Source organism: Bilophila wadsworthia ATCC 49260 (assembly GCF_000701705.1).
In the GTDB taxonomy this organism is placed as follows: Bacteria; Desulfobacterota; Desulfovibrionia; order Desulfovibrionales; family Desulfovibrionaceae; genus Bilophila; species Bilophila wadsworthia.
The window spans coordinates 1-57,671 of sequence record NZ_JNJP01000001.1; the positions used below are offsets into that span (position 1 = coordinate 1).

Consider the following 57,671-nt stretch of genomic DNA (forward strand, 5'->3'; position numbering starts at 1 on the left):
GAAACAACGCCTACACGGGCGGCACCACCATCAGCGAAGGAACCCTGAAGGGCAACATCGCCAGCGGCACGGATTTGAGCATCGCCGACAGCGCCACCTATGACGGTGCCAACAAGGCTCGCTCCGTGGGTGGCCTCAACGGCGGCGGCAAGATCCTCAACACCAACGGCCTCACCGTCCAGAGCGGCGACTTCGCCGGGATCATCGACAACAGCAACACCAGCCTGCTCAAGACCGGCGCGGGCACACTGACCCTTTCGGGAACCAATACCTACACCGGCATGACCACGGTACGGAGCGGGACGTTGGCCCTGGGCAGCGATCTGACATCCAATCAACTCACTCTGTACGGCGGCACGGTATTCGACCGGGGAAGCCACAACCACAGCCTGGACAACGGTATCCTGAGTGTCAATGGGGCCAACGGCCAGAGCGCCATGTACAAAGGCGATCTTTCCGCTAGGAACGCGACCCTCAATTTCATCTCTCCGGTACATCCTACGCAGCCCCTGCTGCGCGTCACCGGCGATGCGGACGTCTCGGGCAGTGCCTGCAATGTGGGACTGGCGGGCGGTACGTCCCTGGCCTCCGGGTCTACCCTGACCCTGCTGGAGGTCGATCCGGACAAAACGCTCACGGCCAACAACTTGCAGCGCGGCAACGGGATTGTGCAGATCGGTTCCACCGTGGCGCACGACATCACTGCGGATGTGAATCTTGACCCGACAACAAGACGGCTGAATGCCGTCACCGCTCAAGTCAGCCCCGGCAGAGCCACGGATCAGTCCAAGGCCCTGTCCGAAGGCTTCCTCGGCGGACTGGCCCTGAACCTGCAAGGCGCGGACCTCGTGGCGGGCCGGGGCATGGATTCCGCCGTGCGGGCCTCCTCCGGTACGGACGACGCGGAAAGGCACGGCTTTGCCGGGTTCGGCGCGCTGTCCGGCGGTTCGTTGCGCTACAACACCGGCTCGCATCTGGACATGAACAGCCTTTCCCTGCTTACCGGCCTGTCCTGGGGAATCGACCTTGCGCCGGGCCGCCTGACCTTGGGCGCATTCTTTGAATACGGCAACGGCTCTTACGACACCCACAACTCCTTCACGAACGCCGCTTCCGTAGACGGCGACGGCAATGCCTACTATCTGGGCGGCGGCATTTTGGCCCGCATGGACTTCGTCAATATTGGGCCGGGCCGCTTCTAGGCCGAAGCCAGCGGACGCGCGGGCAAGACGCACAACGAGTACGACAGCTCGGATTTGCGCGACGCAGCCGGACGTAAGGCGGACTACGACAGCAGTTCTCCCTACTATGGCCTGCATTTCGGCACGGGCTACGTCTGGAACATCAACGATGCCGCCACCCTTGACCTGTACGGCAAGTACTTCTGGACACGGCAGCAGGGCGACAGCGTGGGCCTGTCCACCGGCGAACATCTGAGTTTCGACGACATCAACTCAAGCCGCCTGCGTTTCGGCGGGCGCTTCGCCTATATCCTGAACGAACACGTCGCTCCGTACATCGGCGCGGCCTGGGAACACGAATTCGACGGCAAGGCGCGAGCCACCACCAACGGCTTCGACATCGATGCCCCGAACCTGCACGGCAATACCGGCATCGGCGAACTGGGCATCTCCCTCACGCCCTCCGCTGACCTGCCCCTGACCGTAGACCTGGGCGTGCAGGGCTACACCGGCAAGCGCGAAGGCGTGACCGGCAGTCTGATGGTGAAGTGGGAATTCTGAGCGTCTGCAAAGGGGAGCGTCCGTTTTTTGTGTACGCCCCCAGCTTTAAACATCTCTTCAACTGCACACTCTGGAAAGGATAAAAAGGGGAACGAGCATCTATACTATCAAAAATTTCATCTACAACAATTCTCTGGAAGACCTAATATCGGCTGTGTCTGCTTCAGAAAAAATTCAAATGGTATGTAAACACCCAAAGGTATGTGCATCATATTTTAGGCTACGGATAGTTCGTGTGAGGTTATACGCAGTACACTCCAATACTTCGTAGGGGAACAAATTTATTCTCTTGGAGCAATTTCTACTATGCGGCGCGGTGTCGGCAACGGCGAATCGCGCCGCTTTTTTGCGGCATCCAATCCGAACCGGAATAAGGCCGTCCCGCTGAAAAAACTTCAAAAACCAATAATTCTACCACTCCTCCGCAAAAATCCACCGTGTTACTGCGATTATGTACGCACTTTTGTGTGCTGAACCAGCATCGGGAGGATTCATTATGCGGAATCTCACCAGACAACAGCGATAAATCGTGGAGATGCTGGCGAAAGGATTTCCCCTCAAAAATTATTGCAGGGAATCTCTCCATCGAGGTGGCTACGGTATATTGGCATTTGGCAGCAATTCGAAAAGCCTTCGGCGTTCATAGCAACATTGAGCTGTTGTACCACCTCAATGAGGAACCGGAGGCGAGTATATCTACTATTCGACTGATACCGCGCGGCAGGGAAGTTTTTGAACTCGCTATGAGCGGTCTGAGCATCAGAGAAATCAGTAAACGTCTTGGAATCATCTACAGCGGCGTCCTTCGGCACAAGGAAAAAATGCTCTTGCCGAACGAATGTAACTCTATGTTGGAATTGATTGCAAAATATCATGGGACAAATCCAAATCGTCAATTGTGAGGTCCATAACATGGAAATTGAAGGCCGCACCATCATACTTTCCACGCCGGAAGAACTGCTTCCTCTCATTACAAAAGCCGTCCGTACCGCTGAGCAGGGGAAAACGGCGGATGCCCCCGACTTGCCGGGTAAAAACTGCTTGCCCCGAAAGATGTGGAAAGAGAATTCGGCATTCACCAGAAGACACTCGCCTACTGGCATATGGAAGGCGTCGGTCCGGTATATACGAACTTCGGCAGGCGTGTCTTTTATGAGCGCGCCGTATTGGAAGAGTATATTGCATCCGGGCGTGTCCAAACCTCGGAATCAATCAAGTGATGGACTTCTCAGGCCAGCATATCCCCGATAATCGAGAGCTTTTCGCTTTCCTGACCAGAGAACAGATGAGCATACCGCATGGTCATGGTGATGTTCTTATGACGCATGAGCTTTTGCAGTTCCATGAGCGTCACCTTGCCGGACTGCGCCAACCAGGAGGCAAAGGTATGTCTCATGGTGTGCAGGGTGACGGCGTACAGACTGTCGCCGTCTTCCGGAGCCAGATTGAGCTTTCTGACGGCGGTCTGGAAACAGACGGGTGTTTTTCAAACGCCGTCTTCTTGCGAGGCTGTTGGAAGATGGGTTCCGCAGGCTTGCGCGTATACGCCTGGAGCATCCGGATCATATCCTCCGGCAGGCGGACGAATACCCGCTTTCCTCCCTTCTGAATGATATAGAGGCCGCAGGCATTGCCGTCCACATCCTGCCCGCGCAGTTTGAAAATTTCCGTGGGACGAAGGCCGGTTCGCAGGGAGAGCAAGGCCATATCGTGCAACTGCGGATGCCGCTTTTCAAGGTCGCCCAGAAGCGCCCTGACTTCCTCTCTGGTCAGGAAACGCAACCTTTCATTGTCAGCCTTTACCATCTTCCAAGTGCCGCCCTTGGTGGACAACGGGTTGACTCCGCTCCACATGCCTGTGGCGACGGCACGGTTTATGGCGGAACGCATAAAGCTGAAGATGTTGTTGACGGTCTGCCCGGTCAGCATTTTTCGCGTCGGTGCTTTGGCTTTAGGCTTTTTGGTGGCCTTTTTGGGCTTTGTATTCCCAGTAGGCGTTTTCAAAAGCTGCGCCTTGAGGCTGGAAAGCAAATTCGGAGTCAGATCGGCAATAGGCAAAGCGTGGGTTTTGGCCTTGGGGTGGGCGCAATACTGGCTGTAGTGCTGGTCAACGTACTTCCCTTCGCTTCTGCCCCAGGCAAGGTAGGCGTTCACTATCTCCCCGATGGTAACTTTGTCGCGCTCAATGGGATTGATGCCGGTGGCATCAAACTCGGCAAGGAACTTTGCCCGCTCCTTTCTGACCGTGGCCGGGCGGACGCCCTTGCTGTGCCTGCCAACGGTTTTCCAGTGGCCCTTACCTTCATGATCAGCGTACCAGAAGCAGTAGATTTTGTCGTACTCTCCGGTTCGCGGATCGCGCTTGGCGGACTGGCGGAAGAAGACGCCCTCGAACTTGGTCTTTGTGTATTTTCGAGTGAAGGGCAGGACGGCCCGGAAATCCCGGTTTCTCGTGCTCCTTCCATATTCCATATGGAATAAAAAACAGGCACGGCATCCTCAAGGACGGCGTGCCTGTTTACGCATTGCTTTAGACCGTATCGCCACGCCGGGCGTGGTACTCCGCTTTTTCCTGATACATACGTTTATCCGCCTGCCTCACCATATCCATGATGAGCATGTCCCCCTCGGCCCACACCTGCCCAAGCGACAGGGATTCGGGATACGCTTTATTGGCCTCCCGTTGGAGCGCGGCGATCTTCGCATAAAAGACCCGTTCCGGAATGTTCGGGCAGAGGAAGACAAATTCGTCTCCGCCAATACGGAAAAGATCGTCTCCCCTGAAATAGCGGCTGAATATCCGGCTGATGTCCCGGATGTATTTGTCGCCGGAGTCGTGCCCTTGCTGATCGTTGATGCGCTTTAACCCATTGAGATCCACAAAAACGACGCCGAGCGAATCCGGGGGATTTTTTTCGAGCTTCTGCAATACGGAAATATAGCTGTTTCTGTTGTGCAGCCCCGTCAAGTCGTCGCAGTAGCTCATCCGCTTGAGCTCGCTCTGCATATTACGCTTCCGTTGCTCATTCGTGACGAAATAGGCCAGAGAATGCAGCAGGGAATGATCATCCCGATTGGCTTTCGGGTTATCCACGCCGATGAACCCGGAAATGACGTCGTTCAGGACGAGAGGGACGACGATGAGGCTCTCGATACCTTGTGGCTTGAGTACGCTGTACATATCCAAATCGCTGTCCCGGATTGACTCAAGATTGTCGATGACCACATCCTCACGCCGCTCGAACATCTTCTGCCAACAGCTCATGTAGCTGATTGGCACGTTTTGAAGGACTTCTTTCTGAGGGAAAATACCTTCTGAACACCATTCATAGGTGTTGTTGGCGATGAGCCCGCCGTTTTTCAGAACGCTGTACTCGAAGATATAGGCACGATCGGCCTGATGCATCATTCCGAGGTTCTCCAGGACCATGTCCACGGCTTGCGGAAAATTTTCTTCCCTGTTCAGGATGCGGATGCATTCCAGCAAGGTACTCTCAATATCAAGCTTGCGCTGCACAGCTTGGCTGATATTTTCCTTTTCCGTAATGTCGACGGCGAATTCCAGCCGGGCAAGACGGCCATTCCAGCGGATCAGCTTGTCTCTGAGCAGATAATGGCGGTGCGAAATGGGATTCGTGAGCTCCCAAGTGTAGAACGTTTCGCAGTTGAGAAACTGATTCGTACAAAACGGACAAGGCGCGTCAATGCCTTGCAGGACTTCATAGCACTTCCTGCCTTTTCCGATGTCCGTAAGCCCGAATACCTTTTTTCCAAACTCGTTCAGATACAGGATTTCATACGTGGCGATATCGCTTACATAAACGATTTCATCCACTTCCTCCATAATAATCTGCAACAGGCTCTCCGGGCAGTCTTCGTGTTCACCGGAAACATACTGTGCTTTGGAAAAAGATGTTGTCATAATGCGAACCCATTCACATTTTGGATGACGACCATTTTCAAAATCGCCCAGCCACGCACATCCTGAATCAGCAGGCCAAGGCTAAATGGCGGATCACTATACGCGTTTTCCTTCCCATTTTTCCAATAATGAGAGCCAAAAACGTTTTTGGAGCCACATTATCGACTAAAGTATCTCATTTTACGCTAGAAACAACGTGTTATCAAGATGTCGGACGAGCAGGATCCAAAAGGCATCAGCCGTCCTCAAGCGCGGCGCCCTCGCCTCTTCCCCAAATGGCGTCTCAGTATCAGAGGACGCTGGGCACCCACGGCTCCCCTTTGTGGACAGTGCCCCCCACCCTGCCAAGAAAGCCGCCCGGCTTTATTGCATCCCCGGCCTTCTCGGGCTATCACACCGACCATGAACACGCTGCAACTCCGGAATTCCTTTCTGCTGCTTCTCACCGCCGTCATCTGGGGAGTGGCCTTCGTCGCCCAGAGCGTAGGCATGGATTATGTGGGCCCCTACACGTTTACCTGCGTGCGCTCCTTTATCGGCGGCCTGTTCCTCATTCCCTGCATCGCGCTGCTCAACAGGCTGAACCCCGTCTCCCCCGGCGGCATCAGGCCTTCGAACGCGAAATCGAAGGGCCAGCTCTGGATCGGCGGCGTGTGCTGCGGTGTGATGCTCTGCTTCGCAAGCTGTTTTCAGCAGATCGGCATCATGTACACGTCCGTGGGCAAGGCGGGGTTCATTACGGCCTTCTATATCATCATCGTCCCGCTCCTCGGGCTGTTCTTCAAAAAACGGTGCGGCCTGTTCGTCTGGCTCGGCGTGGCGCTGGCCATCGTCGGCCTCTATTTTCTCTGCATTACGGAGAGCCTGACCATCCAGTTCGGCGATTTCCTGATCTTCATCTGCGCCATCCTGTTTTCCATCCACATTTTGATCATCGACTACTTCACACTGCGCGTGGACGGCGTCAAAATGTCCTGTATCCAGTTTTTCGTCTGCGGCCTGCTCTGCGCGGTTCCCATGCTGCTCTTTGAGACGCCGGACATCACGCAGCTCCTCGCCGCATGGAAACCCGTCCTCTATGCGGGGATCATGTCGAGCGGCGTTGCCTATACGCTGCAAATCGTGGGACAGAAAGGCATGAATCCCACGGTCGCCTCCCTGATCCTCAGCCTCGAGGCTGTGGTGTCCGTACTGGCCGGATTCGTCATGCTGGACCAGCAACTGACCATGCGGGAAACGATGGGATGCGCCTTTATGTTCTGCGCGATCGTGTTTGCGCAGCTCCCGCAGAAGAACATAAAAAACGCTGAGGCTGTCTCAGCATAACGGGGTGCGGCATGAGGATATGCGTCATCACGGGCGGCACAGGCGGCATAGGGCTTCACCTTTGCGAAGGCTTCCAGCGCGCGGGGTATGCGGTCACGGCTCTCGACGTGGAACAGCACAAAGCCTTGCCTGACGTTATTGGCTTCATCCAAACCGACTTGAGACAGGCCGAGGCCGTCAGCGAGGCCTTCCGGCGGGTGACGGAACGGCACGGCACCGTCCATGTACTCGTCAACAACGCGGCCCTCGCCCATTTCCACAAGCCCGTCATGGAAATGACTGCCGACGAATTCGACAACGCCCTTTCCGTAAACCTGCGCGGCGCGTTCCTGTGCGCGCAGGCCTTCATCAAGGCCAACGCGGGGCAGGATTACGGGCGCATCATCAATATCGCCTCCACCCGCTGGAACCAGAACGAAGCGGGATGGGAGGCCTACGGCGCTTCAAAAGGGGGGCTTGTCTCCCTCACGAACACGCTGGCCGTCTCCCTGAGCGCCACGCCGATCACGGTCAACGCCGTAAGCCCCGGCTGGATACAGGTCGACGGCTATGAAACGCTTTCCCACTTGGATCATGCCCAGCATCCTTCCGGGCGTGTGGGTATCCCCCGCGACATCGTCAACGCCTGCCTGTTCCTTGCCCACGAGGAAAACGATTTCGTCAACGGGCACAACCTCGTCGTCGACGGGGGAATGACCAAACGGATGATCTACGTCGAATAGCGGTTTCGAAACACGGCGTCTCGTTAAACAGCACCGAGTCCAAAACACAAAAACACTACGCGGCCGGAGGCTCTCATGGATTGTCAACGCGATACGGAAGCACGCTCCCCCCTTCAGACGCAACTCTTTTCGCTTCAAGGCCATACCGCGCTTGTTACCGGCGCGGGTTCCGGGCTCGGCAAATATATGGCCCATGCCCTGCTCCACGCCGGGGCCAATCTTATCCTCGTCGGTCGCACGCTGGATCGCCTCGAAGCCTCGGCGGAAGAGATCTTTGCAAGCTTGAAGCATCAAGGCTGCCGCCTTGCGTATGATTCCGATCCCGCGGCACGCTCTGCCCATCGGGACCCGGACCAAAACAAACGCATCGCCTGCATTGCCTTCGATGTGAGCGAACTCAAGGCACTGCCGGAACTTGTCCAAAAGGCGTCCCAGCCTTTCGGCGCGCCGGACATCCTCGTCAATGCCGCCGGGCTGAATCCGCGCAAGCCGTGGAACGAACTTACGCCCGAGATTTGGGAATATACGCTGCGGCTCAATCTTTCCGCGCCGTTCTTCCTCGCTCAGGCCCTCGTGCCCGAAATGATGCAGCAGGGATGGGGGCGCATCATCAACATTGCCTCCCTTCAAAGCAGCCGGGCCTTCCCCAACGGCCTGCCCTACGGAGCGTCAAAGGGCGGCATAGCCCAACTCACGCGGGGCATGGCCGAAGCATGGTCGCGCCCCGGAGCGGGCATCACGGCCAACGCCATCGCGCCGGGCTTCTTCAAGACGCAGCTCACCGCCCCGCTCTTCGACAAGCCGGAAGTCGTCGAGGCTCTCGCCCGCCAAACCACTATGAAACGGGTGGGCTTCGCGGAAGATATTCAAGGGTTGACCATGTTCCTCGCTTCCCCCGCGTCCGACTATATCACGGGGCAGGTCATCCACATCGATGGAGGCTGGACCGCCATATAGGAGAGTCCCAACGCGCTGAGTGAGGAGGCGTTGGCCTTCTCACTCTGAGTATGTCCGATTTCCAAGCTTCCGGCCACTCTAACCGTTTCAACCGCATTCTTATAAAGACATATGCGCACGGTTTCATGAACAGGATAGACGGAAAGACTCGGGCCTCTTGGCCTTTTCACGTCTCTTTTCTCTTGAGCCCCATGCCCAGCGCCTTCATTTTCAGGTAGAGGGTGTTCCTTGAAAATCCGAGCAGCTTCGCCGCCTTGCTTTTGTTGCCGCCCGCCAGCGCCAGCGCGGATTCAATGGCCCTCTTTTCCGCCTCCCGCTGCATGGCCTGAAAAGAAAACGCGCCCGGCTCCACGGCTGCGGGCACATCCTCCGAGCGAGAGCCCATGAAAAGCCGCTCGGGCAGATAGCGCGGCGTCAGCTCGACCGCGTCGTCGTCCATGCAACAGTACGCATAGGCGAGCACATTCTTGAGTTCCCGCACGTTCCCCGGCCAGCCGTACCGCATGAAGAGGTCGAGCACGTCCTGCGATACCCGCATCTCAAGCGCCTTTTGCGGTCCGCAGATCCCCTCAATGAGCTGGGTGATCAGGGACGGGATGTCCCCCCTGTGCTTGCGGAGGGGCGGCAGATTCAGCTCAAGAATGTTCAGGCGGTGGTACAGATCCTCGCGGAACTGCCGTTTGTCCACGAGTTCCGGCAGGTTGCGGTTGGTTGCGGCGATGAGGCGGAAATCCGAATACTTGCTGCCGCTCATCCCGATCTTCTGGATCTCATTGCTCTCCAGCACGCGCAGCAGCTTTGCCTGAAGATACAGCGGGAGTTCGCCGATCTCGTCAAGAAAGATCGTGCCCTTGTCCGCCAGCTCGAACTTGCCTTTCTGCCCGCCTTTCCGCGCTCCGGTAAAAGCTCCCTCCACATAGCCGAACAGTTCCGATTCAGCCAATTCACGCGGCAAAGCCGCACAGTTTACTAAAATGAAAGATCCGTTCGCGCGAGGGCTCGCCTTGTGGATGGCCTGCGCGAACAATTCCTTTCCCGTGCCGCTTTCCCCGAGGATCAGCACGGGCTCCCTGCTGCGCGCGAACCGCTTCCCCATTGCCTTGAGTGCCTGCATCACGCTGGTATCGCCGACGAGATCGTCAAACGTACGCAGGCCCCCGCCCGTCGTTTCCTGTGCGATGAAGTACCCGACCTTGCGTTTGAGCTGTTGGAGGTTGTGCAATAGCTCCTCAATGCGCTCATTGTCGTGCGTGGTAACGATCACTTCCGAAAGGCAGCAGACCAGATTTCCTTTGTCGTCCAGAATAGGGCAACGGCGGCATAACCCTTCGATTCCATTGTAGGAGATGCTGTTCACCGTATTGATCTGCCGTGTCTGCAACGAATTGAGGACGCCCGCCCTTCCCGTCTGGAATATGGCGTCGATTTTTTTGCCTACGACGCTCTCGGACGGATCAAGCCCATAGATGTGGTAGCAGGACTGCGAAAAATACCTGACCGTCCCCGTAGGGTCCGTGAGTGAAACGCCGATGCTCAGGGCATCAAGCAGCTGATGGAACAACGGGTTTTCAACAAGCCGTTTGAAATCCTCATCCGAAGCGATGGGAAAAGGCATGGACATAAAGTCTCCCAGTGTATGCATCCCACGTCAGGCAGAAGAACAAGACATTTCTGTCATAAAAAAGAGACATTTTTCTTTAAAAATTAATAAATACAGTATGATATTGTTTTATCTCAGTATAATGACAAATGACACTTTTGGGAAGGTCCTTAACGCATAACAAATGAAATTTATTTATTCTTTTTTTATGGAATACCGCTTGCAGACAAAGACGTCCAGAGAGAGCCCGCATGGGCTCAGCGCACTCAAACGCTCGGGTCAACCTCAAAGACGGAGTTTTGTCATGGGAAGCGGTTTTGAAAATCTCATCCTTTTTGGCCTCCTTTCGCTGATGCTGCTCATCGGCACCCTGCTGCGCGCAAAAGTCAAACTGTTTCAGGACTATCTGGTCCCCGCCAGCATCATCGGCGGCCTGATCGGCTTTGCCATCGTTTCCACGGGCTGGCTTAAAATCGGAGAATGGCAGATCACGAGCAGCAGCTTTAACTGGTTCCTGTTCCACGCCTTCAACATCAGCTACATTTCGCTTCTGCTGACACGCCCGCGCGGCAATCAGGAAAATACGTCCAAAGAAGTCGTGCGCGGGGGCATGTGGCAGACGCTGATCTGGACAATCAGCCTTCCCGCGCAAGCCCTCATCGGCGGCGCGGTGATCTGGCTGTATAATCTGGCGACCGGAAACAGCCTCAACGAATTCATCGGCATGATCGTAACCCACGGCTATACGCAGGGCCCCGGGCAAGCCTATGCCTTCGGCACGCTGTGGGAAAAGGGCGGCATCGCCGACTGCGCCACCATCGGCGTGATCTACGCGGCGCTCGGCTTCCTTTCGGCCGCCATCGTCGGTGTACCCGTAGCCCGATGGTTCGTCCGCAAGGGCCTCAACGCCAACAAGACCGGAGCTTCCATCACCAAAGAATTCCTGACCGGCATCATGGACGAGAAGTCCACCGCAACCAATGGACGTGAAACGACCCACGCTTCCACCATCGACACGCTGGCCTTCCATGTCGCCCTCGTCGGCATCGTCTATCTCATCACCTATGCCGAACTGAGCTGGCTCGAAACCCACATCAAACCCTTCTTTGACCAATACAAGTGGCTTAAGGGATTCGGGGCCACCCTCAGTATGCCGATGTTCTTCATTCACGGCCTCATCGTCGCGTGGCTTCTCCGTACCCTGCTCCTCAAGCTCGGCGCGGGCAGGCTCATGGACCCCGTTGTCCAGACCCGCATCACCGGGGCCTCCGTGGACTACCTGCTGACAGCCACCTTGATGTCCATCCACCTCGTCGTCCTCAAGCAGTACGTCATCCCCATCTTCCTCGTGGCGTTCACCGTCACCCTGTTCGCTCTCGCCCTCAACCTTTGGTTCGGACGCCGGACCAATTACGGGCCTGAGCGGGTGCTCTGCCAGTTCGGCTGCTGTTGCGGTTCCACAGCCACCGGCCTGCTGCTTCTGCGCATCATCGACCCGGATTTCAGCACGCCCGCCACGCTTGAGCTCGCCTTCTTCAATGTGGGCATCCTTGTAACGTGCGCCCCCATCCTCTATTTCTTCGCCCCCGCGTTCTACACGTTCACGGGAATGGAAATCCTCATGATCTACGGCTCGATCACCGTCATTGGCATCGCCGCCATGTTCGCCCTGAAGCTGGTCGGACAAAAGCAGTGGTAACGGCGGCCGTACCTCCGCACCAGTCCGGTGGGGTGGTACGGTCCTTCTCTTCCACGTGCGGCGTGCCCCCGCACGGCACCTCACTGGTTAAAAAAGGAAATGGTTATGCTCACAAACGAATACACGCTTATCACCTGCCCGGAAATACTTACTATGGACGAGGGAACCCCCACCGCCGAAGCCGTTTGCATCAGTGAAGGGAAAATTCTCGCCGTCGGTACGCTGGAAGAACTCCGCGCATTCGCCCCCCCGCATCGGCGCAAGGAAATCCATCTGGAGGAAGGCGTGCTCCTCCCCGGCTTCATAGACTCGCACAGCCACCTTTCCATGTACGCGCAGTGCCGCACCCAATTTTTCTGTGATACGGCCCACGGGACCATCGGCAACCTGCTGTCCGCCTTTCGCATGCACGCCGCCACGCAGACCGACACGGAATGGATCATAGGGTATTGTTACGACGACACGGGCATGAGCGACCACCGCCACTTGACCCGCCATGATCTCGATGCGGTCAGTCAGGAGCGGCCTGTTTTCGTATCACACATCACGAGCCACATGGGGTATGCGAACACGCTCGGCCTCGCCAAGCTCGGCGTCACCGCGGATTTTTCCGTCGAAGGCGGAATGGTTGTACTCGGGAATGACGGGATGCCGGAAGGACTGCTTAAAGAGAACGCCTATTTCAAGGTATTTCAAAAGATTCCGGCCTGCCCGCCCGAGAAGCTCCCTGAGAAAATCGAATATGCGATCGCCGACTATAACCGTGCGGGATTCACGATGTTTCAGGATGGAGGCATCGGCCTCAGCAACGGCGCTCACGGCATTCTCCGCTCCTACAACCGGCTGGCCCGGGAAAAACGCATGAACGCCCGAGGCTACCTGCATTTCATGCCCAACATCATGGATGAAATGCTCGAACTCGGCACATGGAACATGCCCGTTTCCGACTATCTCTACTACGGGGGGGTGAAATCATTTGCGGACGGCTCGATCCAGTCCCTGACCGCCGTGCTCGGGGAGCCTTACGCCTGCAAACCCGATTTTTGCGGAGATCATGTCCTCACGCCCGAGCAGATCGCCGAGCTGATTGCCAAGTACCACTGCCAGGGCGTCCCCGTCGCCTTCCATGCCAATGGCGACGCCGCCATCGAATTCGTCGTGCGGGGGTTTGAAGAGGCCCTCCGAAAGTGCCCGAGGAAAGTCCCCGGAGACATGATCATCCATGTGCAGATGGCGACTGACGAACAGCTGTCCCGGCTCCATGCCTGCGGGGTCACGCCGACGTTCTTTGTCCGCCACGTCAACGTCTGGGGCGAGCGCCACGTCAACCTGTTCCTCGGCGAAGAGCGGGCCGCGCGGCTCGATCCCTGCGGTTCCTGCGTGCGCATGGGAATTCCCTTCGGCCTCCATGTCGACTCTCCGGTGCAGCCCGTGGATGCCATCCGTTCCATCCATACCGCCGTCAACCGCACAACCACGGCGGGGCGCATTCTCGGCCCTGATCAGAGGATCTCGCCGCTCGACGCCCTCAAAGCCTACACCGTCAATGCCGCCAAGTGCAGCGCACGGGATCATGCCGTCGGTACAATCGCTCCCGGATACTATGCGGATTTTGTGCAGCTTTCCGGAAATCCGCTGACCGTGCCGCCCGAGTCCATCGAAACGCTTTCCGTGCTCAAGACCATCTCCGGAGGGCGCATCGTCTACGAATCCTGAGATCATCTCCGCGGCTGCCAGCCGTTCACGCAAAGGCTGGCAGCCTCTTTTCTCCGTCCCGCGTTTGCCTCCCTTCCCCGTTTTGGGAATGTTTTTTATGTCGCTCATCCTTCATGTTTTACTTTAGCTATGACGGCCTTCAGAGGCATCAGTCCTCAAAAGGGCCTCTTCACTCCATACCGCCGCATCTTGTCGTACAATGCTGATCGGCTTATACGCAGCACGGCGAGTGCTCCCCTCTTCCCTTCAATCCGCCAGCCCGACTGCTCCAGCGTCCTCTCGATATACCGTTTTTCGAGATCCGCCAGAGACGGATTTCCGGAAAACAACTCTTCGGGCATCTCCCCACCTCCCAGAGCCCCGACGCCTCGGGAAGCCTCGGTATGCTCCACCGGATCAGGAAGCGTCAGGTGTCGCCCCCCGGTCAAGACAACCGACTGCTCGATGACGTTGCGCAGCTCGCGTATATTCCCCGGCCAACTCCAGCTTTCCAGGATACGGCGGTTTTCCGGAGAAAAATCCTGAACGCATTCCCGATGATGCCAGTGCGAAAAAAAATGCAGATAGTAGCGGGCAATGGCGAGGATATCGGCCTTGCGTTCGCGCAGCGGAGGGATTTTCAGATTGATCACAGCTATGCGATAGTAGAGATCCGCGCGGAAGAGCCCCTGCCTGACCGCATGGGTGATGTCCCTGTTGGAGGCCGCGATAAGGCGGAAGTTCACGCTGATGGTCTGCGTTCCGCCCACGCGATGGAAGCAGCGCTCCTGAAGGACCCGCAGGAGCTTGGCCTGCACCCGCGTGCTGGCCTCCGTGAATTCATCCAGAAACAGCGTGCCGTTTTCGGCCATTTCCACCAGACCGGGCTTGCTGGTCATGGCTCCCGTGAAAGATCCCTTTTCATGCCCGAAGAACTCGCTCTCGAACAACTCGTCCTGAAGGCTCGCCATGTTGATGATGACAAGCCTGCCGCTCCTGCCGCTTTTCTCGTGGATGTACCGGGCCACCATCTCCTTGCCCACGCCGGATTCCCCGCAAAGCAGGATGGAAGCGTCGGTTTTCGCCGCAAGTTCCACATCGCCGAGAAACCGTTCCATCTCATCGGAAACGCAGATCATCTCTCCAGACGTATCTGCAAGCGTCTCAAGGCGCTCCGCATGACGCCGCTCCCGCTCCATGACGCGGGAACACTCCCAGGCAAGGACACGCCCGATATCTTTCAGCACATTCTCTTCAAGGACGGTGCGGACCTCCGGCAAAAAAGCCCCGACATGGCACAGCGCATAAACCCCATCGGGACGGCAGTCTATGGGAATGCCGATCAACATGCTTCCGAACCCCATCCCCCCTTCCTGCACATTGTCCAGAATAAGCGGAGCTCCCTCGGCTACGAGCTCCATGAGATCGGGCAGGGAGGCATAAGGATACGTCACGGATTCGAGCTTGCCTCCGAGAACGGCCACAAGGCGGAGCGGCGCATGTGGATACGGGACATGAAAGAGGTATCCCTGCGTAGTGCCGAGGATGCGGGCCGACTCCGCCAACAAAGCCTGCGAAAAGGCCTCGAACTGTTCCCATGTCCTGTGGGGGGAAAAACTTTCACGGTAGGCTTCGAGAAGGGCCCGCGAGGAAAGATTGGCGTCCCCATGCTTGCGCATGTAGGTGGGGACCAGAGCAAGCAGTTCCTCCGGCCAGAAAAAATCCTTGAGACAATCGTACATGGGCCATGCGTCGCTCACGAGCAGCACGGCCTTTTCCTTGTCGTTGCGCCGTAACGCCAGTGAAGCCAGCGCCAGCCGCGTTTTCGCCGCCTCAAGCGGGCAGCCTATCTTTTCAAGCAGTGCGAGGCTGTCCTGATACAAGCCGAGCGCCCCATCCTCATTTCCTCCGCGCATCAGCGCGTTGCCGGACAAGCGGGCCGCAACGCCCCGCAACATACGGTTGGGCCCCCTGAGGCAGCGTTGCAGCTCCTGCTCCGCCGAATAGCAGGGAAGCGGCGGGCATCCCTGCTCCTGAAAGGCGCACAAAAGCTCAAGCAGTGCGCCCCCCAGATAAATCGGGCGCTCATACCCCTGACGCCGTGCCTCATCCAGTGCCGAATGGAGCACCTTGTAGGCCGCTTTCGGATTTCCGGACAGCATATGGTAGTAGGCGAGGTGGCGCGCATTGGTGACGCCGCTGACGATATCCACCTGCGGCGAAACGCCTATTTGCGCTATGTCCAGCTGTTCCAGCGCCTTTTCATATTGCCCCATGCGCAGATACAACGCCGCAAGCTGCCCGCGTATGGAACGGGCGAGCTGGTTGTCGCTGCGCGCGGCGAACATGCGCAGCCGCGAGAGCAGCAGCCCGGCCGCCAGCTCAAAATTCCCCCGGCAGGAAGCCGCAAAGCTCCAGTGCCTGACATAAAACATTTCGACGAGATGGTGCTCCTGCGCGCGCAGTTTCCGGCTTGCGCGGGAAAAGAGGTTCATTGCCTGTTCGTAGTTCCCCTCAATGAAATGGTAAATGCCGAGATAGGGTGCCGCCTGTTCGAACAGGTCCGGTTCTTTGAGCGCCTCAAGCGCCGTATACCCGCGGGCCATGATAGCGTGGAAACGCGGGTTCCCGTGTTCCGGCGTATTGCAGACGTTTATGGAACCGACGAGCAGGTCGAAGAGCGCCATGTCGCGTCTGTCCCCGAACTTCACGGCCAGCCCCCGCGCCCGGAAAAAGAGCCGGGCAAGCGAAGGCGTATTGCTGCCTGAACAAACGATGAGCGGGTGCACGTCACGGCAAAGACGCCGGTACCGCTTCGCCCCATCGGCGTTCAGTCCTCGCAAGCCCACTCCCAGAAGGCTTCGATGGACGAGGCGGAGGACGAGATTGATCCCCGCCGGGCGCAAGGTGTTCATGCGGCTCAAGCCCAGCCCCAACATCGTTTCCAGTGCCCCAAGCTCTTCCCCATCCGCAGACAGCCGCAAAAACGATTCGATACCGGAGCCGGAGGGCCGGGCCAGCAAAAACGAGCACGCCTCCTTGTGGGCTTGGACGCGCTCCACCAGACGGAACCGGCGTTTCCTCCCGGAGGAAGGCGGGCAGCCGGGGAACGCACCCCGCTCCGCTTCAGCGAGCGGGATCTGGGCAAGCTGTGCGAGCAATTCGGGGGACCATTTCCCTTCAAACAGATCCGCGAGCAACGTCCCGACAGCACTGTCCGCATACCACGCCTTTTCTTTCGCCATATCCTTCTCCTTCACCGCGGCCCATCGACCGTTCAGCCCTCGCCAACATAGCCGTCCGGAAACAATACGGCAATATACAAAATTGTCCGTTTTCAAGACAAAAAAAGAAATGCGGATTCTTCCTTTTTAAATAAAAAACAATAAAAACGATACAATAACGAGCTGGAACACCCTTTGCTTACTCTTTATCAACGACGCACAACATTTCGCTGCCGTGACGTCCGTCCCCATGCAGCCTAGAGGAGGGTCCCTTTCATATTGCTTTCCCGACCAAAGAAAAACACCACGGCGGCAGCCATGTTTCGGACACACTGTCCCCAGAGGGGCAGTCACCTTCCCAATCAGATGCGTAAAAGGAGTTCATATGATCCACAGCATCGATCCTGCGGCCTGTACCGGCTGCGGAACCTGCACCAAGACATGCCCACTGGATGTTTTCAGGCTCGAACCCGCGCAAGAGGCCCTTTCCCCTTGCATGGCGGCTTGCCCAGCCGGGGTCGACATTCGTGGCAACCATTACCTGATCCAGCAGGGGCACCTTGGCGAAGCGGCCCGGCGCTACCGCATCGTCCAGCCGTTTCCGGCCATCACGGGCCGGGTATGTTTCCATCCCTGCGAGGAAAAGTGCGCCCGGAACCATGTGGACGAGGCGGTAAACATCAATGCCGTCGAGCAGATCATGGGCGACTGGGATCTGAAGGCTCCTCTCGAAAAGCCCGCCCGAAGGCACATCACAAAGGTCGCGGTAATCGGTTCCGGCCCGGCGGGGCTTTCCTGCGCGTGGTTCCTCGCACAGATGGGGTACCCGGTGACGGTTTTCGAGGCGATGCCGCTTCCCGGCGGCATGTTGCGGTACGGCATCCCCGCGTATCGGCTTCCCGACGCGATCGTTGCGGCCCACATCGCCCGGCTTGAAGCGATGGGCATCGCCTTCCGCTGCAATACGAAGATCGGCGAAGGCGCGGACCTGAGCCTTTCCGACCTGAAACGGTTGGGATTCAAAGCCGTCATGCTGGCCCCCGGAACGACGGTCAGCCGCAAGGTACGCATGGAAGGCGTCGAGCTTCCCGGCGTCCACTGGGGCCTTGAGTTCCTGCGCGCCAACCGGGGCGACGAACAGCCCCGCCTGTCCGGAGACGTGCTCGTCATCGGAGGCGGAGACGTCGCCGTGGATGCCGCCATCACCGCCAAAAGGCTCGGTGCCGCCAAGGTCAGCATGGCCTGCCTTGAGTCGCGCGAAACCATGCCCGCGTATCCGCACAATCAGGCGGACGCCCTGAGGGAGGGCATCGAATGCCATTGCGGGTTCGGCCCCGGCACCATCCTTCAAGAAAACGGGCACGTCGCGGGCATGGAACTGAAAACGTGCATCCGGGTTGTCGACGAGCAGGGACGTTTCGCGCCCCTGTTCGATGAAAACGCCACCATGCGCATCCGGGCCGATCATATTATCTTCGCCATCGGCCAAGCATCCGAGCTGGACGGGTTCGCCAAGGACGTGCGTACTGAACAGGGACGCATCGTGATTGAAGACGTCACCTTCTCCACCTCGGCATGGGGGATCTTCGCCGCGGGCGACGCCGCCACGGGCCCCTCTTCCGTCGTCAGCGCCATTGCCGGCGGACGCGAATGCGCCTTTTCCATCGATCGGATGCTCAAGGGCGCGGACATCCGGGGCGAACGCGAACGCAAGCGTCCCGAGCTTCCCGAAGAACAATGGCCCCGCGAAGGCATCCGCCACGAACCGAGACAGGAGCGCGCCAGCCTCCCCGCCCCGGCCGATGATCCTTTTGCGGAAACCCTGCGGCCTCTGGATATGGAAGCCTGCTTCGCCGAGGCGCTGCGCTGCATGACCTGCGGCAGTAAGTCCCGCATCACCTATACCGACGACTGTATGACCTGTTTCAACTGCGAGCTGAACTGCCCCTCCGGGGCCATCTATGTGCATCCCTTCAAGGAACGTTTTGCCCGTACCCTTGATCAAATCGAAGCCGACAACCGGTAAGCGAGGCGCATATGAAAGAACAAGGCTATCAATATACGACGGACCTGCTGGTTATCGGTTGCGGTTTCAGCGGGATGTGGGCTGCCATGCGCGCCAGGGACTTTCTGGGCGACGTGCTGGTCGTGGACAAGGGCCCCCGAGACTGGGGCGGGCTGGGCGGGCTTTCCGGCGGGGACATGATCGTCAAGCAGCCCGATATGAAGCTGGACGATCTGCTCGACGATCTCGTGTATTATTACGACGGCCTCGCCGACCAGAAGCTTCTCGGGCAGATTCTGACGCAATCCTATGACCGGTTCATGGATTTTGAGAATCTGGGGCACAAATTCGTCCGCAACGATAAGGGCGAACTGTGCTTCATCCCCCAGCGAGCCCTTGATTACATGCGCTATTATTACTACCACCCCTACGGGATGGGCGGCATCGAAAAAGCCCGCCTGCTCAAGCAGGAATGCGAAAAGCGGGGCGTGCGGCGGCTTGGGCGCACGGTCATCACCGACGTCATCACCGACGGCGAACGCGTGACCGGGGCCGTGGGCTTCCACAGCCAGAGCGGGGTGCCCGTCTTCATCAAGGCCCGCGCCGTCCTGCTCGCCACCAATACGGGCGGCTGGAAGCCCTCCTACCATCAGAACACGCCAGCCAGCGAAGGCGTCAGCATCGCCTGGAACGCGGGTTGCGCCATGCGGAATTTCGAATTCTGGAAGGTGTGGAACGTGCCTGTCGATTTCGCGTGGGAAGGGCAAACGGGCCTTCTTCCCAAGGGAGCCCGGTTCCTGAACGCCAAGGGAGAGGATTTCATGAAGAAATACTCCCCAAAATTCGGAGCCAAGGCCGATCCCCATTACAATACCCGGGGTATGGTGCACGAAGTGAGAGCCGGAAACGGCCCCATCCGTTTCGATTGCAGCCAGATGAAGCCCGAGGATGTGGAAACCATGCGCCCCAGAGCGGGCTGGATGGGCCTCAACGACAAGAAGCTGCGCGAACTCGGCATCGACTTCTTCGGGCAGGAACTGGAATGGATGCCGCAGGTGCGCCATACCTACGGCGGCATTGTGGCCGATCTCGACGGCTCCACCGCCATAAAGGGGCTGTACGCCGCCGGGCTTGCCCGCAATCCCGATCCGGGCGTCTACATGGGCGGCTGGGCCACATGCATCACGGCGACGACGGGCTATTCGGCCGGGGAAGCCGCCGCGCAGTTCGTACAGGGGCACGATGCAGTGGCCTTTGATGAAGCGTACGCCGCCTCCCGGCTTGAAGCGTTCACCGGATACCTCGGCAGGGACGGCATCGCGCCCAAGGATGTCATCTCCGACATGCGCGAGGTCATGAGCGCCCCCGACATCGCGCTGATGAAGACGGGCAAGGGGCTTTCGCGCGGGCTCGACCGTGTGGAGGAAATCCGTGCGGAAGTGCTGCCGCACCTGGGAGCGCGAGATCCGCACGAACTCGCCAAGCTGTTCGAGGCCACGTCCACGGTGCTCCTTACCGAGCTGTGCCTCAATGCGGCCCTGATGCGCAAGGAATCCCGCGCCGGACATTACCGCGAAGATTACCCCGAACGGGACAACGAACACTGGCTCAAGTGGATCGAGCAGAAGCAGGTCGACGGCAAGCGGGAAGTCCATACGGTCCCCGTTCCCTTGAACGACTACCCCATCAAGCCATACCGCTACTACATGGACAACTTCAGCTGGCCGACGCCTCCCAAGGCCGTCTGATTCCGCCCCCCCCTCCCCTTCCACCCGGCTTTGAGACCCTCCGTTTCCCGTCTTCGCAAGAGGACGGGAAACGGCCTCCCCCCTTTTTGCCAACAGGCAAGAACAACCCTGTTACAGAGGCACCCCGCGAGGAGAACCGGTCATGCCACTTCTTCCCTCTTGCAAAGACAAAGAAATCGCCTACTACGCCCACTCCCTGATAAGCCTCCTGATCATGTTCGGCTGCGGCCAGCTCACGCCCATAACCCCTTTGACCCCGCTGGGGATGAATCTGATCGGCATCTTTCTCGGCGTGCTGTACGGCTGGATTTTCATAGACATCATCTGGCCGAGCATGGCGGGCCTGCTGGCGCTCATGCTCATCGGCGGCATGAAGCCCAACGAGCTGTTCCAGACAAGTTTCGGCGATCCGCTCGTTATGATGATGTTCTTCATTTTCGTCTTCTGCGCGACCATCAACTATTACGGCTTGTCCAAATTCATCTCGCTGTGGTTCATCACCCGCAAATGCGTCGCGGGGAAGCCTTGGCTGTTCACCTATACGTTTTTCCTGTCCATCATGCTGCTGGGGGCACTGACCAGCGCATCCCCGGCGGTCGTTATCGGCTGGAGCATCCTGTACGGCATCTGTGACAAGTGCGGCTACCAAAAGGGCGAAGGCTATCCGACGATGATGGTTTTTGGCATCGTGTACGCGGCGCAAATCGGCATGTCGATCATCCCGTTCAAGCAGGTTCCGTTTACCGTACTCGGCGCGTATGAAAACATGTCCGGCATGACCATCGATTACGCGAAGTACATGATCATTGCGATAACATGCTGCGCGCTGTGCTCCCTGCTGTTCATCGTCATGGCCAAGTACGTGTTCAAGCCCGACATGAAGAAACTGATCTCGCTGGATACGGGAGGGCTGGACACGGAAGGTGCGCTGCGGCTGAATAAAGTCCAAAAAATCGTGCTGGGGTTCCTGTTCGCGCTGGTCGTCCTGCTGCTTTTGCCCAACATCCTGCCCGCCACGTCCGGCATCGCCCGCTTCTTCAAGACCATCGGGAACACGGGCATCTGTATGCTCCTCGTAACCGTGATGTGTCTCCTCAAGGTCGACGGCAAGCCGCTGCTCCGGTTCAAGACGATGGTGGATTCCGGCGTGACGTGGGGGATCATCCTCATCCTCGCCGTGGTGATGCCCCTTTCCCATGCCATGGCCAACGACGAAAGCGGGATCACCAAGTTCCTCATGGCATTGATGACACCCTTCTTCGGAAACGAATCTTCGCTGGTATTCGCGCTGTGCATGGGCTTTTTCGCTACCGTCCTCACGCAGTTCATGAACAACGGCGCAACGGGAATCGCCCTGATGCCCGTCGTCTACAGCTACTGTACAGGCATGAACGTTCCTCCCGAGCTTGCCATCATCATGGTGGTCATGGGCGTCCACATCGCGTTCCTCACTCCGGCCGCCAGCGCGAGCGCCTCGCTGCTGCACGGCAATGAATGGTCGAATACGAAAGCCATCTGGAGGACCGTGCCCATCGTCATCCTCGCAACATGGGCCACTATCTCGGCCATTGTCGTTGCACTGGGCGTGGCCCTGTTCTAAGGTTTCACAGGAGCCCCTCTCCCAAGACAGACCTCCTCACCACGAATAATTTCAAAAGATAAAAAGGGAATACATGAGACAGGAATCTTCTCATGTATTCCCGGTAATCAGCTGAGGCGGGACGGAATATGTGCTGCGGGCGCGAGTTCAATACAGACAAAGGCGTAACTTTCTTGCTGAATACCGGAAGTGAACTCTTCAACGTAACAACGCATTCGCCTACGGAAATCTTGCCGTGGAATGGAAATCCCATATATCTTCGCATAAAAAAGAGGAGAAGGAATTGCTTCTCCTCTTTTTTATGTCCTTCTACCAACGGCAGGGTTCCGCACCTCCAAGCGGTACAGCTTCACAACGGTTCGTCCCCATCGTCCGCAGGGCTTCCTCTCCCCTTCGGAATCGGGGGATGAGCTCCGGAAGGGGCCTTCCCACCGCAATGGATTGCCCCTCTCGATACGGGGGAAATCCCCTACAGCGGAGCCCGACATCACTTGTCGGGGATGAGCCTATAGCCGAGTTCGTACGCCATCAGTTTCAGCGGCGTGGGGTCACCCGTGGTTTCGATGATCGCCATGAACGTCTCCACGCCGAGCTTCGCGCCCTTGTCATAAGGGTTGATCTCCCGCATCAGCGTCGAATAGGGCTTGCCGACTGCTTCAGCGACACTCTTGGCGGGGACCTCCCCATCTCTTACCATCTTCTGAATCTCTTTAATAAGCTGTTCATGCATGTCCGTTCTCCTTTCAATCGTCGCTGCCGACGTCCCCCATCGGTGGGGCGCTTTCCTAACGCCGTCATACATAAGATGAGATATCTTATATCGATTTTTTGATATATATAAAATGATAAATAGTCAAATACTCTTCACGGCAGAACACTATTCACAAAAAAAATCTTTTGTCACAACATATTACATACAATAGAAAAAGGTGTATCCTTACCGAATCCGAGTAGCGAGAGTATGGGACAACCAGCTCACAGCAATGAAGGAGAGGAAAGAACGGAATACTGCCACCTCAAAAATTTCGAAGGCGCCATCCTGAAATAACCGCGCCGCAACAGTATGCCACCGAACCGCCCCCGCAAGGGAATGACGGTTCCGGGCTCAGCGCAACACTCCGGTAGCCTCCATTCAATGCGAAAGGCCCCCTTCCTTACGGATGAGGGCCTCCTTCAGCGGATTACAACACTCGGTGATCCGCTTTTCAACGATTCCATTTTTTTCCTAATGACGATTTTCCAATTCGTGGGCACAGACCAAATAATAGTGCCTTCCATTGGCGCTGGTTTCATAGGCGGCCAGCTTGGTCAGGGCAACGGCTTTTTGCCGCCGAGCGGCCTCGGCGTTCACGCCTATGGTCAACAGCAGATCGCACAGCTCCAGACACCACTGGCATTCCCCTTTCCGCACGGCCTCTTCCGCCGCCCGCAACACGGCGTCCGCCCCGCCCGCCAGCGCAACGGCCTTTTCCGCACGCTCCTTCGGCGGCAACGGGTGCAGATTAGTGGGGTTACCGTCGAACCACCCCAGATACGCGGTAAAGATGGCCCGGACCGTCCATTCCACACATCCGTAATACTCCCCCAGATACGGCAGCGAGGCATACTCCTGCGGGAGTACGATTTCGGAAGCCAGGGTGTCTATATCCTTTCCTTCATTCATGCCCGCAAGCGTTTTCTCAAGAACATACCGGATAGCATCGCGGAAACCCGTCAGCACGCTCCGGACCTCCTCCTTGCCACACAGCGGCCGCGTATGTCCGGGCAGCAGGTAGGTCGCCGAATAGGACAAAATCTCGTCGAGGCTGTCCAACCAGCCCGCTATGTCGCGGTATTGACTGCCGCGTATGGCGTACAGGTTCGGCCAACAGCCGTAATAGTTATCCCCGCAGCACAGCACTTGCCGCTCCGGGAGCCAAATCATGATCTGGTCGTCCGTTTCGCCGGGGAGCCGGACCAGTTCCAGCCGGACGCCATCGATTTCGCGGACGACCTTGTCCTCATCGTAGACGGTCGTCGGCTGCCGGAAAGCTCGGGACTCCCCGTAGGCGAGCCCTTCGCGTATCCCGATGCCTTGGGAGATGTTTTCTTCATCGCTCAATGCATACCCGAATTGCCGGATGCCGCGCAGGTTCTGGATATCCTGCAACATTTCCGTTTTCTTCAACACAGGGGCTGCTGGCGCGAAGGCGATGATTTCCGGGTCCGTACCGGAAAACGCCCCGGCTCCGCCCCGGTGATCCGGGTGGCCGTGCGTATACAGGATGGTCTTAACCGGCTTTTCAGTCCTGCTCCTGATAATCTCCAGCAGCTTTTGCCCCCGCTCCAGCGTATCGAGCGTATCGACCAGGATGACGCTGGTGCGGCCTTCGATGATGACGGCGTTGCTGTGGCCTACGCCGAGGACATGCCAAATGCCGGGCACAATGGGCGTTATCGTTTCCTTATAAGATTTTTCCGTAAATACAGTGAGTTCTGCTGCTCCGTTTGGCTTCAACATGGTCTTTAACGCTCCTTTTCCGGTTTGACGCGTCTTGTTCGCCTCTACAGGCGTTCTTACCGTCGTACAGTATGCTGACGGAGAACTCAACGAGCTTTCCGCCGGATGGAGCATCCATAGCCCTTGCCTGCTTGCGCCATTGGATGCAAGGCCATATTCTGACAGGAGAAAAATGGGGTACTCCGTTTTTCACCTATGGACCATTTCACTGACAGGTGAAAGCAAGCCAAACGCTGTGGGCTATGGGTTTCAAATGAATAAATCCCACTCCCAAGCCTTCGGCCCTGTCCTCAGGCCATTTTGAAACGAACGGAAAGCCACGCCAGGAAGAACTCAATGTGACCAGCGGCAGCTCAAAAGGCCAAAGCCTGGGCCTGACACGATCGTGCCTCTTGGCGTATGCGGCCTCCTGCCCCAGAGGACTTTTACGCTGCCGCAGACTATCCGCCAGCTTACCAGTACTTTTTCCCCTTCCCGGTCAGGATCCCAAATGGATTGTGACGGTTCCCGCCTCAAACAGCCGTAGACGACGGATAGGCATGATGTTCCGTCGTATTCTATCAGAGAGAGCTGACTGGTTCACTCTCAACCATGCCCCCAGTTCTTTCATCCTTGCTCCCCCTATGGCCTCCCTCATGCGCGTGAGTACATCTATTGCCATAATACCAATTTTTTGCCGGGTTGATGAAACCCTTCCGTTCCCAACCTGTTTCCACACCGCACCTCGCGAGTAGCTATAAGCACTCAACCGAGTACTTATAACTACTCAAAGAGTAAAAAAACGCTACAAAGGGAGAATGAAAAATGAACGGACTAAAATCAGAAAACACGTCATGCCCATGATTCTCAGGCGCTACAGGGATGCCGGGGGGTTGCCCCAACAGCAGCTTGCTGACTACGCCGAAGTCAGCAAGGGTTCCATTTCCGCACTGGAGGGCGGACGCAGCGTCCCCAATGTGGATATGCTGATTACGCTTGCGAGGGCGTTCGGCGTCCGCCACGGCGAACGGCTGGACGCCGTTGTGGACGAAACGGAAAAAGAAGTGCCGCCACGGTGAAGACAGCCTCTTAGGACCGGCCTCATCGTACGGCGCTCACGCTGCCTCTTCAAGAAACATCGCGCACGGTAATGGCAAAAAACAGGGCCATCTTCTCCGGAAAGGTTCTCCACCCCCACGAAGGGAATCGCTAAGCGCGCATGGGCCGCCCAAACAGGACGGGGGCCACCGCAAACACGGAGACTATCGCCATCAGCACATAGATGTATTCCGCAGAGAACGCCGAAGCGATGACCCCGAACAGCAACGGCGTCAGGATATTGGTGGAGCCGCGAGCGAACGTATTGACGGCGAACAGATCATCGTAGGCTTGCGGATCCGTCACCGGCTCCACAAGCAGTGTCTGCAAGACGGGGACGGTCCCTTTGGTGACGATGCCGAGCAGGATGGAGGTGACGATGATCACGGGCAAGCCCTGCGCCGTCACAAGCACCGCCAACAGGGCGGACATAAGCAGTTTGGATGTGATGAAAACCTTGCGGGAACCGAAAATGCCCACCAGCCGCCCGCAGGCCATTTTCCCCGCGAAGCAGCCCACGGTGAAGGCCAAGGCGAAACTGCCGATGACCTTGGGATCCATCCCCTTGGCGAACAGCAGGAAAGGCAGGAAAGCGAAAATCTGATCGCCGCTGAAGCCGTCCAGAATATTGGCGACGACCGTGGACGCCGTATGGCGATCCCGCAGAAGCGAAAGGGGCGGCAACAGGGATTGCGGCTTCTTGCGCTCCTCGCAGGGCGAACCGCCAGCGTCTCCGTTCCGCAGCCATGTCCACAACAAGTACAACGTAATGCAACAGGCCACAGCCCCGAACAGGGCACAGACGAACCGCCAGCCGGGGATTCCGGCAACGCTCCAAGCCGCGAGGAACCCGGCGAAAGCGGTGATCGGAATCCGGCCGATGTCGCCTATGGCCGTGAAGTCCCCCAACACTTTGCCGAGCATGGAACGCTCGGTGCGCACCGTAAGATACGAAAACGCCGCGTTGTGGAACACGCCATACCCCATCATGGCAATGACGAAGAAAAAGCCCGAGAACCAGATATTCTGGGAGAACGTGTTCGCCGCATACCCCACGCCGTACGCGCCGGTGATCAGGCACAGCGTACGCAAAAAACCGAACCGCTGCGAACAGCCCTTCGTGCCCAGGCCCGCCAACGTACCCAGCAGGGCCGCAACCGACAGGATGACCCCCGCGTCCTTTTCCTGCGCGCCAAAAGCGACGATCATGAACGACAGCAAAATGGGCACGCTGTCATACAATCCGTCCACGATCACATGGAAAATCTGCAACAGCGTGGTGGTCCGGTCCGCAAAAAAACGCATGTCGAGCCCCTTATCGGTTGGAATGCCTTCGCCTTTCAGCGAATAGCATACTGTTCGGGAAGCTATGTTGACGACCGGGCCGGATCAACGGCGAGGCGAGCCTGAAGGGAGCAGCCTAACTATAACGCTGTTAGAGTGGCTGTCTACCGCACCTTTCGGAATAAGAGGAAAAAGAGGCGGGACGCAAAATGCCCGATCCCCGGATGCCTCGGGCACCAGGGAATCGGGAACAGATGTCAGGATATGGGGAAAAGCCGCCAAACGGGAAGCCCCTCCCCCACGTTGGGGCCGGGGTCAACCCCACTGACGCGGGCGGGGCAAAGACGGCCAAGGGCCAACCCGGTTTCCGGACAAACCGCCTTTTTCCGATCAACGCTCCGCGTGCCCACCCTCCCCGGCAAGAAGCTCGGTAAATTCCGCTGCGGGCATCGGGCGGGCGAACACGTAACCTTGGATGATGTCGCATCCCGTCGTCTCCAGAAATGCCACCTGCTCATGCGTCTCGACGCCCTCGGCAACCGTGGCCATCTTGAGCTCCCCGGCCATGCGCATGATGTTCCGGATGACGATCTTGGCCTGCTCATCGTCTTTCGCCGTACGGAAGAACATGCCGTCGAGCTTGAGCACGCTCACGGGCAACGCCTTGAGCACATTGAGCGAGGAATACCCCGCCCCAAAATCGTCTATGGAGCACTTTATCCCCGCCCGGCGCAATTCATGCACGGCGGAACTCAACAGCGCCACATTGTCGAAAAAGATGCTCTCGGTGAACTCCAATTCCAACAGGCCGTCGGGGATGGCGTACTGGGACTTTATCCTGATGTACCGTTCGACGAAATCAGGCGTGTGGAACTGCATCCGCGACACGTTGACCGACAGGGGGCGGGGCTCGATCCCGGCGTCGAGCCATTGACGCAACAGGCCGCATACGGATGTGAACATGAACTGATCGAGCTTGACGATAAAACGGTTCTTTTCAAAAAGCGGAATGAATTCACCGGGCGAAAGGAATCCCTGATCCGGGCTCTTCCACCGCACCAGCGCCTCCCCGCCCGCGAGGGCCCGGGTCCCGACCCAATATTTCGGCTGGATGTAGACGAGGAATTCCCCATCGGCAAGAGCCTTTTCCATGCGTATTTCCAGATCCTTTTCCCGCAGCAATTTATCACGCATGGTGTGGTCGTAAAATTTCCACTGGGCCGCGCCCTTCACCTTGATCGTCTTCAAGGCCATGTTGGCGCGATCCAACAGCGAATTGATGTCCGAGGCGTCGCTGTCTTCCACGCAGCAGATGCCGGAACGCAACTCCAACTGGTAATTTTGCTCCCGTGACACGATGAAACCATTGAGCGCACGGGAATATGCCTCGCAATACGTCACCAGCTCCTCTTTCCCCTTGTAGGGGAACAGCACCAGAAACGCATCGGCCAACATGCGCGCGACAAGCACCGGGCGGGGCGCTTCGCGCTCCAATATGCGCGCAAAGGCTTTCAGCAGCGCGTCCCCTTCCGAATACCCCATCACGTCGTTGTATATCTTGAAGTTGAGCATGTTGATGGATAGGAGTGCGCACGGGAGCCCGTCCGGGGCTTGAAGCATCCCTTCGCCATCCTGCCTGAACTTCGTAAAATTCCGTACTCCCGTGAGCTTGTCCGTATACGCAAGCGCGTAGATCTCTTTCTGATAGCCCCGCGTGATGTACAGGTAAATGAGGAAGCAGATCAGAAAACCCACAAAAATCAGGAAACAGATAAACAATGTTTTCTGAATGATGGAGTTCGCTTCCCGCATGATCTCCACATTGGGGACAATGGAAACGATATACCATCCGTCCATCTCGGGCATGGGGACATAGCAAAAAACAAATTCCTCATGCCGGTTGCTGAATACGGCTATGCCTATTTTGCCGTTTTTCAAGGAATTGCGGAACGACTCCACCACATCCGGGTTGTTCTCGCTCTGGCTGATGAGATCGAACAGGTTGGAAAAGGTCTTGTTGCTGGCGGGATGGACTGAGCGCATGGCAATATTGCCGTCCGGGGCCACCACATAGGAAAACCCCGTATTGTTATAGAAGGACATGGCATAGGTGGCGTACAGAGTCTCAACATTATAGCCCTTGAACAAGTACGCCTTGCGCCCATCGGGGAAATCCACCACCGTATAGATGGTGAATGTCCTCCGCCCGGTCCCTCGGTTGCGGTGTGGGAACAGCAGGCCGCTGCTCTCGTGCAATCCTTTGAAGGTCTCCATTTCCTGAGGCGTGAGCGTAACGGCAAGCCCGCTGTCCACATAGCCGGTCCCATCCTCGAAAATCAGGGCGGAAAGGTTGCCCGTATCGGAAAGGAACGTCTTCAACTTACTGCGGATACGCCCAGAATCGGAGGATTTTCCCTGCTCAAGTTCGCTCGCCAGCATACGCAGCATTTCAAGATCTTTGACATATCCGCGCTGGAGCACATTCGCGCCGCGCGCGGTGCTTTCCATAATGTTCTTGACCGAATTATCCCACAGGGACTGCTGAACCGAATGCATGAAATCAAACGAAATCCAACACAACACCCCGAAAAGCAAGGCACCGACGGAGCCGATAAACAGGTTTTGCCTTCGTGACGTCATCATGACTGTTTTCCCTGTTTTTCCTCTTTTCCCTGTTGGGCGTCGTGCAAGGCTTGAATGACGCTTTCCGTCGCTTCCTCGGCGGACGCACCGGAAAGGATCAATTCGATACCGGAATCAAGCCTGTGCCAAAGATTATAGCGCAGCCTGATATCCGAATGGAAGATCCCCCTCCCCGCATCCATGCTCTTCCAAAGCGGATGTACCGCTTTGTCAGCGGGAAGGGGCGCGTTCTTCAGCGGACTGAAGCCGCCCTGCCCATCATTAAAAATCAGGATGTTCTCCGGGCTCGTCAGCCCTTCCACCAACTGGACGGCCTGCGGTACATGCTCACCCCGCGAACTGACCGAAAGCGGCGTATCAAGACCGAGCACGGTGACAGCCCCTTGGCTGGTCACCGGAAGAGGAAAAACGGAAAAGCGAAACGCGGATTGCGCCTTGCCAAGCACCGGGGAAAACCAGCTGCCACCGATCATGAACGGTTGCTCACCCGCCGAAAAGAACATGCCGGGCATGTTTTCCCGTATCAGGACGAGGTCGTCGACATCAAAATACTCTTTGTCGCGCAGCAGAGCCAGAAAAAGGAACCCTCTCAGCAGTGTTCGCCTCAAAAAGGCCTCATCCGTATTGAGCGAATGAAAGAAGGCGTTGGCGTCCCCAAAGACGGCGGGCTCATAGGCCCTGGCAATGAGCAAAGCACGCAAACATTCCCGGGTCACGGCAAGGGGGGTGATCCCGATGCGGTGGAAGGCGGCACAGGCGGCAAGGAACTCTTCCAGAGTCTGTGGGACCTTCAGCCGGTTCCGCTCAAGCATGTTCAAATTGCAGAACAGGCCGAACGCTCCAAGGCTGGTCGTCACATACGGGATGGTGTCACCCTTCCGCATTTGCGCGAGGACTTGCTGACGATACGCTGCCAAGGTCGGCAGGCTGGAGAGATCGGCAAGCACCCCCTCCGGTACTTGATACCGGGAGTCCAGCGAAAGCATGAACACGTCGTCAAGGCTGTTCGAACAGATACGCTTCTTGAGGATACAAGGGTACGTGCGTAACGGGACCCATTCGTAACTGACGAGGATATTAGGATGTGATTTTGAGTAGTTATTTAAAATATGCTCTGTGACTGCCTTATTTTCGGACGGGTATTGAACCCCCAAAAACGTCAGCAGAACTTGCGGGTACAGGGAGGGGTTATCGTATTCCACATTCTGATTGCCCCTTTGGAAATAAAAACCGGATAAAAGAAAGCATTGCGAGAGGATAAACCCAAAAAACAACTTTCTCATAAAGAATACCGGAAGGACTTGGCAGTTTTGAGGATACGCTTGCTTGTCACGCAAACAGCTTTACTAAAAAAACGGCTTGCCTATACAAGAAAGGAAAAACGGCTTGCTGGCTATTGTTATTTAAATGATATGCGAATAGCAACGCTGAAATCGTCAATAAAATAACTTTTGGATAGCAAAAAGAGGGAAGGAGGACAACCAAGCGCGCCGGATTGTCTGCCCAGCCTTATGTGCCATGTGGCCACTTCGTACACGGTACAACTTCAAAGTGGAGGCTGTTCCCTTGCCGTGGCCAAAACCGCAAGCGGAACCGGCGGCGGACTCCACCGGCAAGCCATCAGGTTCACCTGCACAAGCGGTGCGCTGCGCCGGTCATCGGCTTCCTTTACCGCCGTTTCCTTTAACACAAAGATGTCCTCCCGCGAGAGCGCATCCGTTTTCCGGAAAACACGGCCTCAGACGGAGGGGAAGCCTCTTTCCCTGTGTATCAAAAGGAAAAAGCAATGGATAAGCCGCACATTGCTCAAGAATGTCCAAAGGCAATTGAAAAAAGTTCCCGATTACGATATGGTTTTACCCCATAATCCGTTGCAGCATGAGGTATTGGAAGCCATGAAGCGTTTTTTTCAAAATAGGCAGTATGATGTGCTTGTTTCCTTACGCCAGCTTCTGCTCACGGCGGCTGTACTCTGTTTGTTTTGTATCCCTTGCTTTGCAGGAGAATGGTCTGTTTCGTTAGGCATGAACGGAGGTGACGCGGATACGATAACCGGCGATCTCAGCCTGCGGTATACATTGAATCCGTTTTATGGAAACGACATGTTGGAAATACGCCCCTTAATCGAATGCGCCGGCGTCTATTGGAAACGGGATCACGATGCTATCTGGGGAGGCGGCATTGCGGGCGGAGCCGTTGTGGATTTCTGGCGGGAAGGCTCTTGGCGGCCTTATGTGTCGGGGAGTTTCGGCGGATTCATGCTTTCCGACAATAAAATCGCCTCGCACTCCCTTGGCTGCAACTTCCAGTTCCGCACCAAAGGAAGTGCCGGTATCCGCTTTGGAGAATCCTATCGCCATGATGTTCAGGTTGACGTGGCCCATTTTTCCAACGCCGGCCTCAACAACCACAACTCCGGCTTCAATACCTATGGCGTTTCATACGGATTCCGCTTTTAGGCGTCCCCATGAAAAGGAAGCGACCTACCCTCCGTTACGACGATAGGTTGCTTGGAGCGGCACCCTTCCTTCCGCTCCACTTGAGCCAAAACAATAAAAGAAGGCCGGGGACGTTGCCGATCCTCGGCCTTCTCTTATGCCCAGCATCCAATGCTCTTGAGCGCCTCTTATGCCAAGATGCCTTTTTCCACTGGCATCAGCCCTTTCCCTTATGGCTATAGGATCCGGGCTGATGGAGGCTTCAAGGCTCCCCCCTCCCTGATACGGAAGAAAGGCATGGATAAGAATGTATCAAAACCCGGCAAGCGTCATGACTTTCCGGGCTTCAGCTATTGCCGCTCCCGGCGAAAACCTGTTTGACGAAAGCAGAATACACGCGGCCTTTGCGAGAAGGCCTCGATACGCCGGATCAAGCGATTCAGGGAGGTTCATCATAATCTGCTTCACATCACTCATAGCGTCCTCAGCCGAAAGCGACGCATCCGTGGTTTCCAAAAGACATGCTGCCAATACGAGTTCTTCCTTGCTTAAGCTCATCATTTGCCTCCCTGTGAATATATCGTTATTTGGAAAGAAATATAAGGTTTAAGAATAAGAATCACTGTATCCATTTTAAGGAAAAGACCACATGGCGGATCTGAAGAATATGACCGGAACGGAAGCATTCCAACTCGCAAAGGATGAAAGCGCCCTTACTATCGAAGAAATCGCTGAACGGCTTACCGTTTCTCCTTCCGTAATCAAACGCTATCTCAACGCGGGGGACAACTATCTCCCCAGCCTGGAAATGATACCGCGCCTCTGTTCAACACTGGGCAACAATATCCTTTTGCGCTGGCTGGAGGCGCAAGTCGAAGCGGAGGAAAACGCCGTCCCTCCCGCCCAAAACAGGACCGAGGTATTGACCTCCGTGGTCCGCGCCGGGGCCGCCCTCGGCAACGTGCAGCGGATTCTCGCGGAAACGCAGGTCATTGTCCCTCACAATGCCCGCAAACTCCGCTCCGCCCTGAATGACGTCATCACGGAATGCCGTGTGGCAAAGGAATCGCTCCAACCTTTGGCGGCACGCAAAGATCTGGCCGAATGTACCCATATATTGTGTATGAAAAAGGCTTCTTTTGATAAAGAAAACCTCTTTCAGAATTGGCGGAAACCGCAGAGAAAAAACTGATCGCCAACGAATGGCGGCGACTTTACGCGGCCTCCCTTGCTACGGTGTTTGAATGCCTGTTTGAACGCCGGCCGCGCCACGTTCGGGCTGCCCTTCTCGCGTGGAGGCCTGTATGGCCTTTATAGGTAAAGAATCCGCATACCGGAATCGGAGGAAAAGCCGGAATCCAACGCAGATCCCGGGCATAAAAAGAATCCCCCGCTCCTCAGCAAGGAGAGCGGGGGATTCTGACGAGGTTCACGGTTACGGGCAATCAGCCCAATCGCATCTTTTGCCGTGGTTCCGGCGCAGGGGACGAGCCAACACCATCATGTCCGGCAATCAGCGGTTATCACTCTGGGAGCGCACGGCAAGCAGGCCTTCCGGGGTAATGCGGTAAGGAAGGCTGTTTTTCGAACAGATAAGCTTCTTGCTTTTCAGTTTCTTGAATATCTCCACAGTACAATCGCAGAGCAGCCAGCCCTCGCGGGTATAGCATTCTACATCGGCCACTTTGCCGGAATCGTCGCGGATTATTATGATTCTGCCACCCTTGGCGAGGGCATGGAGGGTTCTTTGCTCAAAACGGGAAATGTTCACGGGAATACCCCTTACAATGGATAATCGACAAGACGCCGCACAAGGGCGGCCAGCCAGAGTCGCGCTCCACCGGCCTTACGGCCAGCGGAACTTACTTATCCAATGATTACGGTATCCAGCATCCAACATCCGTTTAAATAAAAATAATCTCTTTTCCTACACGCCTACCTGCCATACCGTCAAGCATCTACAGGGCCCCGCCTTTTCCCTTTCAAGCTGGCGGGTCCGCCTTAGACATCCCGGCTTCATCCGGCGTGCCTTTTCGTTCGCTCCCCACCCCTTTCCTTTTCAGCCGAGGACTTTTGCCCGCATTCCCGCTTCTCCGATGCGAGCCATACGATGCCGGGCATATCATATCGCATACTCTGATTTCGAGGCGGGCGGTCCCCCGCGCCCGGGCCAACCCAATGGCTGTGGTAGCGGTACGGGCACCCAGCCTGATCAGCTGTCCGGGTTCCGTATCTGCCTCAGCTTTCTCCAGAGCGTGGAACGGGAAATGCCCAGTTCCTGCGCCGTCAGCGTCTTGCTGCACCCCATGCGGTAATACGTGGAGAGGATTTTTTGCAATTCGCCGCTGTTTTCCCATCCTCCAGACTCGCGCGGCCCTTCCGCCAACTCGGAGGGCTCAAAGATATCGCTGAGTTTGATGCTTCTGGAAAGATAGGGGCTGAGCGCGAGATAACGCCGGACGATGTTTTCCAGTTCGCGCAGGTTCCCGGGCCAGCGGTACTGCCCCGTCTTTGCCAACAGGGCACGAAGCGGCGCGGCGCGGTCTGGCTCCGAGCCGGGGGCCAGCTTCCGCAGGATTTTTTCCGCTATCTCTCCGGCGCTTTCCGTGTACGCCCGCAGCGGCGGCAGGTGCAGGTGCAGGATATTCAGCCTGTAGTACAGATCCGCCCGGAAGCGGTTGGCGGCCACTTCACCGTTCAGATCCTTGTTGGTCGCGGCTATGATGCGCACATCAACGGGGATGACCCGCGAAGCGCCGATGCGCCGGACCTCCTTTTCCTGAATGACGCGCAGCAGCTTGGATTGCAGCTCAAGGGGCATTTCCCCTATCTCGTCGAGAAAGAGCGTCCCGCCGTGGGCAAATTCAAACATGCCGGGCGAGCCGTTTTTCTTGCCGCCGGTGAATGCCCCGGGCTCGTAGCCGAACAGCTCGCTTTCCATGAGCGTTGCGGGAATGGCGGCGCTGTTGATGGACAGGAAAGGTTTGGAACCTCTCCGGCTCGCATTGTGTATGCTCCCGGCCATCACTTCCTTGCCTGTACCGCTTTCGCCCGTGATCAGAATCGTCTCATCGGTCCGGGCAAAACAACGGGCGCGTTCCAGCAATTCTTGAAACAGGAGCCCCCCGCCGTAGAAATCATCAAAGGAATGTTTGGCCTGAGCCGTTTTGGGCGCGTAGTATTTCCGGATGAACTCATCCTTTTTCTGGATGTCCGTCATCGTGCTGAACGTACCGACCGCCCCGATAACGCTGCCATTGTCGAAAACGGGCCTGTAGTTCCCCACGATGTCGACGCCATGCACCGTATGGGGATGGGTTTCCTGGGGTTCCCCTCCTTTCAGCACGGCCTCGAACGTATTCTGGGGGAATATATTCCACGATTTTCTGCCGATAACGTCCGCTCCCGACACGGCAAAAAGCTTTTCGGCACTCTTGTTGAAGAAGGTTATCTCGTTGTCCTGATCGACCGTGATGACGGCCTCCGCCTGATTGCTCAGGATGGTATCGATGTTTTTCTGCGAATACCGCGCATATTTCTGGGTATCGGCGATGGAGAGGGCTTTGTGGATGGTCTCCTTCACGGTGAACCTGTTGACCTCGACCGGGAAGACGAGAAACCCCATTTCCTGCGCTATGTTGCAGATGTAGCCGCCGCCCACGATGGCGCGCACCCCCCTGCCCTGCAGTTTTCTGAGAATATCCGCGTTGGTGGCGTCGTCATTGCCGAAGAGGAAGTTGCCGAAATCCTGCCCTACCATTTTCCGGATATCGTCGAGCCACTGGGTTTCCTGGAGATAGTGCCCGTAGGCAACGCCGCCGGGGCACACGGAGAGGGCCATATGCAGCGATTTGATGATGTCTATATTGTTATATTCCAGCGGAAGAATAGGTATTTTCTTCTTGATGAGCTGCGCGATGAAGAAAGACGGGCCGGGCGTGCTGATAATGACTTCGACGGAGCTTGGGAGTTTTTTGTCAATAAAGTCTATGATGCCGTTCAGGTTCTTGCAGTACTGGATATCGACGCGGGCTCTGTCCTCTTCCAAAATATACTTTTGAATAGCGCGCAGTAAAGGTTGGAGTGTGACAAGCACGAGAATGTCTTTCATGATCCCTCCGGGCGGCAAAGCGGGCATCCGTCCCAAAATGTTTCATCAATGGTGAAACATTTCGTCTCTTCATGCAACAGAAATAATGCCCGTGGATTCTTTGCCATTCCTCTTTTTATGGAATATTGCCATGTTATAAAGTTAGCACGCTACTTGCTACAGGGAACGTAAAGTCCTTTTTCGCACAAACTCTTGAGGAGGCTTTATGATTCCCAAAACGGAAAGACTGAGCGCGGACGTCCTGATTCTCGGAGGAGGCCTGGCCGGGTGCATGGGCGCCGTGGCAGCGATCAAGAAGGGATGTACCGTCATCCTTGCCGATAAGGCGTGGGTCGGCAGCAGCGGCGAGAGTACTTTCGCCGCCGGCGATATCCTCTACTACGACCCTGAGCAGGACGACATGCACGAATGGCTGGAACGGTGGAATAAGGCCGGAGACAGCATGTTCGATCCCGAATGGCTGGAATGGTACGGCAAGAACGTACACGAGCTGATCCTGATGCTCGACTCATGGGGCATGGAGTTCGAAAAAGACGCACAGGGACGCTTCAAGCGCAAGCCGGGACGCGGCCACCGCGAAGCCGTGGTCTTCCCCGGCTACAAAATGCAGAAGAAGCTCCGCGGCATCCTCGAAAAGCTCGGCGTGATCATCGTCGACCGCGTGATGATCACGGAACTCCTGACCTCGGACGGCCATGTGGCCGGGGCTACGGGCTTCAATGTCCGCACTGGCCAGTTCTATGTGTTCGAAGCGAAGAATACGGTCCTTTCCACGGGCGCGTGCAGCTTCAAGGGACAGTACCACGGGCAGGACATGGTGTCCGGCGAAGGGAACGACATGGCCCTGCGCGTGGGCGCGGAATTCACCAACATGGAATTCGCCAACACCTACAACGCCACCGCCAAGGACTTCGACATCTGCGGCATGAGCCGTTTCCAGTGCCTGGGCGGCCGTTTCACCAACGCCCTTGGCGAAACCTTTATGCACAAGTACGACCCCGTGCAGGGCGAAGGCGCCATGCTGCACATCCTCGTCCGCGCCATGACGCAGGAAGTGAGGGCCGGACGCGGGCCCATCTCTTTTGACCTCAGGGGGATGAGTGAAGAAGACAAGGATCTGAGCAGGCGGATGCTCCCCATGTTTTTTGAAGCCTGCGCCAGCAAGGGCGTCGCCCCCTTCTCGGAACCTGTGGAGTGGATCCCGGGGTTCATGGGTTCCACCAGTTGCGGCGCGGGCCTCACGCTGAAGTCCTTCAGCTGCGACACCACCATCCCCGGCCTGTTCGCAGCGGGGGACATGGCCAATCAGGGCCTTGTCATGGGCGCAATTGCCGGGCCCGGGGGCATCAACCTGGGTTGGGCTTTGGTGACGGGCTGGAAGGCCGGTGAAGGCGCGGCGGAAGCCTGTGAAGGCCAAACGCAACTCCCCGTGGATGAGGCGCAGATCGCCGCCCTCAAGGAAAAAACCTTCGCCAAGTTCGGCCACAAGGGGCATATGAGCGTAGGCGATGCCATCTACCGTATCCAATCGCTGACTATCCCAGCGAAGTACAACATCATCCGCTCGGAGGCGAGCCTTAGAGAGGCTCTGGCCGGTCTGGACGAGGTGGAACGCGATATCGAAGCCAACGTAGCCGTGCGCGACATGCACGAACTCATGCTCTACCATGAGCTGCACGGTATGCTGGCGACGGCGCGCCTGACCTTCACCAGCGCCCTCCAGAGAAAGGAAAGCCGTGGGTCCCATTACCGTGAAGACTACACGGAAACCGACGGCGAACACTGGAATGTCTGGCTCAAGTCGAGCTTTAAGGATGGCAAGATCGTGGTCGAAGCCGAACCCATCCCGCTTGAAAAGTTCGAACGCTATGGGCTGGACATCCTACCCCGCTAGGCCCGGCTATCCATTTCATTCTCAGCAAGAACCGGAGTTCTCCATGCCCATCTTTTCCATAGACGCTGAAAGTTGTGTCAATTGCGGCAAATGCGTGAAGATATGCCCCCTCGACGTGCTGCGCGAGGGCAAGACCACGCCTGAAATCGTATACCGTGAAGACTGCCAGTCGTGCTTCCTCTGCATCATCTATTGCCCGAAGCACGCGATCACCGTGGATACCGAACGGGGACGGGCTACGCCCGAGCCTTACTAAAAAAACAGAGGGAGGGGGCCGCGTGCGCGGGCCTCTCCCCTGAAACCTGCACGAGGTCAGTATGGCATCTGCCGCCGGTCCCCAGAACTCAGGAAACGTCAACTATTTCTTCCATATAATAGTTTTTCTCTGCATCACGTTCCTTTTCGGCAAGCTCGATCCCATCGCGCCGCTGACCCTCTTCGGGATGAATACCATCGGCGTGTTCCTCGGCGTCATCTACGCGTGGGTGTTTATCGACATCATCTGGCCCAGCATGGTGGGCCTGCTCGCGCTCATGCTGCTCGACGTCCTGCCCGCAACGGCGCTGCTCAACAAGGGCTTCGGCGATCCCACAGTCATCATGATGATGTTCATCTTCGTGTTCAGCGCCACCCTCGATCACTACGGCCTGGCGAAGTATATCTCGCTTTGGTTCGTCAGCCGCAAGTGCGTCATGGGGAAACCGTGGCGGCTTACCTTCGCGTTGCTGCTCGCCATCGCCATCCTGGGCGGCCTGACCAGCGCCACGCCCGCGGCCGTCATCGGCTGGAGCCTTCTGTACGGCGTATTCGACATCTGTGGCTACAAAAAAGGCGACGGCTACCCCATCATGATGATCATCGGCACCGTGTTCGCCGCGCAGCTCGGCATGTCGCTCGTCCCGTTCAAATCCCTGCCGCTCGTGGCCATCAGCGCCTATGAAAAGCTGTCGGGCACTTCCGTGGACTACGCACTCTACTTGCTCGCCTCCCTGACCACATGCCTCTTCTGCCTGCTTCTGTTCATCGCTCTGGGCAAGCACCTGTTCCGGCCCGACGTCAGCAAGCTCGAGTCGCTCGACATCAAGCTGATCATCAAGGAATCGGACATGACGCTGACCGGCATCCAGAAGCTGCTTTTGGGCTTCCTCGTCGCACTCATCATCTTCATGATGCTGCCCGGTTTCCTCCCCAAAGACCTTGCCGTGACCATCTTCTTCAAAAAGATCGGCAATACCGGCGTGTGCATCCTGCTGGTGGCCCTGCTATGCGCCATACGCGTCAAAGGAAAGGCTCTGCTTCCGTGGCGCGCCATGGTGAACGAAGGCGTGGCCTGGCCCATCATTTTTATCCTCGCCTTCACGCTGCCTCTGGCCGGGCCGCTGTCCGACCCCAAAAGCGGCATTACCGCGTTCATGCTTGAGATGCTCCAGCCGCTGTTCGGCTCGGGTTCCGGCACGATCTTTGTGCTCTGCATGGGCATCGTGGCCGTCATCATGACGCAGTTCATCAACAATACAGCTCTGGCCGTGGCGCTCATGCCGGTGGTGCATACCTACTGCTCGACCAACGGCGTGTCGTCCGAACTGCCCGTCATCCTCATCACCATCGCTTGCTGCCTGGCCTTCCTCACGCCCGCCGCAAGCTCCACAGCCGCCATGCTGCACGGCAACGACTGGACCAACACCAAAAGCATCTGGAAAATCGCCCCGTTCCTTATCGTGCTCTCGCTCATCGTTGCGAGCGCGGTGGTCATCCTCATCGGCAAGGTGTTCCTGTAGCGGATCCCGCGCTGCCCTTCCTCTTTCAAAAGCAAGGCCAAGCCCCAACCATCAGGGCTTGGCCTTGTGTGTCCCGGACCCCCTCTTTCGAATGAACCCAAAACAACGGAGGCAAGGCACCCCCGTGGCTCTTTGAAAACATATGAGAATATGTCAATGAGTAGCGGGGGGAGAGGTCATGGAACGCAAACTGACAATCCTGATGCGGGCGCTGCTGGCAGTGGCGCTTGTTGCGATTACGCTGGTGCTGACATATGAGTTCTGGCGGGCGGGCAACGGCAAATCCTCCCTGGATGTGCAGGAAATCCGCTTGCAGGCGTCTATCAGCCGGAGGTCGGTTCCGGGTGGGCTGTATGGACGCCGGAAATATCCCTCGACAATGCCCGCTACCCCATCGTGGTGCTGCGGGGACATTTTGACAAACCCATCCCCGAAAACCGAAAGATCTACTTCCATATTTGCCATATCGGGATGGAGCTGCATCAAAACGGCATAAAGATCGGTTCCCTTGGGACGCCCCAGGATCTTCCGCCGGGCACCAGAACGGCGGGCAACGGCTGGCTCAGCCTCACTTCCCCCGGTATTTCGACCACGGACGAAATCATCATCCTTTCCTGCCGCTCCAGAAGCGATATGCCGGGACTCTACAACTATTTGCTGAACGAAATCCATGTGGGGGACGCCCCCCCGCTCTTTCTGGAATACTTCCCCACCGAAGGCGTGCTGTCATGCTGGGGGCCGTCATCGTCCTGCTAGACGCAGGGCGTGGCGCCATCTGGGAGATCCCTCCACCTGATGGAGGATCTCCATCATACTGTCCCAAATTCAGCCCCACTTCCTGTACAATAGCCTGATTGCCATCCGGCAGCTTTGCGATATCGATCCCCCAAAGGCCAAACAGGCGGTGACGCTCTTCTCCAGATACCTGCGGGGAAACACGGAATCGCTGACAACCGCACGCTATATTCCTCGTGATCATCAAGACCTACAATATATGCGGTGGATATGACAAAGCTGGACTGTGATTTCTACCGCTTCCTTGCCTAGGATCTGGAAGCCGTCAACGCCTATTCCGACGAATACATGGCCAACTATGGCTGGGCGGAATTCATGTCGGCTACTTGGACAGCAAGGTGCGCTGACGGCATATCTGTGCTTTCTGCGGACAGCCCCTCTTTTCGTTGTCCTTTTGTTGTACTCAGCCGTTTAGCTTGAGTGCATCGTTTGGAATAGGGAGGCTGCTCATGAAAATGGCGGCAGGGAACAGTCCCGTCGAGCGGCTGACGGAGCCGAAAAACGCCATAAAAACGACATGGCCGAAGGCGCTGCAAGGCTCGTTGAAAATCCGCTGGCGACCATTCAATTGCGGCAGCCCACCCATAAAAAAAGTGCTGGCGCTGAACTCCTACTCCCTATGCCCTGAAAGCGGTACCCTCCAATCCTCTCTGGTTTGCTGCCGGATGCTCATACTCCTTCCCTCTTCCTTACGAACATCCGCACCATATCCCCCACAGCACAAAGGACACCAAGCACGTGTCCGGCCTGCCCTATCAACGTATTTGCCAACCATATCCTCATGTTATCCGTCAAGCCAACGACTGCCTTCCTGAATCATGCTCAAGAAATCCGCTTGCGGCCGGATTGCCCCAACAGGAAACACGGATGTCCTTTAACCGACGAGCGGCAAATCTCACACGGGGAGGCATAGAGATGAAATCCATCCAGACCAAATTTATTGTCTTGATTCTTGGCTGCATTCTCCTCTCCTCAAGCGTGATCGGAGGAGCGGGCATTCTGAACGCCAAGCATGTGGTGGATGAGGATTCGGTAAAAATCATGAACCTCATGTGCAAAGAAAAAAACAGGAAATCAATGCGCTGTCTCGAGAATCCAGCAATCGGTCAAGACGCTGGCGGTCTACCTCCGCTTCAATCCCGAATTTACACCGCCGACATCGGGCTTGTTTTGAAGCAAAACGACGCTTGACGGCAGTTTCCGGCAGTACCTTCCCACCGACTTCTCCAGATTCAGCCCGGAGGATACCGAACATGTAGGCTGGTACTACACCCCGATCAGAAATGGGAAAGCCACATGGATGCATCCCTATCTCAACAAAAACATCAACGTGCAGATGATCTCCTTTGTCATTCCCCTTTATATGAATAATCAGAAGGAAATCGACGGATACAACCGAAACGCCCGGGTGGACAACCCTGCAATCAAGGATGGGCAAAGCACAGATCGACACGCAACTTGTAGTTTCGCCCAGCGCAAAGGCAACGTGGAACCCCTCTGCTGGAAACTCGCCGCCTGGTGGTTCGGAGACAAGGAGGACGGCATCGAGATAAAAAACAACGAGTCCAATGGCGAAGGAAAGGCGGTGGAAAAGGTCAAGCACCAAGAAAAATATGAACGTCACGTTAAATGGGAATTAGCTATGGAAATAGAGTTATATTTCACGTAATACAGCTAACAAGTGCCCTACATATACAAAGACAAAAAACTCTCCAAGCAAGAAACAGGCAAATTCTAGCCATACGTCTGGCGGGATGCGCTGTTAGCGACTTGGAGAAATGATATTGCTTGTCAGAAAAACCATATACGAAATCATTAGCACCATCAAAAACAGTTACAATAAAGACGCTTTGGCTTCGCTCGAGGCGCTTTTTCTTTTCTGAAACAAGAAGTAGGTTGCATCCAATACCTGAACAACATAGCGTTTTTAATCATCACTTATCACAAGGAGTTTCTACTTTGGACATCCCACGCATCTTCAACATTACCGAAAGTGCTCACCGTATCCATAACCCCTTCACATCAGAAAAACTCGCCACTCTCGGTGCTGCGTTACGTCTGGAACGGGGAACCCGCGTACTCGATCTCGGCAGTGGTTCGGGCGAAATGTTGTGCACATGGGCACGTGATTACGGAATCACCGGTGTTGGCATCGACATGAGTCAGCTATTCTCCGAGCAAGCGAAACTCCGTGCTGAAGAACTCGAAGTCTCAGATAGAGTCAAATTCATCCACGGAGATGCTGTCGGCTACGTCACCGAGGAAAAGGTCGGCGTGGCGGCCTGTATCGGTGCCACATGGATCGGTGGGGGGGTCGCCGGAACCATCGAGCTTCTGGCCAAAAGCCTTTGCACCGGAGGTATCATCCTCATCGGTGAGCCCTACTGGCGGCAATTGCCTCCAACGGAAGATGTTGCCAAAGCTTGCCATGCCAATGCCGTCATCGACTTTCTCATACTTCCAGAACTTCTCGCATCTTTCGGCGACCTCAACTATGACGTTGTGGAAATGGTTCTGGCTGACCAGGAAGGCTGGGATAGATATGAGGCAGCCAAATGGCTCACTATGCGACGATGGCTCGAAGCGAACCCTGACGACGACTTTGCAAAAGAAGTTCGAACCCAGCTGACCTTGGAACCAAAACGTTATGCCACGTATACACGTGAATACCTTGGATGGGGCGTATTCGCCTTGATGGCGCGATGACCTTCACATCCAAATAAAAACTTTTGTTCTACAATGCGCTTTTCTCTGATCCCGTTCAGGACGACGATGGTTATGCCTGCGGATACCGTATGGAAAAAGTATCAGGTATTTTCTCCAGCAGCGGAGGTATTCCTCAGGAACACTTCAGCGAAATACGGCAACTATAATAAAAACAAACACAAAATCTCCGTGGGCGTAATGCCCGACTGATGGTACGTTTACAGTTCCATCAAAACGGAGATTTCTTTTTTCAAGGGAAGTTTTCAGCTCAAAAGCCGAGGCTCCCCCCCGCAGTTACATGGCCGCCCACTGCAGTGCTCCTTTCGCTATATTCTTCATGCTCATGACATTTCTGCGCGGCGGATCGCCGAAAAGACGTTTATACTCCCTGATAAACTGCGTCGCGCTTTCGTACCCGACAGCCATGGCGGCCTGCGTCACGTCGTAGCCTTCGGACAGCATGAGGCGCTGGGCTTCACCAAGACGCAGCCGCTTCTGGTACTGCAAGGGGCTCAGCGTCGTTATCCTTTTGAAGTATTTATGGAATGTTGATGGGGCCATATGCGAACGGTTAGCGAGGTCCTCCACGAGCAGCGGTTCTTTATAGAATTCCTTCAGCCAGGCAATAGCCTTGGTAATCTGGTGCCCCTGGGAACCAAGAGTATTGAGTGAACGCAGGGTATTGCCGAATGCCCCCGCCAGCAGGCGGTAATGGATTTCCCGCATCAGCATATCCCGCATCACCAAAATCTGTTCCGGCTTTTCCGTCAATTCGGCCAGCCGCACAAAGGCATCCAGCAAGTCCGGATCGACTTCCTGCGTACCCGCGCCCCTGTAGACCGTGGAGTCTGACGGCGAAGGTATCTGCGACGCCAGACTGGCGATCAGGCCGGTATCCAGCTTCAACGACATGGACAGGTAGGGTGTTTCTTTACTGGCTTCCATGACGCAGCTGGAGACCGGCATGTCCACACCACACACAAAACAGATGTTCTCACCATAATGGTGCTCTTCCGCCCCTATCTTTACTAGCTTCTTTCCTTGAACCACCACAATGATAACCGGCTCGTAAAAATGCGGCTTAGGATCGGCGTTGCTCACCTGACGGTGGAACTCGAAACCTTTGATGGGCGTTATATAGCTCTCGGAACGAGAAGCAGTATTCCGAAGGATGATGTCCCGGAGAATGGCCCAGCTGTTGCCCGTATTGACTCGTATCGCCCTTGTCATGATGGCACCTTGCCTTCGTTTGAGAGTAACCCTGTTTATCGCAAAACCGTTCATGTGGAGAATTGGGCAACTACCCAAGTGTTTTCCAGCTTGTGCAGCCCGTGCCCACCTTTTTTTCTTCATGTATTTCCTCGTCTTTCATCCCTATAATGCCATCCCGTATCCCGTCAATGTTCTCAATGTCACACATCGACTTCCATGTCATGCCGTCAGACATAGAGCAATAGGCAGAAATTGTGGAGAAATTCCCTATTTTCCGGCGGACCGGGCGGATAGAGTCCAAATCACAGGAACTCTCAAAGAAGGGCTGCCATGCTAACGGTGGATTATCCTATGCAAACCGTAAGACAAGGCCGCACTGAAACAGATGTGCATACGGCCTGCCAGCCATGCTTAAAGACGAGAAGAACGGATAACGCGAATAGCTCTCCATAACCAAACGATACAACAAGGAATCTGCCATGCAAACAGTACCGTTCGAAAACAAAAGAGGAGATGTGCCGGTGAGTCTTCATATGCTTTCGGACACCGGCGCAAACGGAAAGGATACGGTCGACATCCACGCGCATACGTCTGGAAGCCGTGCGGAATACGCTGCCGGAAAGCGTATCGCAATTGTCTGCGCCGCCTTCCTCCTTGCCCTGTCGCTTGCATCGGCGTTTCCGACCGGCGGCATGGCGGCGGGTCAGGAGCAGAAGCCCATCACCCTGAAAACCATGGGTAGCCTGCTGTTCGGCGGTACGGTAATCGAGAGGGAGAACGGGGATACCTTTCACGGGGATCACGGTTATGCTCAGTTTTACATCCCGCAAAAGGCCCGTAACTATCCGCTGATTCTGTGGCACGGCATGGGGCAGTCCGGCAGAAGCTGGGAATCCACGCCGGACGGACGCGAAGGGTTTCAGGCCCTCCTGACGCGGCGCGACTGGCCGCTGTATATCATTGATCAGCCTCGCCGCGGCAGGGCCGGGTACACTGCGTCCGCCAGAGACGACGCGAGCGCCCACCCTACCTCGGCCAGCGAGCGCGGCGTCTGGAATGCCTTCCGCAACGGCATCTGGGTTCCAGGACAGAAGGCATCCCTGTATCCGGGCGTGCGTTTCCCGTCCGCCCCAGCCGCCATTGACCAGTTCTTCCGCCAGCAGACCTTCAATACGGGGCAGGAACCGCGCACAACAGAATATCTGACGTACATGGGCAACACAGCCGCCGCCCTGCTGCGGCAAACTGGCCCGGCGGTACTGGTCACTCATTCCAACAGCGGAAAATACGGCTGGTTCACAGCCATGGCCTCGGACGCCGTCAAGGCCATCGTCGCCTATGAACCAGGCCAGTTCGTTTTTCCCGAAGGCGAAACGGCGAGGGATATACCCTTCAAAAATGCGCTGGCCAACGAGATGCTCCAACCTATTAAAATTTCATCAGAATCGTTTCGGAAACTGACCCAAATGCCCATACTAATCATCTATGGCGACAACATCGCCACAGAGCCCAGCGATATTTTCAACGTGGATGTCTGGCGCATAGCCAGCACTCGTGCCAGACATTTTGTAGACGCCATCAACCGCAATGGCGGCGATGCCACACTGGCCTTCCTTCCGGAGATAGGCATCAAGGGCAACACCCACGCGCCCTTTGCCGACCTGAACAATCTGGAAATCGCCGATCACCTCGAGCAATGGCTGCACGCCAAGGGGCTGGACGGTCGAGGCGTTCCCCACAGGGGCCCGGCTCCCCAAACAACGGCATTGACCATTCCCCTGCAACAGGACCGATAACCGCCGCTACAAAAACGGTGGCCCCGAATACCACAAGGAGATTGTCATGAAACGGCTTCTGCTTTCCGTATGTATTCCGGCACTCACTTTCTTCGGATTCTCCCTCAAGGCACACGCGGCAGAGACGCACAGCGCCCCGGCCTTCATGAACGCCGAGGGCGAGGGCATCTTCCCCAAAGGAAAGACCAACGACGCCTATGCCCAGTATTTCAACGGCACCAGCTATCTCCAGGCATTGTCCACCGAAGGCGTGACCATCGCCAACGTGACCTTTGAACCCGGCTGCCGCAACTTCTGGCACATCCACCACAAAGGAGGGCAGATTCTTCTCGTAACCGGAGGACGCGGCTGGTACCAGCAGTGGGAAAAGCCCGCGCTGGCGCTCAAGCCCGGCGACGTGGTGAACATTCCGGCCGGGGTCAAACACTGGCACGGCGCGGCCAAGGACAGCTGGTTTTCCCATCTTGCCGTGGCTGTTCCGGCAGAAGGGGCTTCCAACGAATGGCTGGAACAAGTATCTGACGAAGAATACCAGCAACTCAAGTAAAGGAGCGCGTCATGTCACACTTGGGATATGAAATAAAAAAGCTAGGTTTCGGCCTGATGCGTCTGCCCAAAAGGGGCGACAATATAGATGTGGAACAGGTCAAGATCATGGTGGACCGCTTTCTTGCTGACGGTTTTACCTATTTCGACACGGCCTGGGCCTATCCCGGTAGTGAGGACGCCATCCGGCAGGCTCTGGTGGAGCGGCACCCCCGTGAAGCCTTTCAGTTGGCCACGAAAAACGCGGCATGGATCAAGTGCAAAAGCCGGGAAGAGGCTATCGGACAGTTTGAAACGTCGCTGCGGCAGACGGGCGCGGGCTATTTTGACTTCTACCTGCTGCACAACCTTGGAGAAAGCCGCACCCGCTTCTTTGACGTTTTCAACATGTGGGACTTCGTTCAGGAGAAAAAGCGGCAGGGGCTCATCAGGCATGTGGGATTCTCCTTCCACTCCAGGCCGGAGGAACTGGAGCAGATTCTGTCCGCGCACCCGGAAATGGAATTCGTGCAATTGCAAATAAACTATGGAGACTGGGAAAATCCCGCCGTTCAGTCCAGAGCCTGCTACGAAGTGGCGAGAAGGCATGAAAAACCCGTCATCATCATGGAACCGGTCAAGGGGGGTATGCTCGCCACCCCGCCGGAGCCGGTGGTGAAGATTTTCCGTAAGGCAAATCCGCAGGCCTCCAACGCTTCCTGGGCCATCCGTTTCGCGGCGAGCCTCGAAGGGGTCATCACAGTACTGTCCGGCATGAGCAATCTGGAACAGATGGAGGACAACCTCTCATACATGCGGAACTTTGCTCCTCTGTCCGCGGAAGAACATACCACAATACAGGAAGCGCAGAAGGCGTTGAACAGTATTCCGCTCATTCCCTGCACCACCTGCAACTACTGCGCAAAAGTCTGTCCCAACGACATAGGGATCTCGGGATCGTTCATCGCGATGAACTACCTGACGTTGTATAAAGACAAACGCGCGGCGCGTGTCCAAGAACAATGGATGGTCGGGGGACATGACAGGCAGAGCGCTGACAAATGCGTCCAATGCGGCGTATGCGAGGCGGTTTGTCCGCAACACATCGCCATCAGGGATGAACTGGTCAGAGTCCATGCCGCTCTGGGGGACGGACAGCTCGCACCGGGCAGCTAATCAGACTTGATAAAGCCATTGACCCGATAATCCCCTACGCCGAAAGAAGGAGCCTCCCTTCGGCCCCATACCAAAGAATACGTGAAACTCGGCAAACAGGTCTGGATGTCTCTCCGCTGTGCCTCGGCTGCATGAGCTTTGGCGATCCCGAAGGCTGAATACACAAATGGGCGCGGGACAAAGAACACAGCAAACCCATCATCCAGAGATCTCTGGATCTGGGCATCAATTTCTTTGATACGGCCAATGTCTACAGCCTCGACAGAAGCGAGGAAATTCTGGGACGCGCCATCAAGGATTTTGCCCGGAGGGACGAGGTTGTCATCGCCACCAAGGTGCATGGCGTCATGAGGAGTGGCCCCAACGGCGGCGGACTGTCGCGCAAGGGCCGCTACATCGGGGTTTCGGCAATGTGGGTCTGGCAGTTCCAGAAAGCACAGCATATCGCGGAAAGGCATGGCTGGACAACGTTCGTCTCCATGCAGACCCTCTACAACCTGGTATACCGCGAAGAAAAGCGGGAAATGGTGCCCTTGTGAAGGATATGTACGTCGGCCTGACTCCGTACAGTCCGCTGGCTGCCGGGCGTTTGTCACGGGCATAGAATGAAAGCACGGCACGCTATGAAACCGATACCATCGCGCAAAACAAGTATGGGGCGAACAAGGAAGCGGACAGGCTGATCGTGGATCGGCTTTCAGAACTGGCCGAAAAGCGCGGCCTCACCAGAACACAGCTAGCTCTGGCCCGGTGCTGCACAAAGAACCGGTGGTTTCCCCCGTTATCGGTTCCTACAGGATGTCGCATCTCGAGGACGCGGCGAATGCGGTACCCGTCCGGCTTTCACCCGAAGAAATGACCTTTCTGAAAGAGCTGTATATGCCACACCCCATTCAGGGGCATCATTAAGGAAACACCGGAGGAGTGTCATGAACCGACGAACGTTCATCAAAGCTTCACTAACCGCCACAGCCGCAGTGGCCGGAAGCGTCCTTTTGGACGGGCCGCTATCATCCGCCTCGGCGGTAACCGTACCAAACACGACAGAGGATGCAAAAATGAAAATATTGGTACTGACCGGCAGCCCACGGAAAAACGGGAACTCCAACACCCTCGCCGAACATTTCATCAACGGAGCCAAAGAGGCCGGGCACGAAGTAACCCGCTTTGACGCCGCATCCAGCAAGGTGCATCCATGCATTGCCTGCAACAAATGCGGCATGAACGGGCCCTGCGTGTTCAAAGACGATTTTGAAGTGGTGCGCGAACACATCATTCCCGCCGATCTGGTGGCGTTTGCAACCCCCATGTATTACTTCGGGATTTCGGCTCAACTGAAAACGGTCATTGATCGTTTCTATGCCATCAACGGAGAAATACACATCCCCAAGAAAGCTATGCTGATGATGACCTACGCAAACAATTCTCCCAGAAACGAAAGCCCGATCCTCACGTATTATGAAGTACTGCTGGAATACCTCGGCTGGAAGGATGCGGGACGGATCATCGTTCCCGGCGTCTGGCCTACGGGTGCAATTAATCAGACACCATTTCCTGCTCAGGCCTTCGCTCTAGGCAAGAGCGTCTAAATACCGCGTGCTCAACAAGCAACCACAGTGCGAAGTCCCGTAAAGTGTAAAAGACTTCAGACTGTTCGCCATCCTTACCTTTTCTATAATTCATGCGCATGAGTTGCCGGGACTGCTGAAAAGCTCAGCAGTCCTTTTTCTATTTCTTCCTTATGTTCTTACGGGGTCATCTTTGGGTATCATATCAAGGAATATTCTTCTCTTCCTTCCCCACCTACAAGAACCAAACATTCACCAATCCCGACCCAGATGAGCCGGTAAGCGACGCTTCCCTCCTGCAGGACAAGCCGCAGCCCGTCATGTTCGCCCCTCAGGGGAAGGACGAGCATCGCGGCATCTTTCTGGTGAATCTCCACTCCCCCCTAAATTCCGGCACGGCGGGCATCAACGCCAAGTACAACGAACTGGTGTCATGGTTCACAGCCGGGTGCAGGCGCATCCGAACCGACCGAGGAGCGCTACATTTCCTGCATATATTATTACTATTACCGCAAAGTTATCACCGCCGATTTTCACCTCCCCGGCACGGCGCTGTTCGCTATCTGGGCCATGCACACGACATCGCTGTCCAGCCCCATCCCCAAGGTGACGTACTCGGCCCGGCGCAATATCGCCATGCTTCCGATGTCCGACGGCTCGACCTGGCCCGGTCTCTATCGAACCCGACCTATGCCGAATCGCGCGCCGCGTCAGTTATAGAGCGTACATTTTAGAATGTAGTGGATTTGAAACACTAAAAAAGGGCTTACTGGATTTCAACAATCCCTTGAAATTTATGGCTGAGAGGGGAGAGATTCCGTTTTAATTGCGCTAAGGCATTAAACTTTATACTCGTCTGGTTGTGTTTATTGCACAGACCGTATCCATAAAACGGCTGCGCAAACTCAAAAAAACTCCTACCGAACATGATGAAGAGGGATACTCGAAAGATGTCGGATATCCCTCAAAAGATTTTTCTTTGTTGTCAGAAAGAACACAGAGATTGGTTTACTCCATAACAAATGGTCGCACAGCGCGTATCATTCTGTAATCGCATGGAGGGAGGAAGCCCTATCCATTACATGATCAAAGTGTATAGCCTTGCTGAACCCGTTAATACGAAGGAATACGTCAAATGCGGAAAATACCGTCCTTTTGTTGTCGTACACAAAAGAGTGACTGTTCAACAAGCATTCCATCAGGATGCAAGCCTCTTCCACACCATCGGCGTAATAGCGGCATTGAAGCCGATAGGCGGACTCCACCGCGCCATATCCCTAATACCGGAAGCCCAACAGCAGCTTTTGAACAGTATGACATGCAAACCAAGGGTATCGGCAGTTATAAGATAATCCCGACTCATTTGGACAGAGCCTCATAGAGCGCATCCTATTCCGTCATACTTGAAAAAAGAGCGGTCATCACATGAGTGCGTGGCTTACTACTCCCAATATATTCCCTCAGAGCTTCATCAAGAATGGGCTGAATCTGACGTCCCTTTTCATGGGCCATTTGATGCAATTTGGCAAGGGCATCCAAGGAGAGCTGCGTTGCGAATTTGACCTTTTGTCCTGTTGTTGCAGTTGATTGCGTCATTTTTCTTCTCTTTTTCTTGAAGCTAGGCAGTCTATCTTGATTTATCAAGAAATATCTTGAAAATTTTCAAACTCCATATTCAATATCAAAGAATCAGACACAAAAATTCCTACACATTTATATAGTGATGAACCCCGAACACATCGGATGCCCCTCACGTCCTATTTAATCCAATCCTCATAGATAACTTCAAGTACGGCAAAGAATGCATAAAGCCAGTTCACACCCTACTCTTGTCCCATTCTTTCCATATTTACATTCTCTATTTTATAACTATGTCCTTTACCTTCAAAAATTAAATCCCCTAGCGCTTCATCTAGTGCAACTCCGTTGAAAACCATGATTTTCAACATTCATCAACACTAAAGTTCCGTAAGTTGGCCTCCGCAGATATTAAACGCTTGGCCCGTAATGTATTCGGATTCCGGGGAAACGAGAAAGGCCACAAGATGTCCCACGTCTTCCGGAGCTCCCATCCTACCATAGGGGATGGTTTCGACCATGCGCGCTACTCGCGCTTCCAAAGAGATACCCTGCTCCGCAGCTTCCCGTTCAAAACGGGCCTTGTTGAGCTCCGTATATATTTGCCCGGGGCAGATGGCATTCGCCCTGATGCCTTCTGCGGCGTACTCCACGGCAAAGCACTTGGTAAGCATGATAAGAGCTGCCTTACTTACTGAATAGGCACTGTATCCCGGCGACGGGCGTTTGCCTGCTCGGGAGGCGATATTGACGATGGAACTTCCCCGCTGCATCATGGGTAAAAGTTTGCGGATCATTTTGAACGGGCCGCCGAGATTGATATCCAGCACTTTCGACCAGGTCCCCTCGTCCATCTCTCCCAAACGGGCACCGGCGGGCATTATCCCCGCATTGTTGACCAGTGCGTGAACCGTCGGGGTGAATCTCCTTATCTGTTCCACGGCCTTTTTCACATCCTGATCGGATGTGATATCAAGAGGCACAGGTAAAACGCGTACCCCATAGTTCTCCTGCAGCTTGGCACTACTTTCACCAAGAGGCGTTGAAGGGAGATCCATGATGACGACATCCATACCGCATGAAGCAAGCGCTTCCGCAATACCAAAACCGATTCCCGCAGGGTGAGCGGCCCCTGTCACAACAGCTGTCTGTTGGGTAGATTCCCAATATGTCTGCACGGCTACTTCCATCGGCTTATTCCCCTTTATTCAGCAGCCTGTTTACACGTGGCTACTGTTTTAATACGCATGAAAAATGGAATACCCAAGACGGAGATAAGAACAGTGCACTCTCCTATCACAGTCTCTCCTTTGCAGGAGGTAGGTGAACGGCACGGCCTTCCGCCGCCAACACGGCCTCTCGCAGGGCTTCGCCCAGGGTAGGATGCCCGTGTATTGTCGCCAGTACTTCATCCGAAGTCGCCTCCATACCGACGGCTAGACAGGCTTCAGAAATTAAATCCGTAGCACGGGGACCATATATATGGACTCCAAGTATTTCCCTATGCGTTTTTCCCACCAGAACTTTAATCACCCCGTTTCCGCCGTTCATGATCAAAGCCCGCCCATTGGCTGCAAGCGGAAACACTCCCACATCATACGCTTTACCTACTCTCTGGGCCGCCTCCTCCGTCAGACCTGTACAAGCCAATTCCGGGCAGGAATATACACAGGAAGGATTGGTTACGGCCTTGAATTCTGCCGAATGGCCAAGCGCATTTTCCGCCGCTACCTCTCCCTGCATGGAAGCGACATGAGCCAAGAGTATCTGACCGGTACAATCCCCGACCGCATACACGCCGCTCCTGCTCGTCTCCATATGCATATTGACAAGGATCTGTCCGCGTTCGGTATCTATGCCGCACGCATCTAAACCGAGAGCTTCCGTATTCGCCTTACGGCCTACACAAAACAGCACGTTTTCACCAATAAGGATCTGTTCACCATTGTCAGCTTCTATATATACTGCGGCTTGTGCCCCCCTGTTTTCAATACGTATAACCTTAGCCCTGGTATGTATCCTCAGGCCTTTCCGTGCGAAATCCGCACGCAGCATCCCAACAAGCTCACCGTCCATCATCGGCAAAATCTCATTTGCCATTTCAACTATATGAACATGGCTACCCAGCATACTGTATAGCGTTGCCATCTCCACACCGATGACGCCTCCCCCAATGATGATCAAAGAGGCGGGAATGGTGTCCAAACCCAACGCTCCCGTACTGTCGATGCATTGCGGGCAATCAATCCCCGGGATGGGCGGTACGGCTGGTACTGACCCCGAGGCGATAATAATCCGATCAAACGTGAGTATCTGCTCGCCATCCTTAACGTTCACAATAAGTTTTTTTGAATCCAAGAACTGGGCCGTCCCTATAATGACCTTGACGCCATTGGCCCGGAGCAAACCTTGAACCCCACCAATAAGCTTCCTCACTACAGCCGCTTTCCGCCGCTGCATCGCGGTAAAATCAAGTCGTATATCTGTATAGACACCCCATTCTGAAGCGTTCTTGGCCTCATTATATAGTTCCGCACCGTGCAGCAGCGCCTTTGTAGGAATGCAGCCGACATTCAGGCAGGTTCCCCCCAACTGTTCCTTTTCAATCAGTGTGACGTCTGCCCCAAGTTGGGCCGCCCGAATAGCGGCCACATAACCGCCGGGGCCACCGCCAATGACGGCGACCGTCGTTTTTTCTCTCATGATGTCCTCCTTTGTTGTTGGAATATTTCAGCATTGAAATGCTCTGTTCCGAATGCATATACAGAGAGCCATAAACAGAATAATTTATGCAATCACACTCTATTACATGAATAACATTCTTTGGGCCCAATAAGGTGTCAAAGGCAGCCTGTTCTCAGCCGTGTACGAACCAAGGGCGAGCCATCTAGACTTCGGGCCAAAAACACCTCGTCCCCGGTATTCCCGCACAACAGATCGGGGAAAAGGCCTCCAGAGCCAACGCATTCCGTACGGCTCTGTTCCAGCCCCAGCGATCACCTTCTTCACACGGAAGATGCGTTATCAGCACTCGAGACGGCCGCAAGATATGCCGCATGCGTTGACATGCCGTTTTGACGGAAAACCAGGGAAAGGGAATCACCAGTAATGCCGGACAGGGGCAAAGCTCTGCCAGACGTTCCATATTTTCTTCGGAAAAAGCGGCATCCCCGGCAAAGATAATGGAATGCGATCCTTCGACAATAAAAGCCAAATTCAGAATATCGGCATATTGCGGGCCTGCATGACGCAGGGCAACCGCCGTTACGCCCAGTCTCCCTTTGGAAAAGGAAACGGTATGCATAAGCTTCGGTTTTATACTGACAGGGCTGTCCATTTCAGGTGCCAACCGCGCTACTGCGTCGACCACCTGCGGACTGGAATAGACGGGCACATGAGGCCTCTCCAGCACAAAACGCGCAACGAGCCCAGCATCGAAATGATCTTCATGATGATGGGAAATGAGCATCATATCGACACGTTCATAAGGCGGCCCGCCACGAATAATCGTTTGTGCCATATCCAGTGGAATACCTGCATATGGACGTTGTTCACCATTATTCAGGGCATCTATCAGGATGCTGTGTCCATCTATCAGGACATGCAGGCCCATATTGGATAGACAATATACATCCAACCTTCGCTCAACCATCGGAAAATCCGGATTCAAAATTAAATAGGCATTTCAGGATCTCTTCGCGCTTCAGAGTTCCGAAGCACATATCTATTGGCAGACGTGCCAAAGCCTCGTCCACATCCCGCACTTGATAACGAAGCCCGCACAGCTCCTTTGTCACCAAGGCGATATCGCCTCGAGCCATGAAATCTCCGAAGAAGGTGCAGTGCTCTATGATGCCATGCCGAATATCCAGCAGAGCCTCTACACTCCCTCCAGGAAATGTACATTTGTTACGGAAGGAAAAAGGAGGAGTTTCCCCGTAGTTCCAATCCCAGCTCAAATACTTGTTGGAGCGCAACTGCAGTACTGCCAGCTCATCGGCTTCCCGCAATACCAAATTTTGAGAGGAAAACCCTGAAGCCAACTGCCTTTGAAGGCGTTCCATAAAAGCCGATACAGAAACATCAGGAAGCCAGTCTTTAATATTGGCAACCCGCGCGCGAACGGATTTTGTGGCTTTTGACTGAAACTTTTCAGGTGTTACGCGAAGCGACCGGGAGAGCACATCCAGATTGACGTCAAAAAGCAATGTTCCGTGGTGAAGGATACGCTTTTTATAAATAGACTGCGCATTGCCGGATACCTTTCTTCCGTGGACGGAAAGATCATTGCGTCCGTCAAGCGTTACGGGAACCCCCATGACATTGAGAGCGGCGGCTATCGGCGCCATGAAGTCCACCATACGTTGACCCGCCACATCTTTCAGCCCAACGATAAAAGAAAAATTGACGTTGTTCAGATCATGATACACTGCACCGCCCCCACTGATACGGCGGATAATGTTGATGCCGTTCGCGTCGGCATAAGATCGGTCAATTTCTTCAGCCGTGTTCTGATTACGCCCTACAACAATCGTATTGTCGTTACGCCACAACAGCAGAACGTCCTCATCCCAACAGCTCAAGATATGCTCTTCAACGGCCAGATTGTAATATGGATCTGTACTCTCAAGGCGGTATAACCTCATAACGTCCTCCCACAAGCCCATTCTCAAGCCGTAAAACGATTTCCCCTCACATAAAGCAATATCCATACCGACATCGCCGCCATTCTCTACTTCAGTATTTATATTGTAGTTATAGTATGTTATGAGACATAAAAAAGAATATGCCGTCAAACGGACATAGGCTGGGGGGGAGAAAAAATGAAAGCTGTACATTTTTGCTGCACACAACTGTAAAAGAAGATTAACAGTATGCTCCCCTCCCAACGTACGGCAGTTCATATTATGATTTAATCATTTGAATTTATAAGATATATTATTTTGGTATCATCTTTGCTTTGCCTGTGGCGATTCATAATCCCCATCATTCAACTGGTATTCGGAGGAAATGATGTCGCACGAAACGGACCAAAAGACATTGGCGGAGCAGTTCTATGCCACCATGCTGCGGGCAAGGCGCTTTGAAGAGGAAGCCTTTGAATTCTATAAAAAGGGAATGATGCCCGGCATGGCGCATCTGTACCTGGGAGAGGAAGCCGTAGCGGTCGGCGTGTGTACGGCTCTAAAACCGGAAGACTGTATCGGCAGTACACATCGCGGACATGGCCACCTTGTCGCCCGAGGTGCGGACATGGGGCGCATGATGGCAGAAATTTTGGGCAAAAAAACAGGATATTCCAAAGGGAAAGGCGGCACTATGCACATCATGGCCCGAGACAGGGGGATCTTGGGGGCAAATGGCATTGTGGGCGCGGAGCTCCCCATATCCACCGGTGCGGCCTATGCCTTCAAATTGCGCAAAGAACCCCGCGTGTCCGTTGTCTTCTTCGGGGATGGAGCATCCAATCAGGGCACTTTCCACGAAAGTATCAACATGGCGGCGGCATGGGATCTTCCTATCGTCTATGTCATCGAAAACAACAGGTATGCGATCTCAACCGGATTCACGAGGGTGACCAAGGAACATCGGCTCTCCAACCGTGCCCTGGCATACAGCATCCCGGGAGAAACGGTCGACGGCAATGATGTGTTTGCCGTGTATGAAGCGGCCTCCAAAGCGGTGGAACGTGCCCGGAGAGGTGAGGGCCCGACCCTGCTCGAGTGTCTGACGTACCGCTGGCAAGGGCATAACGTGGGGGATCCCGGCAAATACCGCCCCGACGACGAAGTCGCAGAATGGAAATCCAGAGATCCCCTTAGACTGCTGGAACGTTCCGGCATTCTGTCCGAACAGGAAATTTCCGCCATCCGTTCCGATGTGGAAGCAGAGATCGCCGATATGTGCGCATTCGCCGCAGAAAGCGAATACCCCCCCCTCTCGGAACTCGGTACAGATGTCTTTGTGGATTAGGGCAACTCAACCCGCTCCAGATCCTTTCCATTTTTAAGATATTGCAAAGTCAGGCTCCGGGATATCAGGAAAACATTCCTGCCGCGACTCGAGAAGGCCTTCCGGCTTTGAAAAGACGTTTGTTCAAAGCCAATCTGCTTCAGGTGCTGTTGCCCTATTCTTTTAGACAAGGTTGGTCGATATGAGAGAGCTGTTGTACAAAGACGCCATCCGCGAAGCGATGGATGAAGAACTGGCAAGGGACGAACGCGTATTTCTGATTGGGGAGGACGTCGGCATCTTCGGGGGATCTTTCAAATGCTCCGTCGGATTACGGGACAAGTACGGCGATATGCGGTGCAAGGATGCGCCGATTTCCGAAGCGGGCATCGTGGGAA

Annotated in this window: 49 protein-coding genes and 1 pseudogene (1 of these 50 running past the window's edge); 30 read left to right on the plus strand and 20 right to left on the minus strand. The window is 55.6% G+C overall.

The window, feature by feature from the left end; all coding sequences use genetic code 11:
• From T370_RS23370 to T370_RS24735, 3 genes and pseudogenes are all read left to right on the plus strand, one after another.
• A partial coding sequence (locus tag T370_RS23370; protein WP_211250439.1) for an autotransporter-associated beta strand repeat-containing protein occupies positions 1-1,202 on the plus strand: 1,202 nt, incomplete at its 5' end.
• A gap of 21 nt (positions 1,203-1,223) precedes the next feature.
• Positions 1,224-1,742 (plus strand): annotated as a pseudogene (locus tag T370_RS23375) (autotransporter outer membrane beta-barrel domain-containing protein); the annotation flags it as partial.
• A 467-nt stretch (positions 1,743-2,209) separates the two neighbouring features.
• Positions 2,210-2,644, plus strand: a complete 435-nt coding sequence (locus T370_RS24735) for a helix-turn-helix domain-containing protein (protein WP_156034307.1) — start codon at positions 2,210-2,212, stop codon at positions 2,642-2,644.
• Positions 2,645-2,970: 326 nt separating this feature from the next.
• Here the strand turns inward: T370_RS24735 and T370_RS26035 are convergent, their stop codons facing one another.
• Genes T370_RS26035 through T370_RS0100025 form a run of 3 tightly spaced genes read right to left on the minus strand, consistent with a single transcriptional unit; the run spans position 2,971 to position 5,664 of the window.
• A complete protein-coding gene (locus tag T370_RS26035; protein WP_081847442.1) occupies positions 2,971-3,186 on the minus strand; it encodes a tyrosine-type recombinase/integrase in 216 nt (71 codons plus the stop codon).
• Positions 3,135-4,214, minus strand: a complete 1,080-nt coding sequence (locus tag T370_RS26040; RefSeq protein ID WP_029434300.1) for a tyrosine-type recombinase/integrase — start codon at positions 4,212-4,214, stop codon at positions 3,135-3,137. The genes T370_RS26035 and T370_RS26040 overlap by 52 nt, the downstream gene beginning before the upstream one ends.
• Before the next feature lie 58 nt (positions 4,215-4,272).
• Positions 4,273-5,664 carry a GGDEF domain-containing protein gene (locus T370_RS0100025; RefSeq protein WP_034505396.1) on the minus strand — a complete coding sequence of 464 codons (1,392 nt, stop codon included), beginning with the start codon at positions 5,662-5,664 and terminating at the stop codon, positions 4,273-4,275.
• Between the two features lie 402 nt (positions 5,665-6,066).
• Here T370_RS0100025 and T370_RS0100030 point away from each other — a divergent pair, with 402 nt between their 5' ends.
• The 3 genes from T370_RS0100030 (at position 6,067) to T370_RS0100040 (ending at position 8,669) form a co-directional block, all read left to right on the plus strand.
• Positions 6,067-6,990, plus strand: coding sequence for a DMT family transporter (locus tag T370_RS0100030; protein WP_029434302.1), 924 nt, complete (start codon positions 6,067-6,069; stop codon positions 6,988-6,990).
• An 11-nt stretch (positions 6,991-7,001) separates the two neighbouring features.
• Positions 7,002-7,712 (plus strand): SDR family NAD(P)-dependent oxidoreductase, encoded by a 711-nt coding sequence (locus tag T370_RS0100035; RefSeq protein WP_029434303.1) that lies wholly within the window; start codon positions 7,002-7,004, stop codon positions 7,710-7,712.
• A gap of 75 nt (positions 7,713-7,787) precedes the next feature.
• Positions 7,788-8,669, plus strand: a complete 882-nt coding sequence (locus tag T370_RS0100040) for an SDR family NAD(P)-dependent oxidoreductase (protein ID WP_029434304.1) — start codon at positions 7,788-7,790, stop codon at positions 8,667-8,669.
• A gap of 166 nt (positions 8,670-8,835) precedes the next feature.
• Here T370_RS0100040 and T370_RS0100045 read toward each other — a convergent pair whose 3' ends face one another.
• Positions 8,836-10,290 carry a sigma-54 interaction domain-containing protein gene (locus tag T370_RS0100045; protein ID WP_029434305.1) on the minus strand — a complete coding sequence of 485 codons (1,455 nt, stop codon included), beginning with the start codon at positions 10,288-10,290 and terminating at the stop codon, positions 8,836-8,838.
• Positions 10,291-10,573: 283 nt separating this feature from the next.
• On the opposite strand from T370_RS0100045, the gene T370_RS0100050 reads away from it, so the two are divergent.
• Entirely contained in the window at positions 10,574-11,968 is a 1,395-nt protein-coding gene (locus T370_RS0100050) for a sodium/glutamate symporter (RefSeq protein WP_029434306.1), read from the plus strand.
• Between the two features lie 105 nt (positions 11,969-12,073).
• The gene (locus T370_RS0100055) at positions 12,074-13,684 is read left to right on the plus strand and encodes an amidohydrolase (RefSeq protein WP_029434307.1); all 1,611 of its coding nucleotides are present in this window, start codon (positions 12,074-12,076) and stop codon (positions 13,682-13,684) included.
• Positions 13,685-13,839: 155 nt separating this feature from the next.
• On the opposite strand, the gene T370_RS0100060 is transcribed toward T370_RS0100055, so the two are convergent.
• Positions 13,840-16,908 (minus strand): sigma 54-interacting transcriptional regulator, encoded by a 3,069-nt coding sequence (locus T370_RS0100060; RefSeq protein ID WP_029434308.1) that lies wholly within the window; start codon positions 16,906-16,908, stop codon positions 13,840-13,842.
• A gap of 364 nt (positions 16,909-17,272) precedes the next feature.
• Between T370_RS0100060 and T370_RS0100065 the strand changes: the two genes are divergently transcribed.
• The 3 genes from T370_RS0100065 to T370_RS0100075 all read left to right on the plus strand — a co-directional run bounded on the left by T370_RS0100065 (position 17,273) and on the right by T370_RS0100075 (position 22,240).
• Positions 17,273-18,913, plus strand: coding sequence for an FAD-dependent oxidoreductase (locus T370_RS0100065; protein WP_029434309.1), 1,641 nt, complete (start codon positions 17,273-17,275; stop codon positions 18,911-18,913).
• A gap of 11 nt (positions 18,914-18,924) precedes the next feature.
• Positions 18,925-20,640, plus strand: coding sequence for an FAD-binding protein (locus T370_RS0100070; RefSeq protein WP_029434310.1), 1,716 nt, complete (start codon positions 18,925-18,927; stop codon positions 20,638-20,640).
• 142 nt (positions 20,641-20,782) lie between these two features.
• Complete coding sequence (locus T370_RS0100075; protein ID WP_029434311.1) at positions 20,783-22,240, plus strand: SLC13 family permease; 1,458 nt, start codon at positions 20,783-20,785, stop codon at positions 22,238-22,240.
• A 487-nt stretch (positions 22,241-22,727) separates the two neighbouring features.
• Here T370_RS0100075 and T370_RS0100080 read toward each other — a convergent pair whose 3' ends face one another.
• Together T370_RS0100080 and T370_RS0100085 are read right to left on the minus strand one after the other, a co-directional pair.
• Positions 22,728-22,970 (minus strand): phage regulatory CII family protein, encoded by a 243-nt coding sequence (locus T370_RS0100080; protein WP_005026565.1) that lies wholly within the window; start codon positions 22,968-22,970, stop codon positions 22,728-22,730.
• Positions 22,971-23,465: 495 nt separating this feature from the next.
• On the minus strand, positions 23,466-24,740 hold the full coding sequence (locus T370_RS0100085) for an alkyl/aryl-sulfatase (RefSeq protein ID WP_029434312.1): 1,275 nt from the start codon (positions 24,738-24,740) through the stop codon (positions 23,466-23,468).
• Positions 24,741-25,573: 833 nt separating this feature from the next.
• Here T370_RS0100085 and T370_RS0100090 point away from each other — a divergent pair.
• Positions 25,574-25,798: a helix-turn-helix domain-containing protein gene (locus T370_RS0100090; protein WP_248604170.1), complete on the plus strand. Its 225-nt coding sequence runs from the start codon at positions 25,574-25,576 to the stop codon at positions 25,796-25,798.
• Between the two features lie 130 nt (positions 25,799-25,928).
• Here the strand turns inward: T370_RS0100090 and T370_RS0100095 are convergent, their stop codons facing one another.
• From T370_RS0100095 to T370_RS0100105, 3 genes are all read right to left on the minus strand, one after another.
• Positions 25,929-27,122, minus strand: a complete 1,194-nt coding sequence (locus tag T370_RS0100095; RefSeq protein ID WP_029434314.1) for an MFS transporter — start codon at positions 27,120-27,122, stop codon at positions 25,929-25,931.
• Between the two features lie 369 nt (positions 27,123-27,491).
• Positions 27,492-29,744, minus strand: coding sequence for a bifunctional diguanylate cyclase/phosphodiesterase (locus T370_RS0100100; protein WP_029434315.1), 2,253 nt, complete (start codon positions 29,742-29,744; stop codon positions 27,492-27,494).
• Positions 29,741-30,946 (minus strand): ABC transporter substrate-binding protein, encoded by a 1,206-nt coding sequence (locus T370_RS0100105; RefSeq protein WP_248604171.1) that lies wholly within the window; start codon positions 30,944-30,946, stop codon positions 29,741-29,743. Before T370_RS0100105 ends, T370_RS0100100 begins: the two co-directional genes overlap by 4 nt.
• A gap of 822 nt (positions 30,947-31,768) precedes the next feature.
• Here T370_RS0100105 and T370_RS25840 point away from each other — a divergent pair.
• A complete protein-coding gene (locus tag T370_RS25840; RefSeq protein ID WP_341462617.1) occupies positions 31,769-32,203 on the plus strand; it encodes an acyloxyacyl hydrolase in 435 nt (144 codons plus the stop codon).
• A gap of 291 nt (positions 32,204-32,494) precedes the next feature.
• Here T370_RS25840 and T370_RS0100115 read toward each other — a convergent pair whose 3' ends face one another.
• A complete protein-coding gene (locus T370_RS0100115; RefSeq protein WP_016360826.1) occupies positions 32,495-32,740 on the minus strand; it encodes a hypothetical protein in 246 nt (81 codons plus the stop codon).
• A gap of 91 nt (positions 32,741-32,831) precedes the next feature.
• On the opposite strand from T370_RS0100115, the gene T370_RS0100120 reads away from it, so the two are divergent.
• Positions 32,832-33,374 carry a helix-turn-helix domain-containing protein gene (locus tag T370_RS0100120; protein ID WP_016360825.1) on the plus strand — a complete coding sequence of 181 codons (543 nt, stop codon included), beginning with the start codon at positions 32,832-32,834 and terminating at the stop codon, positions 33,372-33,374.
• A gap of 321 nt (positions 33,375-33,695) precedes the next feature.
• Here the strand turns inward: T370_RS0100120 and T370_RS0100125 are convergent, their stop codons facing one another.
• Complete coding sequence (locus T370_RS0100125) at positions 33,696-33,953, minus strand: YjhX family toxin (RefSeq protein WP_029434317.1); 258 nt, start codon at positions 33,951-33,953, stop codon at positions 33,696-33,698.
• 441 nt (positions 33,954-34,394) lie between these two features.
• Complete coding sequence (locus T370_RS0100130) at positions 34,395-36,293, minus strand: sigma 54-interacting transcriptional regulator (protein ID WP_029434318.1); 1,899 nt, start codon at positions 36,291-36,293, stop codon at positions 34,395-34,397.
• A 205-nt stretch (positions 36,294-36,498) separates the two neighbouring features.
• Here T370_RS0100130 and T370_RS0100135 point away from each other — a divergent pair, with 205 nt between their 5' ends.
• The 9 genes from T370_RS0100135 (at position 36,499) to T370_RS0100175 (ending at position 43,466) form a co-directional block, all read left to right on the plus strand.
• Complete coding sequence (locus tag T370_RS0100135) at positions 36,499-38,187, plus strand: FAD-dependent oxidoreductase (protein ID WP_029434319.1); 1,689 nt, start codon at positions 36,499-36,501, stop codon at positions 38,185-38,187.
• A 43-nt stretch (positions 38,188-38,230) separates the two neighbouring features.
• On the plus strand, positions 38,231-38,443 hold the full coding sequence (locus tag T370_RS0100140; RefSeq protein WP_005026537.1) for a 4Fe-4S binding protein: 213 nt from the start codon (positions 38,231-38,233) through the stop codon (positions 38,441-38,443).
• A gap of 61 nt (positions 38,444-38,504) precedes the next feature.
• The gene (locus tag T370_RS0100145) at positions 38,505-39,965 is read left to right on the plus strand and encodes an SLC13 family permease (RefSeq protein ID WP_029434320.1); all 1,461 of its coding nucleotides are present in this window, start codon (positions 38,505-38,507) and stop codon (positions 39,963-39,965) included.
• 178 nt (positions 39,966-40,143) lie between these two features.
• Positions 40,144-40,461, plus strand: coding sequence for a hypothetical protein (locus T370_RS24740; RefSeq protein WP_156034308.1), 318 nt, complete (start codon positions 40,144-40,146; stop codon positions 40,459-40,461).
• On the plus strand, positions 40,437-40,721 hold the full coding sequence (locus T370_RS0100150) for a hypothetical protein (protein WP_156034309.1): 285 nt from the start codon (positions 40,437-40,439) through the stop codon (positions 40,719-40,721). The genes T370_RS24740 and T370_RS0100150 overlap by 25 nt, the downstream gene beginning before the upstream one ends.
• A gap of 58 nt (positions 40,722-40,779) precedes the next feature.
• The gene (locus T370_RS26205; protein WP_423773447.1) at positions 40,780-40,974 is read left to right on the plus strand and encodes a histidine kinase; all 195 of its coding nucleotides are present in this window, start codon (positions 40,780-40,782) and stop codon (positions 40,972-40,974) included.
• 701 nt (positions 40,975-41,675) lie between these two features.
• Positions 41,676-41,951, plus strand: coding sequence for a hypothetical protein (locus T370_RS25595; protein ID WP_211250441.1), 276 nt, complete (start codon positions 41,676-41,678; stop codon positions 41,949-41,951).
• Positions 41,952-42,060: 109 nt separating this feature from the next.
• Positions 42,061-42,429 carry a hypothetical protein gene (locus T370_RS25600; protein WP_029434324.1) on the plus strand — a complete coding sequence of 123 codons (369 nt, stop codon included), beginning with the start codon at positions 42,061-42,063 and terminating at the stop codon, positions 42,427-42,429.
• Positions 42,430-42,719: 290 nt separating this feature from the next.
• The gene (locus T370_RS0100175; RefSeq protein ID WP_029434325.1) at positions 42,720-43,466 is read left to right on the plus strand and encodes an SAM-dependent methyltransferase; all 747 of its coding nucleotides are present in this window, start codon (positions 42,720-42,722) and stop codon (positions 43,464-43,466) included.
• A gap of 294 nt (positions 43,467-43,760) precedes the next feature.
• Here T370_RS0100175 and T370_RS0100180 read toward each other — a convergent pair whose 3' ends face one another.
• Complete coding sequence (locus T370_RS0100180; protein WP_029434326.1) at positions 43,761-44,696, minus strand: AraC family transcriptional regulator; 936 nt, start codon at positions 44,694-44,696, stop codon at positions 43,761-43,763.
• Positions 44,697-45,199: 503 nt separating this feature from the next.
• On the opposite strand from T370_RS0100180, the gene T370_RS0100190 reads away from it, so the two are divergent.
• From T370_RS0100190 to T370_RS0100200, 3 genes are read left to right on the plus strand one after another with little or no spacing between them, the layout of a single operon-like run.
• Complete coding sequence (locus T370_RS0100190; protein ID WP_156034310.1) at positions 45,200-46,474, plus strand: alpha/beta hydrolase; 1,275 nt, start codon at positions 45,200-45,202, stop codon at positions 46,472-46,474.
• Positions 46,475-46,520: 46 nt separating this feature from the next.
• A complete protein-coding gene (locus tag T370_RS0100195) occupies positions 46,521-47,021 on the plus strand; it encodes a cupin domain-containing protein (protein ID WP_306538397.1) in 501 nt (166 codons plus the stop codon).
• Positions 47,022-47,032: 11 nt separating this feature from the next.
• A complete protein-coding gene (locus T370_RS0100200; RefSeq protein WP_029434329.1) occupies positions 47,033-48,175 on the plus strand; it encodes an aldo/keto reductase in 1,143 nt (380 codons plus the stop codon).
• Here T370_RS0100200 and T370_RS25845 read toward each other — a convergent pair.
• The gene (locus T370_RS25845; RefSeq protein ID WP_248604173.1) at positions 48,172-48,516 is read right to left on the minus strand and encodes a hypothetical protein; all 345 of its coding nucleotides are present in this window, start codon (positions 48,514-48,516) and stop codon (positions 48,172-48,174) included. The genes T370_RS0100200 and T370_RS25845 overlap by 4 nt on opposite strands.
• Between T370_RS25845 and T370_RS26210 the strand changes: the two genes are divergently transcribed.
• Positions 48,400-48,714, plus strand: coding sequence for an aldo/keto reductase (locus T370_RS26210; RefSeq protein WP_248604185.1), 315 nt, complete (start codon positions 48,400-48,402; stop codon positions 48,712-48,714). The two genes, T370_RS25845 and T370_RS26210, sit on opposite strands and share 117 nt — an antisense overlap.
• 390 nt (positions 48,715-49,104) lie before the next feature.
• A complete protein-coding gene (locus T370_RS0100210) occupies positions 49,105-49,764 on the plus strand; it encodes a flavodoxin family protein (protein ID WP_081847444.1) in 660 nt (219 codons plus the stop codon).
• A 1,368-nt stretch (positions 49,765-51,132) separates the two neighbouring features.
• Here T370_RS0100210 and T370_RS0100230 read toward each other — a convergent pair.
• The 5 genes from T370_RS0100230 to lplA all read right to left on the minus strand — a co-directional run bounded on the left by T370_RS0100230 (position 51,133) and on the right by lplA (position 56,225).
• Positions 51,133-51,339, minus strand: coding sequence for a hypothetical protein (locus T370_RS0100230; RefSeq protein WP_029434331.1), 207 nt, complete (start codon positions 51,337-51,339; stop codon positions 51,133-51,135).
• Between the two features lie 362 nt (positions 51,340-51,701).
• Positions 51,702-52,511 carry an SDR family NAD(P)-dependent oxidoreductase gene (locus T370_RS0100235; RefSeq protein ID WP_051643700.1) on the minus strand — a complete coding sequence of 270 codons (810 nt, stop codon included), beginning with the start codon at positions 52,509-52,511 and terminating at the stop codon, positions 51,702-51,704.
• Between the two features lie 106 nt (positions 52,512-52,617).
• On the minus strand, positions 52,618-54,024 hold the full coding sequence (gene lpdA, locus T370_RS0100240) for a dihydrolipoyl dehydrogenase (protein ID WP_029434333.1): 1,407 nt from the start codon (positions 54,022-54,024) through the stop codon (positions 52,618-52,620).
• A 184-nt stretch (positions 54,025-54,208) separates the two neighbouring features.
• Entirely contained in the window at positions 54,209-54,934 is a 726-nt protein-coding gene (locus tag T370_RS24010) for an MBL fold metallo-hydrolase (RefSeq protein ID WP_211250443.1), read from the minus strand.
• Positions 54,935-54,965: 31 nt separating this feature from the next.
• A complete protein-coding gene (lplA, locus tag T370_RS0100250; protein ID WP_081847446.1) occupies positions 54,966-56,225 on the minus strand; it encodes a lipoate--protein ligase in 1,260 nt (419 codons plus the stop codon).
• A gap of 109 nt (positions 56,226-56,334) precedes the next feature.
• Between lplA and T370_RS0100255 the strand changes: the two genes are divergently transcribed.
• Both T370_RS0100255 and T370_RS0100260 read left to right on the plus strand, forming a co-directional pair.
• On the plus strand, positions 56,335-57,294 hold the full coding sequence (locus tag T370_RS0100255; RefSeq protein WP_081847447.1) for a thiamine pyrophosphate-dependent dehydrogenase E1 component subunit alpha: 960 nt from the start codon (positions 56,335-56,337) through the stop codon (positions 57,292-57,294).
• 181 nt (positions 57,295-57,475) lie between these two features.
• A protein-coding gene (locus T370_RS0100260) for an alpha-ketoacid dehydrogenase subunit beta (RefSeq protein ID WP_029434337.1) crosses the window boundary here: on the plus strand, positions 57,476-57,671 show its 5' end (the start). The gene runs 785 nt beyond the window's last position; 196 of the gene's 981 nt are visible here — the first part of the coding sequence; it begins with the start codon at positions 57,476-57,478; the stop codon falls past the right edge of the window.

Bases quoted from the DNA above. Each gene is read 5' to 3' on its own strand.
- T370_RS0100135 (WP_029434319.1), top strand. From the start codon at position 36,499: ATGATTCCCAAAACGGAAAGACTGAGCGCGGACGTCCTGATTCTCGGA.
- T370_RS0100085 (WP_029434312.1), bottom strand. From the start codon at position 24,740: ATGTTGAAGCCAAACGGAGCAGCAGAACTCACTGTATTTACGGAAAAA.
- lpdA (WP_029434333.1), bottom strand. From the start codon at position 54,024: ATGAGAGAAAAAACGACGGTCGCCGTCATTGGCGGTGGCCCCGGCGGT.
- T370_RS0100045 (WP_029434305.1), bottom strand. From the start codon at position 10,290: ATGTCCATGCCTTTTCCCATCGCTTCGGATGAGGATTTCAAACGGCTT.
- T370_RS0100095 (WP_029434314.1), bottom strand. From the start codon at position 27,122: ATGCGTTTTTTTGCGGACCGGACCACCACGCTGTTGCAGATTTTCCAT.
- T370_RS25595 (WP_211250441.1), top strand. From the start codon at position 41,676: ATGAAATCCATCCAGACCAAATTTATTGTCTTGATTCTTGGCTGCATT.
- T370_RS24010 (WP_211250443.1), bottom strand. From the start codon at position 54,934: ATGGGCCTGCATGTCCTGATAGATGGACACAGCATCCTGATAGATGCC.
- T370_RS0100050 (WP_029434306.1), top strand. From the start codon at position 10,574: ATGGGAAGCGGTTTTGAAAATCTCATCCTTTTTGGCCTCCTTTCGCTG.
- T370_RS0100070 (WP_029434310.1), top strand. From the start codon at position 18,925: ATGAAAGAACAAGGCTATCAATATACGACGGACCTGCTGGTTATCGGT.
- T370_RS0100180 (WP_029434326.1), bottom strand. From the start codon at position 44,696: ATGACAAGGGCGATACGAGTCAATACGGGCAACAGCTGGGCCATTCTC.
- T370_RS0100255 (WP_081847447.1), top strand. From the start codon at position 56,335: ATGTCGCACGAAACGGACCAAAAGACATTGGCGGAGCAGTTCTATGCC.
- T370_RS24740 (WP_156034308.1), top strand. From the start codon at position 40,144: ATGGAACGCAAACTGACAATCCTGATGCGGGCGCTGCTGGCAGTGGCG.
- T370_RS25600 (WP_029434324.1), top strand. From the start codon at position 42,061: ATGCATCCCTATCTCAACAAAAACATCAACGTGCAGATGATCTCCTTT.
- T370_RS0100055 (WP_029434307.1), top strand. From the start codon at position 12,074: ATGCTCACAAACGAATACACGCTTATCACCTGCCCGGAAATACTTACT.
- T370_RS0100140 (WP_005026537.1), top strand. From the start codon at position 38,231: ATGCCCATCTTTTCCATAGACGCTGAAAGTTGTGTCAATTGCGGCAAA.
- T370_RS0100060 (WP_029434308.1), bottom strand. From the start codon at position 16,908: ATGGCGAAAGAAAAGGCGTGGTATGCGGACAGTGCTGTCGGGACGTTG.
- T370_RS0100130 (WP_029434318.1), bottom strand. From the start codon at position 36,293: ATGAAAGACATTCTCGTGCTTGTCACACTCCAACCTTTACTGCGCGCT.
- T370_RS0100065 (WP_029434309.1), top strand. From the start codon at position 17,273: ATGATCCACAGCATCGATCCTGCGGCCTGTACCGGCTGCGGAACCTGC.
- T370_RS0100035 (WP_029434303.1), top strand. From the start codon at position 7,002: ATGAGGATATGCGTCATCACGGGCGGCACAGGCGGCATAGGGCTTCAC.
- T370_RS0100210 (WP_081847444.1), top strand. From the start codon at position 49,105: ATGAACCGACGAACGTTCATCAAAGCTTCACTAACCGCCACAGCCGCA.
- T370_RS0100080 (WP_005026565.1), bottom strand. From the start codon at position 22,970: ATGCATGAACAGCTTATTAAAGAGATTCAGAAGATGGTAAGAGATGGG.
- T370_RS25845 (WP_248604173.1), bottom strand. From the start codon at position 48,516: ATGCACCTTGGTGGCGATGACAACCTCGTCCCTCCGGGCAAAATCCTT.
- T370_RS0100120 (WP_016360825.1), top strand. From the start codon at position 32,832: ATGGCGGATCTGAAGAATATGACCGGAACGGAAGCATTCCAACTCGCA.
- T370_RS0100075 (WP_029434311.1), top strand. From the start codon at position 20,783: ATGCCACTTCTTCCCTCTTGCAAAGACAAAGAAATCGCCTACTACGCC.
- T370_RS0100100 (WP_029434315.1), bottom strand. From the start codon at position 29,744: ATGATGACGTCACGAAGGCAAAACCTGTTTATCGGCTCCGTCGGTGCC.
- T370_RS0100025 (WP_034505396.1), bottom strand. From the start codon at position 5,664: ATGACAACATCTTTTTCCAAAGCACAGTATGTTTCCGGTGAACACGAA.
- lplA (WP_081847446.1), bottom strand. From the start codon at position 56,225: ATGAACTGCCGTACGTTGGGAGGGGAGCATACTGTTAATCTTCTTTTA.
- T370_RS0100030 (WP_029434302.1), top strand. From the start codon at position 6,067: ATGAACACGCTGCAACTCCGGAATTCCTTTCTGCTGCTTCTCACCGCC.
- T370_RS0100040 (WP_029434304.1), top strand. From the start codon at position 7,788: ATGGATTGTCAACGCGATACGGAAGCACGCTCCCCCCTTCAGACGCAA.
- T370_RS0100145 (WP_029434320.1), top strand. From the start codon at position 38,505: ATGGCATCTGCCGCCGGTCCCCAGAACTCAGGAAACGTCAACTATTTC.
- T370_RS0100150 (WP_156034309.1), top strand. From the start codon at position 40,437: ATGGAGCTGCATCAAAACGGCATAAAGATCGGTTCCCTTGGGACGCCC.
- T370_RS0100115 (WP_016360826.1), bottom strand. From the start codon at position 32,740: ATGAGCTTAAGCAAGGAAGAACTCGTATTGGCAGCATGTCTTTTGGAA.
- T370_RS0100200 (WP_029434329.1), top strand. From the start codon at position 47,033: ATGTCACACTTGGGATATGAAATAAAAAAGCTAGGTTTCGGCCTGATG.
- T370_RS25840 (WP_341462617.1), top strand. From the start codon at position 31,769: ATGAACGGAGGTGACGCGGATACGATAACCGGCGATCTCAGCCTGCGG.
- T370_RS0100090 (WP_248604170.1), top strand. From the start codon at position 25,574: ATGCCCATGATTCTCAGGCGCTACAGGGATGCCGGGGGGTTGCCCCAA.
- T370_RS0100230 (WP_029434331.1), bottom strand. From the start codon at position 51,339: ATGACGCAATCAACTGCAACAACAGGACAAAAGGTCAAATTCGCAACG.
- T370_RS0100235 (WP_051643700.1), bottom strand. From the start codon at position 52,511: ATGGAAGTAGCCGTGCAGACATATTGGGAATCTACCCAACAGACAGCT.
- T370_RS26040 (WP_029434300.1), bottom strand. From the start codon at position 4,214: ATGGAATATGGAAGGAGCACGAGAAACCGGGATTTCCGGGCCGTCCTG.
- T370_RS0100195 (WP_306538397.1), top strand. From the start codon at position 46,521: ATGAAACGGCTTCTGCTTTCCGTATGTATTCCGGCACTCACTTTCTTC.